This is a genomic window from Curtobacterium sp. MCBA15_007 (genome assembly GCF_001864905.1).
Lineage (GTDB): Bacteria > Actinomycetota > Actinomycetes > Actinomycetales > Microbacteriaceae > Curtobacterium > Curtobacterium poinsettiae.
This window is the reverse complement of sequence record NZ_MJGM01000005.1, coordinates 1-49,989: the sequence shown is the minus strand read 5'-3', so window position 1 is coordinate 49,989 and position 49,989 is coordinate 1. Positions and strand designations below refer to the sequence as shown.

Genomic DNA, 49,989 nt, shown 5'->3' with positions numbered 1-49,989 from the left:
CCACGGGCCTCCCGTCCGGTCCGTGGGCGCGTCCGGAGCCGCGCTCGCCGTGTCGGAGCGGGCGTCCCTGGCGCTTCCGGGCGTCCCTGGTCGGAAGTTCGTGGCAGGGATGCCCGTTTGCGGCAGGTACTCCGCCGCCGCCGGCCCCGAGCACGTCAGCGCGTGCGGGGTGCGCTCGTCGAAGCGCGCACGACCAGCTGCGGGACGATGTCGATCGGGCGGAGGAGCTCGCCCTCACTCGGCAGCAGCAGGTCCACGCAGCGACGCCCGAGCTCGGCGAAGTCGACCTGCACCGTGGTGAGCGGCGGCCAGAAGTGCTTCGCCTCGGGGATGTCGTCGTAGCCGACCACGGACAGGTCCCCCGGGACGTCGAGCCCGTACGAGCGCGCCGCGTGCATGACGCCGAGCGCCATCTGGTCGTTCGAGCAGAAGATCGCGGTGCAGTCCCGCCACCGCAGCAGCTCGCGGCCGGCGTGGTAGCCGAAGTCGGCGGTCCAGTCGCCCAGAATCGGCGGGGCGACGGCCATGTCGCGGTCGGACATCTCGCGCAGGAACCCCTGCATGCGGGCGTCGGCCTCGATCCAGTCCTGTGGGCCGGCGATGTGCCGGACGTACTCGTGTCCCAGGTCGAGCAGGTGCGCGGTCGCGAGTCGTGCGCCCTCCATCTGGTCCACCCACAGGGCCGTGGGGTCCTCGCCGACGCTGGCACGCATGGTGACGTAGGGGGTGCGGATTCCGAGCTCGGCGATCAGGTCGAAGACCCGCTGCTGGGGCGCGATGACGACGATGCCCTCGACGTCCAGGTCGAGCAGGTGTCCGAGCCCTTCACGCACGGCGGCGTCGGTCGCCTCGGCGATGTTCGCCGTCGTGACGGAGTAGCCGCGCAGCATCGCGGCGTCCTCGATCGCCTGCAGTGCGACCGCGGGACCGTAGTGGGCGCGACGGGCCGTCAGGACGCCGATCGTGTGCGTCCGGCTCGTCACCAGGGCGCGCGCGGCCCGGTTCGGCCGGTACTGCAGCTGCTCCATGGCCGCCAGGACCTTGTCGCGCGTCTCGGCCCGGATCGCGTCCGAGTTGTTCAGCACCCGCGAGACGGTCTGGTGCGAGACGCCCGCGATCCGTGCGACGTCACGGATGCTGGGCGAACGCGGTTGCTGTGTCCGCGATGACGCCATTGCTGCTCGTTTCCGCCCGGGTGTCGTGGCACATCGATGTGCACGTTCACATCCGGGCCAGATCATTATGCACGTCCAGCGGATCGGCGCCACCTGTGCGCCGATCCGCCGTCGGCTCAGAGCCAGTTGCGCTTGCGGAAGATCGCCCAGAGCACGCCCATCAGCAGGAGCATGCCGAGGATCGCGACCGGGTAGCCGTAGTGCCAGTGCAGCTCGGGCATGTGGTCGAAGTTCATCCCGTAGACACCGGCGATCAGGCCGGGCGCGAACAGGATCGCCGCCCACGACGAGATCTTCTTGACCTCCTCGCCCTGGCGGTGTGCTGCCCGGGCGAGTTGCCGGCTCTCCTCGCCCTGCGCCAGGCTCGCGCTGGTCATCCGCCGCATCGCCTCGTTCTGCTCCTGCGACACCAGGGTGGCGTGCAGGGTCAGGGCGTTCTCGAGCAGGGCGCGGAACGAGTCGACCCGCTCGGTGACGCGGAGCGCGTGGTCGTGCACGTTGCGGAGCCGGTGCTGTACGTCGTCGTCCACGCCGTACTTGTCGGCACCGCGGAGCAGCCCGGTCACCATCGCGGGCACCGGGGTGGTCGCGCGCTGGAACGCCAGGACCTCGCTGAGCAGCTGGTAGATGCGCTTCGAGACCCCGGGGTCGACCTGCCCGGCGAACAGCTGGTCCTCGATGGCGTCGATCTGCTCCTGCAGCACCTGGACGACGGGCCCGTACCCGTCGACGACCTCGTCGAGCACGGCCGCGGTGACCGCCTCGGACCCCTTCGCCAGGAACTCCGGGTCCGCCTCGACCTGTGCCCGCAGTGCCGCCAGGTCGGGGCGCGCGGCGTGCCGGACGCTGACGACGAAGTGGTCGCCGACGAACAGGTGGACCTCGCCGAACTCCACGGTGCCCTCGGACGGGTCGAACCAGGCCGGCCGGAGCACCATGAACAGGGTGTCGCCGTACCGCTCGAGCTTGGCGCGCTGGTGCCCCTTGCGGGCGTCCTCGACGGCGTTCTCGTGCAGGTCGAACTCGGTGGCGACGGCCTCGAGCTCGTGCGGGTCGGGCCGGAGCAGCCCGATCCAGGTCAGGTCGCCACGAGCCGGGCGCGACAGGGTCGACGGAGACTCCACGCGGCGTCCCCGGACGTAGATCGCGTTGTCGATCAGTGCCATGTGCGTGCTCCTTCGGTGGGGAGCAGGCGGGCGCGATGGCACCCCGGAGGCGATCCGGGGCGGGGCAGGGTCAGCGAACGGGCGCGACGACCGACACGGGCGGCCGGCCCGATCGAGGATGGTCACCCGACATCGCGCCTCACCTGCCCTTCTCGTCTCGTCGTGGCGGCGCCCAGAGCGCTGCCGAGCGTCGAGCGTACGCCTGCGGCGCAGGTCGGACAACTTCGATCTCGGCTTTCCACATCGGTCATGAGAACCCTTGCTGCACCCCGAACCGGACGCTAGTGTCCTGATATCCAGAACACTGGATGCCAACACGAAGGAGTGTCATGGTCAAGAAGCAGTCGCCCACCATCGGGATCATCCTGGCGTCGATCGGGTGCGTCGCCTTGTCGTTCGCCCCGGGGTTCCGCGATGTCGCCGTCGTGTGGTGGCTCCTGGGCGCCGCCGGCATCGGCACAGCGTCGATCCGTGAGATGCGACCGAGGCGCCCCCGTCAGAAGCGCACGCTGGCACTCTCGGGGGTGGCGTTCGTCGCCGCGGCCGCCGCAGCGATCGCGCTCGTCGGCGTCGTGGCGCCGGCACGAGCCGAGGCGTCGAGCGCGGTGACGGTCACGGACCCCTCCGGCACAGGACGGCTCGTCCAGCTCGCTTCGCAGCTCCGAGTCGAAGGGCGCAACCGGAGTTCGAACGCGGTCTCGGCGGCTCGGGAAGCGGGGTACTCCGCACGCTCAGGGCTGCGACCTGACTGGGCTGGTGCCACTGCTTACACCTACGAGGGCGCCGACGTCGTCTCGGTCCCGCTCCTCGGGACCGACGTCCCGGAGATGACGAAGCTCTCGTTCGTGACCGTGGACGGTGAGACGACCATCACCGAGATGGCCTCCGCGATGACGTCCGTGACCGTGGTGCACTTCGCGATGTGGCAGGACGGTCAGCTGACCAAGAACGTGGACCTCACACAGGGAACCGAAGCGGAGCAGGCATCGTCCGTCGGGACGTACGGCCTCGACTGGAAGCGACTGAACAACTGCCTCAACCGCATCGGGATCAGCTGGGCGGTGATCGCAGTCCTCGGCGTCGCGTGCGGCGCAGCCTGCGCGACCATGGTGCTCTGCGCTCCGTGTCTCGCCGCGGCGGCTGGCTTCACGACGGGCACGATCGCGAAGTGCGTGTCGAACGCCTGGTCCTGAGCGGCCCGGTAGGGGCCTGGCAGGCGTCGCTGTCCACCCTGCCAGGCCGCAACGGCCGACTCCGCGCAGCGCCGGCGCGCATTCGCTCAGGCGCAGGTGCACACGCAGACGCAGACGCAGCAGCGTCAGCGCGTGACGTGCAACCCAGCGGTCTCGAGCTCGGCCAGCTGCCACCCGAGCCACGGGCTCCAGGCGAACGGCGCACCGGCGACGGCCTGCCTGAGAGAATCCTCGGACACCCAGGCCCACTCGGCGACCTCGTCGTCCGCGGGCGCCGGTGTGTCGTCGGTCACGGCACGGAAGACGGGGCAGACCTCGTTCTCGACGATGCCCGACGCGTCGACCGCGCGGTACCGGAACTCCGGCAGCACGACCTCGACGTCACGGATGGTGATGCCGAGTTCGCGAGCGGCGCGACGGGCGATCGCGTCCTCGAAGGACTCGTCCGGACCGGGGTGACCGCAGAAGGTGTTCGTCCACACCCCCGGCCAGGTCTTCTTCGACAGCGCTCGTCGGGTCACCAGGACGTCGCCGTCGGTGTTCCGGACGTGGCACGAGAAGGCCAGGTGCAGGGGCGTGTGGGCAGTGTGGACCGTGAACTTGTCCGCCGTGCCGATCGGGGTACGGTCGTCGGACAGGAGCACCACGGATTCAGGGAAAGCGTTCATCTGAGTCGATAGGTTAGGCCAATGAGCGAGGAAGCGACCACCGTGCCGCACATCGACCTCGCGCTCGTCGACGACTGCCTCGAGCGCTTCTTCGCCGTGTCGTCGGCGCGCGCCGAGCGCTACGGCCGACCGTCGGAAGAGCTGTGGCGCGTGCTCCGCAAGGCGAGCATGGGCGGCAAGCGCTTCCGGCCCCGCATGGTCATGACCGCGTACGCCGGCATGGGCGGCACCGACGCGCACGCCGCCGCCAACGTCGCGGCGGCCTACGAACTCCTGCACACCGCGCTGGTGGTGCACGACGACGTCATCGACCGTGACTGGTCGCGCCGCGGGCAGCCGAACGTCGCCGGGTCGTTCCGTGACAACGGGACGACGGGTGGACTGCCGTTGCCGACCGCCGAGCACCGGGGGATGAGTGCCGCTGTGATCGCCGGTGACCTGGCGCTCGCCGGGGCACCTCGGTTCATCGAGGCCGCGGGCGTCGACGGCACCCGGCGTGAGCGGTTGCTCGAGCTGTTCGACGAGGCCGTGTTCGCCAGCGCCGCCGGCGAGATGACCGACGTCGACCTGGCACTCGGGGTGATGCCGACGGTGGACGAGGTCCTGGCGATGGAGCGGGCGAAGACGAGCGTGTACTCGTTCGAGGCGCCGCTGCAGTCCGGTGCGGTACTGGCCGGCGCCGACGAGGAGATCGTCACCGCCCTCGGTGCCTTCGGCCGCGAGATCGGCATCGCCTACCAGATCGTCGACGACCTGCTCGGGGTGTTCGGCGACGAGACCATGACCGGCAAGACCGTGCTCGGCGACCTGCGCGAGGGCAAGCGCACCATGCTCATCGCGTACGCGGCGACCACCGACTGCTGGCCCGACCTCGAGCCGTACCTGGGTGACCCGGACCTGACCGAGGCCCGCGCGGACGAGGTCCGTGCGACCCTGGTGTCCTGCGGTGCGCGCGGCGCCGCGGAAGCACGTGTCGCTGACCACACCGCACTCGCCCGGGCCGAACTCGCCCGGCTGCCGTACGAACTCGCCGACCGCCTGGAGGCCCTCGTGACCGAACTCGTGGAGCGCGCCCGGTGACCCACAGCACCACCACGGCGACCGGATCCCGTCCGGCTCGCCTCCAGCTCTACGACGCGACGGCCGAGGCCGCGTCGGGTGTCGTCATCGACCGGTACTCCACGTCCTTCGGCCTGGCGAGCCGCATGCTCGCCCGCGACACGCGCGAGCACATCCGCAACGTCTACGCGCTGGTCCGCGTCGCGGACGAGGTCGTCGACGGCCCCGCGACCGAGGCCGGGCTCGACCGCGAGCTCGCCCGGACCGTGCTCGACGAGCTCGAGGCCGACACCGAACGGGCCATCGCGCTCGGCTTCTCGGTGAACCCGGTGGTCCACGCCTTCGCCCGCACCGCCCGCACCACCGGCTTCGGCGCCGAGCTCACCGCCCCGTTCTTCGCCTCGATGCGCATGGACCTCGAGCGCACCGAGCACGACGACGCCTCGTTCGACGCGTACGTGTACGGCTCGGCCGAGGTCGTGGGCCTGATGTGCCTGCGTGCGTTCGTGTACCGCGCGGGCAAGCCGACGTTCGACCAGGCCGAGCTCGTCGCCGGGGCGCGTGCGCTCGGTGCGGCGTTCCAGAAGGTGAACTTCCTGCGTGACCTGCACGCCGACTTCGAGGTGCTCGGTCGCTCGTACTTCCCGGGCGTCGACATCCGTTCCTTCGACGAGGCCACGAAGCACCGCCTGGTCGCCGACGTGCAGGCCGACCTCGACCACGCCGCGCGGACGATCCGCCTGCTGCCGGCCGATGCCCGCAACGCCGTCGGGCTCGCACACGCGCTCTTCCAGGAACTCAACGACCGACTCGCGCGCACCCCGGCGAGCCGTCTCGTCACGACGCGCGTGCGCGTCCCCAACCCGGTGAAGGTCCGCCTCGCGGCACAGGTCCTCGCCGGACGCGGACCGCTCCGGTCGCGCGCAACCACCCACCGGCCGGGAGGCTCGTCATGACCCCGCCCCGCGCCTCCCGACCGAAGACGGTCGCCCCCACCACCCGGCGCAAGGTGCCGGCACGTCGTGCCGTCGTCATCGGCGGCGGCATCAGCGGCCTGGCGGCCGCTGCGCTGCTCGCCCGCGACGGCTTCTCGGTGACGGTGCTCGAGCAGCGCACGCAGCTCGGCGGCCGTGCCGGTTCGTGGGAGCAGGACGGGTTCCGGTTCGACACCGGGCCGTCGTGGTACCTCATGCCCGAGGTGTTCGACCACTTCTTCCAGCTGCTCGGCACGTCAGCCGAGGCCGAGCTCGACCTGGTGAAGCTCGACCCCGGCTACCGCGTCTACAGCGAGGGCCACGACGAGCCGATCGACCTGCGCGCCGACGCCGAGGCCAACATCGAGCTGTTCGAGTCCATCGAGCCCGGTGCCGGCGAGCGGATGCGGAAGTACCTGGCGTCGGCCGAGGACACCTACCGGATGGCCGTCCGCCGGTTCCTGTACACGACGTTCCAGGACCTCACGAAGCTCGCGGCACCCGACGTGCTCCGGCGCCTGCCGAAGCTCGCGCGCCTGCTGCTCGAGCCGCTCTCGACCTTCGCCGAGACCGCCGTGCGCGATCGCCGCCTGTGGCAGATCCTCGGCTACCCGGCGGTGTTCCTCGGCACGAGCCCGTACGCGGCGCCGAGCATGTACCACCTGATGAGCCACCTGGACCTGTCCGACGGCGTGCTCTACCCGAAGGGCGGCATCACCGAGGTGATCTCCGCCGTCGAGCGGGTCGCCCGTGCCGAGGGCGCGAAGATCATCGCCGGTGCGAAGGTCGAACGGATCGTCGTCGAGGACGGCGTCGCCACCGGTGTCGTCCACCGCGACCGCGACGGCGTGCAGCACACGGCCCCCGCGGACCTCGTGGTCAGCGCGGCCGACCTGCAGCACACCGAGATGCAGCTGCTCGAGCGGGAGCACCGCACCCACGGTGCCGACCACTGGAAGAAGCGCGACCCGGGGCCGAGCGCGGTGCTCGTGTACCTGGGCATCGACGGTCCGACGCCGGGGCTGCTGCACCACACCCTGATGTTCACCGCGGACTGGAAGGCCAACTTCGGCGCGATCTTCGGGGACGACCGGCACGTGCCGGACCCCGCGTCGATCTACGTCTGCGCCCCGTCCGAGACCGACCCGAGCGTCTCCCCGCCCGGCACCAGCAACCTGTTCATCCTGGTGCCCCTGCCCGCCGACCTGTCGATCGGCAAGGGCGGCATCGACGGCGCCGGTGACTACCAGGTCGAGCAGATCGCCGACCGTGCGATCGACGTGCTGGCCGAGCGTGCCGGGGTGCCGGACCTGCGCGACCGCATCCGGGTCCGTCGCACCATCGGGCCCCGCGACTTCGCCGACGACCTGAACGCCTGGAGCGGCTCGATGCTCGGTCCGGCGCACACGCTGAAGCAGAGCGCGTTCTTCCGCGAGAAGAACGCGTCGAAGAAGGTCGAGGGGCTGTACTACGTCGGCGCCTCGACGATCCCGGGCATCGGTCTGCCGATGTGCCTGATCAGCGCCGAGGTCCTGCTCAAGCGCATCCACGGCGACCGGAGCACTGAGCCGCTGCCGACACCCCTCGGGGCCCCGAGGGACCGGACCGAGACCGCCTGATGCCCGGGCTGTACCTCGCCGGCCTGGTGGTGTCCCTGGTCGGCATGACCGTGCTGGACGCCCGCTTCCGGTTGTTCTTCTGGCGGGCGCCGTGGCGGGCGGCGGCCGTGACGGTCGTCGGGGTCGCGTTCTTCATGGTGTGGGACATCGCCGGTGTCGCGACCGGCATCTTCTTCATCGGGCCGCAGAACCTGCTCACCGGGGTGCTCCTGGCGCCCGAGGTCCCGCTCGAGGAGCTCTTCTTCCTGCTGCTGCTCTGCTACTCGACGATGGACCTGGTCGGGTTCGTCCGGCCGCTCGTCCAGCGGGCGACCGACCGGCGGCAGGCGTGAACGGCGCCGGGGCGTACGCGCTCCTGGCCCTGCCGTTCTTCGGCGTCACGGCCGTCGTCGGCATCATCGCCGGGGTCGTCGCCGCGCGCCGTGCACGCGCCGCGGGTCGGCTGCCCGCGGTGGGTCGCCGGGTCGCGGTGCTCACGTCCGTGATCGCGGGCATCGCGCTGCTGGTGATGACGTTGGTGTTCGACAACGTCATCGTCACGCTGCGCATCGTCGCCTACGACCCCTCGCTCATCAGCGGTGCGAAGATCGGTGCGATCCCGGTCGAAGACCTCGCCTACGCGATGTCCGCCATCGTGCTGCTGCCCAGCCTGTGGGTCCTGTTCGACCGGACCGGCGCGCGCCCCGCGCCCCACCCGACCCCAGCACCAGCACCAGCGGAGCCAGCACCAGCAGAGGACACGAAGTGAACGCCAGCACCGCCTCCAGGCCGTCGACCCTGCGCGCCCTGTTCGTGTCGTCGCGGCCGATCAGCTGGGTGAACACCGCGTACCCGTTCGGCGCGGCGTACCTGCTCGGCAGCGGGGTCGGCGTCGAGGGCGGCGGCGGGTTCTCGCTGATCGCGTTCCTGGTCGGTGTCGTGTACTTCCTGGTGCCCTACAACCTGGCGATGTACGGCATCAACGACGTCTTCGACTACGAGTCCGACCTGCGCAACCCGCGCAAGGGCGGCGTCGAGGGCGCCCTGCTCGACAGGAGCGTGCACCGTGCCACGTTGTGGGCCGTCGTCGTCACGAACGTCCCCTTCCTCGTCGCGCTCGTGGTGCTCGGCGCGGTCAGCGGCAACGGTCCGTGGTCGTGGCTCGTCCTGGCGATCAGCGTCTTCGCGGTCATCGCGTACTCGGCGCCGGGGCTGCGGTTCAAGGAGAAGCCGTTCCTCGACTCGCTCACGTCGAGCACCCACTTCGTCTCGCCGGCGATCTTCGGTCTCGCCCTCGCGGGGCCGCACTGGACCGGCGAGCTCGTCGCCGTGTGCATCGCGTTCTTCCTGTGGGGCGTGGCCTCGCACGCGTTCGGTGCCGTGCAGGACGTCCTGGCCGACCGGGCCGGCGGCATCGGCTCCGTCGCCACCGTCATCGGCGCGCGGGCGACCGTGCGGCTGGCGTTCGTCGCGTACCTGGTCGCCGGTGTCGCCCTGCTGTTCTCGGCGTTCCCCGGGCCGATCGCCGCGATCGTGGTCGTCCCGTACGCGCTCAACGTGCTGCCGTGGTGGAACATCACCGACCAGGGCGCCGAGGCCGCGAACGCCGGCTGGAAGCGGTTCCTCTGGATCAACTACCTGGCGGGCTTCATCGTCACGATGGCACTCATCGCGTACGCCTACACGCACTGACAGACTGGACGCACGCACCGCGGCGACCGTGGTGCGACACCAGCCACGACGGCAGCCACGAAGGAGTGCACGCATGAGCGTCCGGATCATCCACGTCGGTCTCGGAGGGTGGGGCGGCAACTGGGCCCGCACCGCCATCCCAGAGGTGTCGGAAGTGCAGGTGGTCGGGATCGTCGACCCGTCGGCGCCGACGCTCGAGGCCGTGCGGACCGACCTCGGGCTCCCGGCCTCCGCCGCGTTCGCGTCCCTGACCGAGGCGCTCGCCACGGTCGAGGCCGATGCCGTCGTCATCACCGCCCCGGCCGTGACGCACGTGCCGCTCGCGCTCGAGGCGCTCGAGGCCGGCAAGCACGTCCTGGTCGAGAAGCCGTTCGCGAACACCACCGACGAGGCCGTCACCGCGGTCCGCCGCGCCGAGGAGCTCGGCCTGGTGCTGCAGGTCAGCCAGAACTACCGCTGGTACCCGGCACCGCGGGTCGTGCAGGAGATGCTCGAGGCCGACGTCGTCGGTGAGGTCTCCGCGATCAACGTCGACTTCCGGCAGTGGGACAACGACCAGCCCGCCGAGACGTACCCGCACTACCGGTTCCCGCACGCGATGATCAACGACATGGCGATCCACCACTTCGACCTGCTCCGGATGATCACCGGGCAAGAGGCCGTCCGCGTCTTCGCCAAGGCCAGCTACCCCGCCTACAGCAAGTACCAGGACGAAGCGGTCGCCTCGATGATCATCGAGCTCGACGGCGGCACGGTCGTCAACTACCGCGGCAGCTGGCTGAGCCGCGGCCCACGCACCGCGTGGGCCGGCGAGTGGAGCATCGAGGGTGAGGACGGCGAAGTCTGGTTCACGAGCCGCGACGGCGAGCCGAACGCCGTTGCCGGCGACCGGGTGACCGTCCGCCGCACCCAGGACGACGAGGCCGAAGTGGTCGAGCTCCCCGTGCTCGCACACACCGACCGCCAGGGCGGCCTGCAGGCGTTCGCCCGCTCGGTGCAGGGCGGTCCCGCCCCGGAGACGAGTGGGCGCGACAACCTGCGGAGCCTCGCGCTGATGGAGGCCGCCGGCCGCTCCGCGGCGTCCGGCCTGCCCGAGGACGTCGTCGTCCCGTCCTGACCGCACCCACCGACGGCCTGGAGGCACGGGGCGGGCCCGCACCGCGCCTCCAGGCCGTCGTCGGTCGCTCCACCGCGTCGGGGACCTTTCGCGCTCACCGACAGTCCACGCGTCGGAGCGCCCGTGACGTGTCGCTGCGCGCGTGGACTCGCGAGCCGGTTTCGCGTCAGGCGGCGCCGGCCGCCCGCCGCGCCTGCGCGACGGCCCGCCGCACGCCGAGCGACCAGGCTGGCCCGTGGCCCGGCAGCACGTGCTTCGCCTCGGTGTCCGCCAGCAGCTCGAGCGACGCGACCGCCGTGTCGACGTCCGACGTCGCCGCAGGTGCGACGATCCGCGGTCCGATCCCGCCGGTGTACGGGTCGAAGGTGACGAGCGCGTCCCCGGCGATCACGGCGTCGCGGTCGGCGAAGTGCAGGGCCACGTGCCCGTCGGTGTGCCCGGGTGTCTCGATGATCCACGGGGTGCCCGGCACGTCGGCGCGGTTCTCCAGCGGCTCGGTGTCGGCGATGCCGTCGACCGTGGCCGCACCGGCGAGCAGCATCCGACCCAGGGGACGCAGGCCGCCCGGGTGCAGCGCCACGAACCCGAAGCGGTTCGCCTGGGGCCGGTACGAGTACGGGTGCGCGGCGAGGTGCCGGTCGCCCGGGTGCACGAAGACGGGCGTGCCCCAGTCGCGGTGCATCCGTGCAGCGGTTCCGACGTGGTCGAAGTGCCCGTGCGTGAGCAGCAGGCCCTCCACCCGATCGGGCGTGTAGCCCAGGTCGTGCACGGCGAGCTGCAGGTGCGGCCACGCGGCGGGCAACCCCGCGTCGATGACGAGCAACCGGTCGCCGGTCTCGACGAGGTACGTGTTGGTGTGTGCGATCTCGAGGCGGTGGATCCCCTCGGCGGTGTCCCGGAAGAGCATGTGCGGCACGGTAGGCGCGGGCTGCTGGGCAGCATCCCGGGTGGGACGTGTACGAAATGGGGAATGGCCAAGGACAGTCTGCCCGAGCTCGAACTCGCCAACGTGCGCACGCGCGAGCGCATCACGGACACCGTGACGGAGCTGAAGCGGCGCGCGGACCTGCCCGCCCGCACCCGTCTGGCGGTCGCCAAGACGAAGCAGCGGTGGCACCGCGACCCCACGCCCCTGGTGGCGATGGGGCTGACCGGCCTGACCGGTGTCGCGGCGATCGTCCTCGGCATCGCGCTGCGGAACAAGCCCGCCGGGCACCTGGCGCAGCCACCGGCGAGCTCGGCTTTCACCGCGCTGCTGCCGTTCGGCGCTCGGGGCGACGCCCCGTCGGCACAGGAGCGGGCGCAGGGCGGTCGGAAGGATCGCAAGGCACGGGCGAAGGCCGCCGAGGAAGCCCTCGAGCGTGACCCGGCGCACCGGGGCCGCGTGAAGCAGCAGGTCGGCATCGCAGCGGTGCAGCGACGCGCGAACAAGAACCGCAAGCAGGCGGTCAAGCGGTCGAAGGCGGCCGTGAAGGCGAGAGGCTAGTCCCATGGCGCACGAAGAGCAGAAGCCGGACCCGGACGACTCCCGGAAGCCCGACAACCCCACCGACCTGAAGAAGCCGACGCTCGTCTACACGCTGAAGAAGACGCTGCGCGAGTTCACGAGCGACCAGTGCACCGACCTGGCCGCGAGCCTGACGTACTACTCGGTGCTCGCGCTGTTCCCCGGGCTGCTGGCGGTCGTGTCGATCCTGGGCCTGGTGTCGGACCCGGCGAAGACCATCGACACCCTGCTCCAGGTCATCCGCAACATCGGCGGCGGTGACGTCGCGAACCTGCTCAAGGACCCGGTGAACGGCCTCGTCCGCTCGCCCGCCGCCCCCGTGACCTTCATCGTCGGTCTGCTCGGTGCGCTCTGGTCGGCCTCCGGCTACGTCGGCGCCTTCGGCCGCTCGATGAACCGGATCTACAACGTCCGCGAGGGCCGGCCGATCTGGAAGCTCCGCCCGACCATGCTCGGCGTCACGGTGACCACCGTCGTCCTGCTCGTGGTCGGCCTGCTCGTGCTGGTGAGCGGGCCGCTCGCCCGGAGCTTCGGCGACGTCATCGGCCTGGGCGACGTCGCCGCGACCGTGCTGCTGATCGTGCAGTGGCCGATCCTGCTCGTCATCGCGATCATCGTCGTCGCGGTGCTCTACTACTGGTCGCCGAACGTCAAGCAGCCGAAGTTCCGCTGGGTCAGCGGCGGGTCGATCCTGGCGATCCTCATCTGGGTCATCGCGAGCGTCGGCTTCGGGTTCTACGTCGGGAACTTCTCGAACTACAACGCCACGTACGGCTCCCTGGGTGGGGTCATCGTGTTCCTGCTGTGGATCTGGATCACGAACAACGCCCTGCTCTTCGGTGCCGAGTTCGACGCCGAGATCGAGCGGGGCCGCGAGCTGCAGGCCGGCATCCGTGCCGAGGAGGACATCCAGCTCCCCGAGCGCGACACCCGCCAGATCGAGAAGCAGGACGAGCAGCGCGCGCAGGACGTGCTCGAGGGCATCCGCATCCGCCAGGGCGTCGACAACGACTGAGGGTCGCGCGTCCGACCGGCGCTGACGGGCGCTCTCCGGTTCGGGACGCTACGGTGCGAGCGTGCCGTCCTTCCTCGAGGGGCTCCCGTTCCGGTGGCTCGTCCTCGCGCTCTTCGCGATCGTGTTCTGCCGTGCGCAGGCCACGTACTGGGTCGCGCGGCTCGCGGTGACGGGTGCGTCCCGCTCGCGGTGGGGCGGGTGGCTGCGGTCGCCGGCGGTCCGTCGTGGTTCGGCGCTGCTCGACCGCTGGGGCCTGCCCGTCGTCACGGTGAGCTTCGTGGTGGTCGGCCTGCAGACGGTGATGAACGCCGCAGCAGGGCTGGCACGGGTCGCCTGGTGGCGGTACACGATCGCGATGGTCCCTGGCTGCGTCGCGTGGGCCTTCCTGTACGCGACCGTCGGGCTCGCCGTGTTCTGGGCGGTCGTCGCGGCGCTCGCCGGCTCGCCGTGGGGCATCGTGGCGCTCGCTGGTCTCGTGGTCGTCGCCGGCGTCGCACTGACGGTCCTGCGTCGTCGCCGTGACCGCACAGGAGGCCCGGCCCGGCTTCCGTAGGCTGGCCTCCGTGACGACAGACCAGCTCCAGAACCGTCCGGTCGCCCTGGTGACCGGAGCCACCCGCGGCATCGGCCGCGCGATCGCCGCCGACCTCGGCCGCACCCACCACGTGCTCGTGGGTGGCCGATCCGCCGACGCCGTGGACGCCCTCGTGCAGGAACTGCCGAGCGCGGCGCCGTTCGTCGGTGACCTGGGCGCGGGCGAGGTCCCGGCGCTGCCGGCGCGGCTCGACGTGCTCGTGCACTCCGCCGGTGTCGAGCAGGGCACCACCGTCGCCGACACCCCGCGCGCGGTGTGGGAGCAGGTCTTCGCGACGAACGTGTTCGCGGTCGCCGAGCTCACCCGGCTGGCGCTGCCGGCACTGCGGGCGGCCCGGGGCATCGTCGTGCCGATCAACAGCGGCTCCGGGTTCCACTCGGGCCCCGGCGGTGGCGTGTACGCGGCGTCGAAGTTCGCGCTGCGGGCCTTCGCCGACGCCCTGCGCGAAGAGGAGCGGGCGAACGGCCTGCGGGTGTCGAGCGTCCACCCGGGCCGGACCGACTCGGACATGCAGCGGCAGCTCGTGGCGAAGCTCGGGGAGTCCTACGACACCGACTACTACCTGGCGCCCGAGGACGTGGCCGCCGCGGTCCGCACCGTCGTCGACCTGCCCGAGCGCGGCACCGTCGAGTCGCTCGCGATCCGACCGACCCGACGGCGCTGACGGCGACGGCGACGGCGCCGACGACCGGCTACCGCAGCTCGATCCGTTCGTCGAGCTCAAGCCGTTCGAGGAACGTCTCGTCGTGGCTCACCACGACGAGTGCTCCCCGGTAGGCCCGCAGCGCGTCCACGAGCTGGTCGACACTCGTCAGGTCGAGGTCGTTCGTGGGCTCGTCGAGCACGAGCAGCTGCGGTGGCGGGTCGGCGAGCACCAGGGCAGCCAGCGCAACCCGGAACCGTTCCCCGCCGGACAGGTCCCCGGCCGGACGGTCGACGGTGTCGCCGCGCACCAGGAACTTCGCCAGCCGGTTCCGGACCTCGGCGACGGGCACGTGCGGGGCGTCCCGGCGCACGTTGTCGAGCACCGTGGCGGTGTCGTCCAGGCTGTCCTTCCGCTGCGGCAGGTACGCGATCCGGTCGACGTGGGCGACGGCCGTGGTCGCGGGCAGCGGGTGCTCCCGGGCCGCGGGGTCGCCGACGAGATGCTCGAGCAGCGTGGACTTGCCGACGCCGTTGTCCCCGGTGACGGCGATCCGTTCCGGCCCCTGCACGATGACGTCCCGTCCGCGGACGGTCACGGTGGCGATCCGACGCGATGCCGGCACGTCCGGGTCGGGCAGGGTGACGTGGATCGACTCGTCGTCGCGCAGACGGAGTTCGGCCTCACGCTTGGACGCAAGTGCGGCAGCTTCGTCGTCCGCGTACCCGACGCGCAGACGACCGGCGGTCTCCTGCGCCTTCTTCCGCTGCTCGTTCGCCAGGATCTTCGGCATCGAGCGGCCCGCCTTCTCGCCCGCCTTGGCACGACGGGCGATCTTCGTCTCCGCCTCGATGCGCTGCCGCTTCTCGGTACGGTGCCGCTGCTCGGCGACCCGGACCTCGCGCTCGACGGCCGCCTGCTGCACGGCGAGGTGCTCCTCGAACGCGCTGAAGGTCCCGCCGAACACGGTCATCGACCCGGCGCGGAGCTCCACGGTCTCGTCGACGTGTTCCAGGAGTTCCCGGTCGTGGCTGACGAGCACGAGCGTTCCGCGCCAGTCGTCGACCAGGTCGAGGAGCAGCCCGCGGGCCCGACGGTCCAGGTTGTTCGTGGGCTCGTCCAGGAACACGATCGGTCGCGCGCGCAACCGCACCCCGGCGACGGCGACGAGCACGGACTGCCCGCCGGACAGCGTCGACACCGGCCGGTCGAGGTCGGTGCCGTCGAGCCCGACCCGGTCGAGCACCGCGGCGGCCCGTTCCTCCAGGTCCCAGTCGTCGCCGACTGCCTCGAGTTGTGCGGCGGTGGCGTCGCCGGCCAGGACGGCCCGGAGCGCGGTGAGTGTGGGCCGGATGCCGAGCAGGTCGGCGACGGTGTCGTCCGCGCTGGCGTGGGCCCACGCCGCCGGTTCCTGATCGACGCGCCAGCGGCGATCAGGCCGTGCCGGTGGGGAGAGTCGTTGCGGCAGGTGGTCGACGGGACCCGACGTCGCGATGCTGCCCGACGTGGGGTGGAGCCGGCCGGTCGCGAGCCGGACCAGCGTGGACTTGCCGGCCCCGTTCCTCCCGACCAGGCCGGTCCGGCCACGTCCGAAGGCGGCGGTGAGGTGGTCGAGCGCGACGGTGCCGTCGGGCCAGGCGAAGGTGACGTCGTGCAGGACGACGGACGGACTGGTGGGCATGGAGGTGTCTCCCGGTGTCGATGCTGGGCGCACGACACCGAGGCCACCGCGGTGCGGTGGAGCGCCCGACGGGGCGCGCGATCACGGTGTCAGCGCGTGGGCTGAGCGGTACCGGTGATCGACAGCAATCCGTCTGCTTCCGTCGGGGGACCCCCGTGTCCGCCATCCGTTCCGCCGGTCGGTCTCCCGCCCCGGCGGCCCCGCGATGACGACGAGGTGACCTCCACGGTAATCCCGTGACACGGGCGCCCGCAAGGGATGACAGGCTGGGGGCATGCCGGAGAACCTGTTGCCGACCCCGTCGTCGAACCCCGAGACCCTGCTGCCCGCTGAGCCGGAGGTGACCGCCGCGATCGAGGCGGACGCCCCCGTCGCCAGCGTGGTCGTGTCCCACCCGTCGTCGAGCCTGGCGTGGGCGCTGCTCGCCGACGAGGCGTGGGCGCGCGGCGCGACCCTGGAGTCCTACGCGTACGCCCGTGTCGGGTACCACCGTGGGCTCGATGCCCTGCGCAAGGCCGGCTGGCGCGGTGTCGGCCCGGTGCCGTGGTCGCACGGCCCCAACCGTGGCGTGCTGCGGGCGTTGTTCGCCCTGCGCCGTGCGGCCGAGGCGATCGAGGAGCCCGGCGAGGCTGAGCGCCTGACCGACTTCCTGAACGCGAGCGACCCCGAGGCCCTGCGCGCCCTGTCCGCCGGCGCGTAGGGCCCACACGCAAAACACCGGTGTTCACACTGCACGCCGCGGGATGCGGGTGTGCAACGTGCGAACACCGGTGTTTTGCGAGAGCCGACCCCGCCTAGCCCAGCAGCACGCTCCAACTGAACGCCTGCGGCCAGAGCTGGTGCTCCGGCAGCACGTCGAGTCCGCACGCCCGGCTGCCGAGCCCGTGCTGCGCGGCGTCGAGGTACAGGTACAGGTGGTCCGACGTCGGCAGCTCGTACGGGTGCTCGGCGCGGTCGATCTGCTGCGCGGTCCACGGCGACAGGGTGAACCCCGCACGGTGCGACCCCGCCGTCGTCACGGTGAACGGCCCGACGGACAACGAACGCAGGCCAGGCCGGTGCCCGGTCTCCTGCGGCCGCGAGTACTCCACCCCGAGCGAGCGCACCGGCGCGGTGAACCGGCCGACACGGGCAGCGTGCGAGGAATCGGCGTACGACTCGAGCGGTCCGGTCCCGAACCAGGTTGCGTCCCCGTCCGCCAGCGATGCCGGCAGGTCGAATCGCACCCCGATCCGCGGCCACGTGACGTCCCACGCGCCGAACGGCACGGCGTCGGTCTGCAGCACGAGCCCGTCGGACGTCAGGGTCCAGCGGTGCGTGACCTCGAGGCCCCACCCGCTGTTCGCCGCCGCGACGCGCACGCGTTGTTCCAGGCCGGAGTCGGTGCGCGACACCGACACCAGCCGGTGCGTCAGCCGGTCCAGCCCGCGATCGCGCCAGCGCGTTGCCGACGGGGGAGCCGTCGGGTCGCCGACACCGTGCGTGAGCACCGGGTCCGCGGTCTCGTAGCCGCCCTGTGACGCCAGGCTGTCGTTGTCGGTCGGTGCGCGCCAGAGTTCCAGGCGGGGCCCGGCCACCTCGTGGCCCTTCCAGGACACCAGGTCACCGCGCGCGTTGAACGTGCCGTCGCCCAGGTGGTCGCCGTCCCACCCCTGCCTGGAGGCCCGTGGTGCGTCCGCCGCGCGCGCCGCGACGAGCCGCTGGGTGCGTGCGACGACGTGGCCGGTGTCCGCCCACGCGGTCGGCCCCGCCAGTTCCACGGTCAGGTCGAACCAGAGCTCGTCGCCGGGTGCGAGTTCGGACGTGGCCGCGTCGAGCACCTCCGCGGGCACCGGGACCGTCGCCGACTCACGTGCGGCGACGATGCCCGTGGACAGGCGCCCCGAGGCCTCGACGACGCCGTTCCGCGACAGGGTCCAGCAGAGCCGGAGCCCGGCGGTCGAGGCCGAGTGGTACCGGTTCTCGACCAGCACCGTGGTGTCCGAGACCGCCAGGCGGATCGGGGCCACGACGGCCGCGAACTCGGCGAGCCCCGGGGTCGGGGTGTCGTCGGGCAGCACCAGGCCGTCCATCACGAAGTTGCCGTCGTGCACGACCTCGCCGAAGTCGCCGCCGTACGCGTAGTAGTCCTCGCCGGTGGGTGTCTTCGCGAGCAGGCCGTGGTCCCGCCACTCCCACACGAACCCGCCGTGCAGCCGCGGGTACCGGTCGACCAGGGCTTCGTACTCGGCGATCTGCCCGGGGCCGTTGCCCATGGCGTGCACGTACTCGCAGTGGATGAAGGGCTTCGACTTCTGGCGCGCCGCCTCGGCCGGGCCGCAGCCGAGCAGGGGCGTCGGGGTGCCGCCGCCGATGGACTCGGTCTCCTGCAGCGTCGGGTACATCCGCGAGTAGACGTCGGTGTACTCGCCCGTGTAGTCGCCCTCGTAGTGCACGGGGCGCTCGGCGTCGCGGTCGTGCACCCACTGCGACATCGCCGCGAGGTTCCGGCCGGTGCCGGACTCGTTGCCGAGCGACCACATCACGATCGACGCGTGGTTCTTGTCGCGCTCGACGGTGCGGGCGATGCGGTCGAGGTAGGCCTCGGCCCACGCCGGGTCGTCGGAGGGGTTGCCGACCCAGTCGGTGAACAGGAACCCGTGGGTCTCCAGGTCGCACTCCAGGACCACCCAGAACCCGAGCTCGTCGGCCAGGTCGAGCACGCGGGGGTGCGGCGGGTAGTGCGAGGTGCGGATGGCGTTGACGTTGTGCCGCTTCATCAGCGCCATGTCGGCGCGGGCGTGCTCCTCGTCGAACACCCGGCCGCGCACGGGGTGGGTCTCGTGCCGGTTCACGCCGTGGAACACCACGCGCTCACCGTTCACCAGGAACCGGTCGCCGACGATCGACACGGTGCGGAACCCGAGCCGGAGCGAGACGGTCTCGCCACCGGCGGCCCCGCCGGCGTCGGTGCCCGTGGACAGCGTCGCGTCGTACAGCTTCGGCAGCTCAGCGCTCCACGGCTCGACGCCCTCGACCTCGATCGGCGCGACGTCGTCGGCCGTGGCCCAGGTCACGTCGAGGCCCAGGTCGGGCACCGCGAACCGCACCGGGAACACCGCGTCGAGCGTCGGGAACGTGATCGTGCCGGTCCCCGTCTCCGGGCGCCCCGACGCCGCGGTGCCCGCCGATGCAGCCGTGCCGAGCGTCGCCTGCCAGCCGGCGCGGACGAACACGTCGTCGATCGCCGCCGTGGGGCGGGCGAGCAGCGTGACGTCGCGGAAGATGCCGGGTAGCCACCACTGGTCCTGGTCCTCCAGGTAGGACGCCGCCGACCACTGGTGCACCCGGACCGCGAGCTCGTTCGCTCCCGGCCGCACCAGGTCGGTGACGTCGAACTCGGTCGCCAGGCGCGAGCCCGTCGACCAGCCCACGAGCGTCCCGTTCAGCCACACCCGGAAGTGCGACTCGACCCCGTCGAACCGCAGCAGCACCCGGCCGGCGGCGTCGAACGACGACGGCAGCTCGAACGTGCGGCGGTGGTCCCCGGTCGGGTTCTCCTCCGGCGGGTGCGGCGGGTCGATCGGGAACGGGTACTGCAGGTTCGTGTAGCTCGGCGCACCGTGGCCGTGCAGTACCCAGTGCGACGGCACCGGGAGCTCGCCCCAGGCCGGGTCGTCGTCCTCCCCACCCTCGGTCGCGAAGTCCTCGGAGACCGAGGCGACGGGCGACCACCGGAACCGCCAGTCCCCGTTCAGCGACAGGGACGGGGCGTCGGTGTGCAGCCAGGCACGGGGTGCCAGCCGCGAGTCGGAGCCGGGTGCGGTGGACGAGAGTGCGGAGTGGGTCAACCCTTGACCGATCCTTCCGTGAGGCCTCCACGCCAGAAGCGCTGGAGGACGATGATGGCGATGACGAGCGGGATGACCGAGACGAGCACCCCGCCGGTGGTGAGCTGGTAGAACTCCGGCAGGCGGTCGACCTGCGAGCGCCAGTTGTTCAGACCCAGTGTTATCGGGTACAGCTTCTGGTCTGCCAGCATGATGAGCGGCAGGAAGAAGTTGTTCCAGATCCCGACCACCTGGAACAGGAACACGGTGACGAGCGCGGGGGTCATCTGCCGGAGCACCACGGTGTGGAAGATCCGCAGTTCACCGGCGCCGTCGATGCGTGCCTGTTCGAGCAGGGTCGTGTCCACCGACGCCGCGGCGTACACCCGGCACAGGAACAGGCCGAACGGCGACACCAGGCTCGGGATGAGCACGCTCCAGTACGTGTCGGTCAACCCCATGGTCGAGAACAGCAGGAACAGCGGCAGCGCCGTCGCGGTCCCCGGCACGAGCACGCCGCCGAGGATCGTGCCGAACACGAACTGGCGCCCCCGGAAGTCGTACTTCGCCAGCGCGTACCCGCCGGCCGCGGCGAAGTAGGTCGCCAGGACCGCACCGACGCCGGAGTACAGGATGCTGTTCGCGATCCACCGGACGAAGATGCCGCCGTCGTAGGTGAACACCTGCTGCAGGTTGCTCCAGAGCGCGAACTCGCCGCCGAACCAGAACCCGTTCGTCGAGAACAGCGCGCCCGTGGTCTTCGTCGCCGCGATGACGACCCAGTACAGCGGGACGATGAAGTACAGCGCGACGACGACGAGGATCCCCGTGACGACGATCTGCGAGCGTGGGGACCGGTCGAGCTTGCGGCGCGCGCTGGAGCTCTGGGAGACGCGCCAGCGGCTCCGCGACGCCAGCGCCGAAGGAGCCTGCGACTGAGGGACATCCGGTAGGGACACCTTCGAGGTCGATTCCGTGGATGTCATCGGTCAGTCCCTTCGGTGGTCGCGACGCGACCGGCCTGGAGGCCCGGGTCGGCTTGGGTGGTGACCGTGCTGCCCGCCGCAGCGCGCGTCTGGAGCGCGGTGCGGGCCTCCCGGCCGTCGCGCCGTGCGCGCTTGCGTCGGTCGCGTTCGTCCTTGGGTGGACGGTTCGTCAGCGCGAGGAACGTGAACGACAGGATGAACGCGGCCAGGGCGATGATGACCGCCTGCGCACTCGCGACGCCGTACTCGTTGAACGCGAACGCGTTCGTGTACGCGGCGTAGTTCGGCGTGTACTCGGTGTCGATCGCCGGGGCGACCGTCGACAGGATCTGCGGCTCCGCGAAGAGCTGCAGCGTGCCGATGATCGAGAACACCGTCGTGAGCACCAGGGCCGGGGCGATGAGCGGGATCTGGATCCGCCACGCGACCTGGAACGCGTTGGCGCCGTCCACCTTCGCGGCTTCGTAGACCTCGCCGGGGATGGACTTCAGCTGCGCCACGATGATGAGCATGTTGTAGCCGGTGTACGTCCACGTGACGATGTTCGCGATCGACCACAGCACGCTGTTGGCGCCGAGGAAGTCCGGCTGCAGCCCCATCGACTGCAGCAGCGACACGATCGGCGACAGACCGGGCACGTACAGGAACGACCACAGGATCGTGGCGATGACCCCGGGGACGCCGTAGGGCATGAAGTAGATCGCCCGGAAGAAGCCCGGCCAGCGGGCGCTCGCCGACTCGAGCAGCAACGCGAGGATCGTGCAGGCGATGATCATCACCGGGACCTGGACGATGCCGAAGAGCAGCATGCGCCCGATCGATGCGACGAACCCGCTGTCCTGCAGGGCGATCACGTAGTTGTCGAACCCCGCGAACCGGCCGACCACACCGTCCTCGCCGAACAGGCCCTCGCGGTCGACGGTGGTGAACGACTGGAACAGGGCACTGATGATCGGGATGACGAACGTCAGCAGGAACAGGGCCAGGAACGGGGCGAGCAGGATCCACGGGGCACGCTTCTGCGCGCTCGTGGCCTTCGTGCTCGTGCGGAACGCGGGGGTACTGCCGGCCGGTCGACCGGTGGTCCGTGGGGTGGTGGTCTGCTGGGTCATCGTGCCGTCCTGACGCTGAGGCCCTTGTCCTTGAAGGACTGGACGATCTCCCGCTGGGCGAGCTCCACGGCGTCACTGAGCTTCAGGCCCGAGGTGATCTTGCGGCGGAACTGGTTCTGCAGGCTGGTGAAGGCCGACTGAGTCACCGGGGACCAGGACCAGTCGATGTTCTGCTCCTTCGAGGCCGGCACGAAGACGTCCTCGTTGTAGTTCTGGCCGGAGAACCACTTCGACGGCTTCTCGCGCTGCGCCCCGATGTAGTCGACCGCGGGCGACCAACCGATGCCGCAGTACTTGATCATCGCGTCGATGCCCTCCTTCGAGGTGGTCATCCACGTGATGAACTCGAGCGCTTCCCGCGGGTGCTTCGCGTTCGCCAGCACCGCGGCCGTCGAACCGCCGATGGCGCTCGAGCCGAAGCCGTCGGCGCCCCACTTCTGCATCGGGGCGACCTTCCACTTGCCCTCGCCGCCCTGCACCGACTCGATGAGCGCGTCACCCCAGCTCGCACTGGTGACCGCGGCGATCTTGCCGCTCGCGGCGGCCGCGTACCACCCGGGGGAGTACGCGCCGGCGCTCGTGTCGACGAGCTTGTCGTCGATCACGCCGTCGAAGAAGTCGGCGACCATCAGGGTCTTGTCGTCGGTCATGTCGACGACCCACTCGTCGCCGTCGACCTTGAACCAGCGCGCACCGGCCTGCTGTGCGTACGCGGCGAAGGGTGAGGCGTCGGCGACCGGGAACACCTCGAGGTAGTTCTGCTTGCCGGTGCTCCGGACCTTGTCGGCCAGGTCACGCCACTCGTCCCACGTCGTCGGGGGTTCGCCGCCGGCCTGCTCGAGCAGCGCGGTCTGGTAGTAGAAGCCCATCGGGCCGGTGTCCTGGGGGATGCCGTAGATGCCGTCGACGAACGACACCTGCGCCCACGCGGCCTCGTCGTACTTCGACTGGAAGTCCTTCGCGCCGTACCGGGCCAGGTCGACCAGGCCGTTGGCGAGCATGAACTCGGGGATCTGCCGCAGCTCGACCTGCCCGATGTCCGGGCCACCGCCGGCCGCGAGCGCGGAGTACATCTTCTGGTACCCGCCGCTGTTGCCGCCGGGGATCCAGTTCGCCGACACCTGGATCTTCGGATGTGTCTTGTTCCAGACGTCGCAGACCTTCTGCAGGTCCTTGAGCCAGGCCCAGTAGGTGAGCTGGACGGTCTCACCCGAGGCCGCGGCGGGCACGAGGGCCGCCTTGTTGACGTTGGTCGAGCCCGGGACCGCACAGCCGGCGAGGAGCCCCGCCGCCGCCGTACCGAGGCCGAAGCCCAACAGGTGTCGTCTCGTGATCGGTCGTTGTGGTGGCGCCATTGCCGCACTCCGTTCGTCGTTGATCGGGGTTGCCCACACCCAACCACAGAACCGAATGCCGTTGTGGTTTCGTGACCGTACCGACACTGCGCGTTCCCGGCGCACCTTGGAACGGCCCCAGGCCCGGGCGCGGACCGTGGGGTCACAGAGCAGACACCGACGCCCCGGACGGCGAAGGCCGCCGGCGGCACGACCGGGAGGAGAAGCGATGACCGAACGCGGGAACACCACCCATCGCCCCGAACTCGACGAGCAGCTCGCGCACGAGGCGCAGAGCATCGTCCAGGGGCACGGCAGCAACGCCCACGTCGAGGAGTTCCGGCAGTCCGAGCCGGTCCCCGACGACACCGACGGCCCGGAGACCGTCGCCGCGTCGGGCTACGACGGCGAGCTCGAGGGCGAGCTGCAGGACGACACCACCGACGTGCTCCCCGAGGACGACGCCGACCGGGCCGACCCGCTGCCCACCGGCGAGGGCGACGGAGCCGACGCGACCGTGTACCGCACCGAGACCAGGGAGGGCAGCACCGATGGCTCTGACGCAGAATGACGCGCCGCACCTGCAGTCCGGGATCGCCGAACGCCTGAAGCGCGGGGGCACCTGGACGTGGGCCTACGTCGACGCGTCCGGTGACCGTGAGGACCCGCAGCACCTCGCAGCCCTGCAGCGCCGGAAGGCCGAGGACGTCCTGCGGTCGGCCGGGGCGGACGCCGAGGTCATCGACACGGTGATGGCCGAACTCGAGGAGACGCCCGGGGTGCCCGCGCCGGTCAGCCGGTACGTGCTCGTGCACGACGGTGAACTCGTGCTCAGCGAGGTCCTGCCCGGGGCGATGCACGCCCCGACGTCGATCGGCCACGACCCCGTGCCCGACCTGCTGCCGCTCCTGGCGCACCGGCCGCTCGACCTGCCGTTCCTGATCGTCGAGGTCGGTCGCGAGGGCGGTGGCCACCGCGCCTACCGTCTCGGCCACGCCGACGTGCCGGACCGGCGCGACGAGCAGCGCGTGCAGGGCCGCACCGACACGCTCCACAAGTTCCAGGGCGGCGGCTGGTCGCACCTGCGGTGGCAGCACCACACCGAGGAGATCTGGCGCGACAACCAGAACGAGGTCGCCACGTCCGTCGACGAGGCCTTCCGGCGGCTGCAGCCGAAGCTCATCGTCGTGGCGGGGGACATCCGCGCACGGGGGCTCCTGCTCGACCAGTTGTCCACCGAGGCTCGAGCCGTCGTGTCCGAGGTCCCGGTCGACCCCCGGGCGTCGGACGCGGCGGAGACCGCGCTCGTCGAGCACGTCGACATCGCGCTCGCCCGGGTCATCGCGACCCGCCGGCACGACTTCGAGGACCTGCTCCGCACCCACGTCGGCCGCGGGGACAACCAGACGGTCACCGGCCTCGGATCTGTCGTCGAGGCGCTGCAGCAGGCGCAGGCCTCGGTCGTCGCGATCGACGCCGCCGCGATCGGCGACCGCACCCTGCTCGCGCTGGGATCGGCGCCGTGGATCGCCACGGCACCCGAGCAGGCGGCGGGTGCGCCGGCCATCGGTCCGGTGCCGGCCGTGTGCGCGATCGTCCGGGCGGTCGCCCTCACCGACGCGGAGCTGCTGCTCGTGAACGCCGCGTCGCTGCCGAACGGTGCGCCAGCCGCGGCGTTGCTGCGGTGGCCGGTGGGACCGGCGGTGCCGGCCGCCTGAGCGGTGACCGGACGACGGACGGGAGGCCCGGTGCCAGCTGGTACCGGGCCTCCCGTCCGTCTCGGCGCGATCCTGCGGGCCGCCACGACGGCCGCGTATAGCGTCCCCGCCATGACCGACGACCGCCGACGTGAGCTCGGCACCAGCGACGCACCCGTGGAGGACGAACTCGCGGAGTCCTTCGACGCGACCATCGAGGAGGGCGCGGAGCGGCTGCAACGGACGGCCCGGGCCGTCCTCGTCACGGGGTTCTTCGGTGGCCTCGAGGTCGGTCTCGGGGTGATGGCGTACCTCGCCGTGCTCACCGAGACCGACAGCCACCTGCTCGCCGGGCTGGCCTTCGGCATCGGCTTCATCGCGCTGCACCTGGCGCACAGCGAGCTCTTCACCGAGAACTTCCTGATGCCGGTCGCGGCCGTGGTCGCCCGCGAGGGGACCGTGCTGCAGCTCGTGCGACTGTGGGGCGGCACCCTCGTGGCGAACCTCGCCGGTGGATGGGTGTTCATGTGGCTCGTCGTCCAGGCGTTCCCGCAGTGGCACGCCACGCTGTCGGAGTCGGCGCACCACTACGTCGACGCGCCGTTCGGGCTGCAGAGCATCGTGCTGGCGGTCCTGGGCGGCAGCACCATCACCCTGATGACGCGGATGCAGCAGGGCACCGACTCGGACCCCGCGAAGCTCGTCGCCGCCGTGGCCGGAGGCTTCCTGCTCGCCGGGCTGCAGCTCTTCCACTCGATCCTCGACTCGCTGCTCGTCTTCGGTGCGATCCAGTCGGGCGCGGACATCACCTACGGGCAGTGGCTCGGCTGGTTCGGGTACACGCTGCTGTTCAACGTCCTCGGTGGGCTGGTGCTCGTGACGGCGCTGCGTCTGCTCCGGACGAAGGAGCTCATGCAGGACCGCCGCCGGGAATCCCCGGACGACCCCGAGCGTGCGGACCACGAACAGGGCTGACGAGCGCGAGGGGCGGAGCGGACGGAGGGGGTCGATCGCGTTGCGTCGCGCGGACGGTCAGTCGTGGGAGCGGTCTCGGCGGGGCACCAGCGGGACGGCCAGCAGCGGGAGCACCGCCACGATGCCGAACGACGCCGCGAAGCCGAGCGCGCCGACCAGGGCGCCGATGCCCGGACCGACGGCGCTCGCCGCGATGAACTGCCCGGTGTTCTGCGCCCCGAGCGCCCGCCCCGACCAGAACGGCCCCGCCGCCTCGGCGACGGACGTGTACGCCAGCCCGTTGTCGGCGACCGTCACGCTCGTCGCGAGCACCAGGAACACCGCCGCCCCGGCCAGGTGCGTGGCGTCGACGACCGCGAGCACCGCCATCACCACCGCCGCGCTCACCGCGACGATCCGCAGGGGGCCGACGCGCGACCCGGCCCGGTCGCTCCAGCCACCGACCAGGATCCGGCCGATCGCCCCGACGAACTGCGCGGCACCGACCAGCAGGCCGGCCGCCGGTGTCGACCACCCGAGGCCCACGAGCCAGACGAGCCCGTACGTCGACAGGGTGAACTGCGGCACCACGAGCAGGACCGACACCGCGTGCACCCGCCACAGGAACCCGCTCGAGCGGTAGGGGTTGGCGGTCGCCGTGGCCACCGCGGCACGGGTCGGACGGGGCGGGTCCGAGATCCCGATCGCGCAGCACACCGCGAGCACGGCGCACAGCACGATCGGCAGGACCAGGGCCGCACGGATCCCCGAGCCCTCGGCCAGCTGCGGCACCGTCACCGCGGCGAGCGTCACCCCGAGCGGCTGCGACATCTGCCGGATGCCCATCGCGAGCCCGCGGCGCTCCTTCGGGAACCACCCCACCACGACCCGGCCGCTCGCGGCGTTCGTCGAGGCACTCGTCATGCCGCCGGCCAGGAACGCCAGCCCGAGCAGCACCGGGTCGCCCGCGGCCAGCCAGGCGCCGACGACGGTCAGTGTGGTGAGCACGAGCCCACCGGCGATGACGATGCGCTCGCCGAACCGGTCGGTGATCGCACCCCACGCGATGAGTGTGAGGACCATGCCGAACGTCGGAGCGGCGGCGAGCAGCCCGGCGGCCGGCAGGGACGTCCCGCGGCTGAGCAGGTGCGGGATGAGGAGCGCCGGCGCGGACACCACGAGCGTCCCCGCCGCCTGGGCCGCGACCCCGAGGGCGAGCATCGTCCAGGCGCGGGCGGAGACCGGTGGCGTCGTGGTGCATCGCTGCGGGGCGTCGGTCGTGGGCATGCGTCTCGGCCGTTCGTCGTCGTTCCAGCACGGAACGAATTGGTATACCACAACGGTATACCATTCCGGCCGCTCCGCCGCTAGGCTTGTCCGCCGTGACCGACCCGACCGACGACGCACCCGTGTCGCAGACGGCCCAGCTCTACGACAACCTGCGCGCAGCCATCCTGACCCTCGACATCGCACCGGGGGAGCGCATCTCGGAGCGTGGGCTCGAAGCACGGTTCCACGCCTCGCGCACGCCCGTCCGCGCCGCACTGTCGCGGCTCGAGCGTGAGGGGCTCATCCTGCACGAGGGCCGTTCGTGGACGGTCACCCCGATCGACCTCGACGAGATCGCCTCGCTCGCCGAACTCCGCGGCATCCTCGAACCCGCCGCCGCACGGCTCGCCGTCGAGCGCGCCACCGCCGAGCAGCTCGCCGAGGTCCGCGGGCACCTCGACGCCCTCCGTCCCACCCCCGACCAGCAGGCCGGCATCCGGATGGGGTCGACGTTCCACCTGGACCTCGCCGCGCTCGGCGGCAACCGGTTCGTCACCGATGCGATCGCCGATGCCCTGACCCGACTCGAGCGCACGCGCTGGATCGAGGTCCGCACGCCCGAGGCGCGCGACGCCGCATGGGACGAGCACAGCGCCATCATCGACGCCGTGCGCGACGGCGACGCCGACCGTGCAGCGGAGCTCGTGGCCGCCCACGTCGCCGGCACCAACGACCGACTGCTGAGCTGGATCGCGCAGGAGCGCCGACGCCTGCGCGGGGCGGGCATGACGATCGTGGGCGCGACCGAGCGCTGACGCGAGCGGCGCGTGGGCGGTGCGCCGGGCCTCCTGGCCGTGGCGGGGGAGACCCGGCGTGCGCCGCTAGGGGCGGTCCGCCGACTCCGGCGACGCGTCGGCGTCGTCGAACGTGCGGATCGAATCCGTGCGTTCGAGCAGCGCGTCGCGCACCTCGGCCTCGTCGTGGCTCGCGCGGAGTGCGAGCTTGCTCCCGGAACGTGTCGACTGTGACATGTCGTGTCCTTCCCCTGCGTGTGGGCAACCTGGTCGGTGCGGGCCCGCGGCCCGCCGGTGCGCTTCCTCACGGGACGTACTGAGGTCGCAACAGTGTCGCGCGACACCCGCTGTCCCGCAAGCGTTTCCGGCGCCGTGTGGAGAACTCCCGGTACGGGGCATGCCTAGGATGGTCCGGCCGCATGGTCGAGGCGCGGCACCAGCGGACGTCGGACGGGAGGCACGGGTTGGCCGACCAGCGCACCGCACCTCCCACGGTCTACGACGTCGCCTCTGCAGCCGGCGTCTCCATCGCCACCGTCTCGCGCGTGCTCCGCACGCCCGACGCCGTCCGCGAGGGCACCCGGGACCGCGTGCAGGCAGCGATCCGGAGCCTCGGGTACGTCCCGTCCGGCAACGCCCGGGCCCTCGCCGGCAAACGCACCGGCGTCGTCGGACTGCTGCTGCCCGGCTTCGACGTGGTGCCCGACGAGCGGCCGGACCTGGTCACCGACGGTGGCGTCCGCGTGGTCGACGACCGACGCCACGTGACCCAGCCGTTCTCGTCCAACCTGTACTTCGACGAGGTCCTGCGCGGCGCCGAGACCGAGGCCTGGCAGCGTGGTCTCGCGCTCATGGTCGCCGCCGGCCGGGGGTCGTCGCGCGACGTCATCGTGAACGACGTCGCCGGCCGGGTCGACGGGCTCGCCGTGCTGGCGCAGACGGTGCCCGACGACCTGCTCGAGCACGTCGCCCGACGCATCCCGGTGGTGGTGCTCGCCGACGACCGGCGCTCGCACGGGTTCGACTCGGTGAGCGTGGACAACGCCGCGGGCATGCGGACCCTGGCGTCGCACGTGATCGGGCGTCTGGGGATCCGGTCCCTCGCGTACGTCGCGGGCCCGATCGACTCGCCCGACGACATGGAGCGCTCGGCGGGGTTCCGGGCAGCGCTGGCCGACCACGGGGTGCCGGCCTCGGCGGTGCGCACCGTGCACGGTGACTTCGGCAGGGCCCGGGCGCGGGAGCTCGCGGTGTCGCTGCTGGCCGACGACGTCCCGCGCGCCGTCGTCTGCTCGAACGACCAGTCCGCGCTCGGGGTGCTCGACGCCGCCGCTGCCCGCGGGCTCCGCGTGCCGGAGGACCTCGTCGTGACGGGGTTCGACGGCATCGACGCCGGTCGGTTCTCGTCGCCGCGCCTGACCACGGTGCACCAGCCGATGGGGGCGCTCGGTCGTGCTGCGGTCCTGGCGATCGTCGACCGGCTGGAGCGCCGCGAGGGGCCGCCGCGCGCCGTGCGCCTGCCCGTCGAGGTGCTGCTGCGCGAGAGCTGCCCGCCCGCGCTGTAGCGTGCGTGCCGTCGCGAGGTCGCAAGGTCGCAAGGTCGCGAGGTCGCACCGTGCGGCGTTGCGCATCCCGTGCGACCTTCGGCGCCCCGTGCGAGCCCGGAGCAGTGCACGGAGCGGGCAACCTCGCACCAGTCGGCGCACCTCGCACCGTGCGCCGCCCCGCGAAACAACACCTGCGGTTGCACGCCGCGATGTAAGCGCATACATTGAGCACGTACCGAATCGACATGGAGGTCGACCGAGCAATGACGCTTCCCCCACAGCGCACGCGCGGCACGCGTGACCCAGGCCCACGCCGCCGAGGCCGCCTCGTCGCGGCCATCGCCGGCCTCGGCGCAGTGGCCCTCGTGGCCACCGGCTGCAGCATCCAGGTCCGATCCGAACCCGATCCCACCATCGGCAAGGACACGATGCTCATCAACGCGGACCGCGGCAACCCGCTGTTCGACCGCAACTTCAACCCGTACATCGCGAACGCCCGCACGGCCTCCAAGTGGATGTACGAGCCCCTCATCGAGGTGAACCCCCTCGACGGCAAGCGCAACCCGTGGCTCGCCAGCGCGTGGAGCCAGCCCGACGCGAAGACCATCGACATGACGATCCGCTCGGGTGTCGAGTGGTCCGACGGTTCGCCCTTCAGCGCGAAGGACGTCGTCTTCACCTTCGACCTGCTCAAGAAGTTCCCCGCCATGGACGTGAAGGGCGCCTGGCAGCACATCAAGAGCATCGAGCAGGACGGTGACCACGTCGTCTTCCACCTCAAGAGCGAGGACGTCCCGAGCCTGACGATCATCGGCCAGACGTACATCCTGGGCGAGGACCACTGGGGCGGCGTGAAGGACCCGACGACCTGGCGTGACCCGAACCCGGTCGGCACCGGTCCGTTCGTCCTCGGCAACTACACCGACCAGCAGTACTCGATGAACAAGAACCCGAAGTACTGGCAGGCCGACAAGATCGCCATCAAGCACCTCATCCTGCCGGCGACGAACACCCAGCTCGACACCGTCACCCGCGGCTACGACTGGGCGTACTCGTTCATCTCCGACGTCAAGGGCACCTGGGGTGCCGCGTCGAAGACGAACGAGTGGTGGTTCCCGGCCGGCGGTGTGATCGGCCTCATCCCGAACCTCACGAAGGCGCCGTACAGCGACGTCAACGTCCGCCGGGGCATCTCGCTCGCGCTGGACCGTGACGCCATCGCCGAGACCGCGTCCGAGGGCAACCTGTCGGCGGCGGGCCAGACCGGCCTGATCCTGCCGAACCAGGAGCGCTACCTCAACCCGGACATCCCCGACAAGGGCATGATCACCCAGGACACGAAGGCGGCGCTCGCGAGCTTCGAGAAGTCCGGCTACTCGGTGCAGGGCGGCAAGGTCGTCAAGGACGGCAAGCAGCTCGCGATCACGATCATGACCGCGAACGGCTACTCCGACTGGCTCCGCGCCGCGCAGGAGGTCCGCCGCGAACTCACCGCCATCGGCATCAAGGTGACGATCCAGGCGCCGCAGCCCGCCGGCTACCAGCAGAACATCAACAACGGCGAGTTCGACATGGCGATGGGCGGCATGGGCAACGGTGACGTCTACCAGGCGTTCAACTCCCTGCTCAGCACCGAGTTCTACCAGCCGGTCGGCAAGTCGACCGTCAACAACTACGAGCGCTACAAGAACGCCGACACCCAGAAGCTCCTCGACGAGTACAAGGCGACGACGGACACCGCGAAGCAGCAGGAGATCCTCGACCAGCTGCAGCAGACCGTGTACGACGAGCTCCCCGTCATCGGCATGTACTACGGCGGGCTCTGGGGCCTGTTCAACACCGGCAAGTTCGTCGGCTGGCCGAGTGCGAAGGACCCCTACATGGCACCGCAGAACTACGACTCGGCACCGCTGCTCATCTTCACGAAGCTCCGGCTGCGCGACAGCGCCGCCGGCAAGCAGATCCTGCAGGAGCAGAAGGCGCAGGAGGACCAGAAGTGAAGTACATCCTCCAGAAACTCGTCCTCTTCGTCCTGACCCTCTGGGCCGCGGTGACGCTGAACTTCGTGCTCCCGCGCCTGATGCCCGGCAGCCCGGCCGACGCCGCACTCGCGAAGCTCAGCCAGAACGGTCCGGTCACCGACGCCACCAAGAAGGCCATCGAGGCCCAGCTCGGGGTACCGACCGGCAACCTGTGGGACCAGTACGTCAGCTACCTGCACCAGGTCATCACCCTCGACTTCGGGACGAGCTACACCTTCTACCCGCAGCCCGTCGGCGACCTCGTGTCGAAGGCCCTGCCGTACACGCTGATCCTCGTCGGGGTCGTCACGATCCTGGCGTTCGTCCTCGGCACCCTGATCGGTGTCGCGGCAGCGTGGAAGCGCGGTACCTGGCTCGACTCGCTCCCGACCCTGTCCGGCAGCTTCATGTCGACGTTCCCGTACTTCTGGACCGCCCTGCTGCTGCTGTTCTTCCTCGGCTACGTGCTGCACTGGTTCCCGACCACGGGTGCCTACTCGGCCACGACGACGCCCGGCCTGAACGGTGCCTTCTTCGGCGACGCCCTGCAGCACGCGGTGCTGCCGGCGGTCACGATCCTGGTGACGAGCCTCGGCGGCTGGATCATCGGCATGCGCAACGCGATGATCAACACCCTCGGTGACGACTACGTGACCTTCGCCGAGGCCAACGGCCTGCGCGGGCGCACCGTCGCCATCCGCTACGCGGCCCGCAACGCGATCCTGCCGAACCTGACCGGCTTCGGTCTGGCGCTCGGTGGCGTGGTCGGCGGTTCCGTCCTGGTCGAGCAGGTCTTCGGCTACCCGGGCATCGGCTACCTGCTGTTCAACGCCGTGATCGGGCAGGACTACCCGCTCATGCAGGCCCTCTTCCTGATGATCACCGTGTCGGTGCTCATCGCCAACTTCATCGTGGACGTCATGTACGGCGTTCTGGACCCGAGGACGCGTCGATGACCAACGCAACCGTGTCGGTGCGCACACAAGAGAACGCACCCAACGAAGAACAGCAGGCGCCGAGCAAGCTCCGCGCCGCCGCCCGCCAGTTCGGCGTCGTCTGGTCGAACAAGAAGGCCCGGATCGGCATCATCATCCTCGGCGTCTTCGTGTTCGTGGCGGTCTTCGCCCCGCTCCTGGCCCCGTACGGCGCCAGCCAGAACGGCTTCGCCCGGTCCGCCGACGCGACGCCCGACCACTGGATGGGCACCACCGCCGCCGGCGAGGACGTCCTGTCCCAGATCATCTACGGCGCTCGCATCTCGGTCATGGTCGGCGCGGTCGCGGGCATCCTGTCCACGCTCGTCGCCGTCGCGATCGGCCTCAGCTGGGGCTACGTCCGAGGCTGGGTCGCCGAGGTCATCGGGTTCATCGTGAACCTGTTCCTCGTCATCCCGGGGCTGCCCCTGATGATCGTCATCGCCGCCTACCTGCAGAACGGCGGCATCGCGGTGATCATCGCGGTCATCGTCGTGACCGGTTGGGCGTGGGGCGCTCGCGTGCTCCGCTCGCAGACGCAGTCGCTGCGCGGCCGGGACTTCGTCACCGCCGCCCAGTTCTCCGGTGAGGGCGCGACCCGCATCGTGTTCCGCGAGATCCTGCCGAACATGACGAGCCTCATCGTCGGCAGCTTCTTCGGGGCCGCCACCAGCGCCATCCTCGCCGAGGCGGGCCTCGAGTTCCTCGGACTCGGCGACTCGTCGATCGTCAGCTGGGGCACGATCCTGTACTGGGCGCAGAACTCGAACGCGCTCCTCACCGGGCAGTGGATCCTGCTCTTCGCGCCGGGTCTCTGCATCGCGCTGCTCGCGATGAGCCTCACCCTGATCAACTTCGGCGTCGACGCCGTGTCCAACCCGCGGCTGCGCGACGGCGCACGGCCCCGTAAGGAGAAGCGCGCATGAGCGGCTTGCCAGAAACGCACCCGGCAGACGGCCTGGAGGCGCCCACCGGCGCCGCCACGGGCCTCCGGTCCGACGCCCGTCACGACCAGGGCGACGCCTCCGTCCTGCTCGACGTCCGCGACCTGTCGGTCGTCTACGAATCGGCCGGCCAGACGGCCGTCCAAGCCGTCGACCACGTGTCGTTCCAGCTGAAGAAGGGCGAGTTCGTCGGCCTGGTCGGCGAGTCCGGTTCCGGCAAGTCGACGCTCGGCTACGCGCTGACCCGGCTGCAGAAGCCACCGGCGCGCACGAACGGCGGCGGCATCGTCTTCGCGGGCAAGGACATCCGCGACCTCGACGACGAAGCCCTGCGCCAGCAGCGGCAGGGCGGCTTCGCGATGGTGCTGCAGTCCGGCATGAACGCGCTCAACCCGGTGCGCACCATCCGGAACCACTTCATCGACGTCTTCAAGGCGCACGGCCACGTGTCGCGCGACCGCTGGGACGCCCGGATGAAGGAGCTCATCGAGAAGGTGAAGCTGCCGACGTCGATGCTCGCCCGGTTCCCCGGGGAGCTCTCCGGCGGCATGCGGCAGCGCGTCTCCATCGCCCTGGCGCTCTCGCTCGAACCGCAGCTCATGGTGTTCGACGAGCCGACGACGGCGCTCGACGTGCTCGTGCAGCACGCCGTGATGGACACGATCATCGAGCTGCAGCGCACCGAGGGCTTCACGGCGATCCTGATCAGCCACGACCTCGGCATCGTCCTCGAGGCCACCGAGCGCGTCCTCGTCATGCACGAGGGCCGCATCGTCGAGGACGGCGGCTCCCGCGAGATCCTCCGTGACCCGCAGGACGAGTACACGCAGATGCTGCTGTCGCACTACGCCGACCCCCGCGCCGAGGTGGTGTCGCTGCCGGGCTTCCCGGACCGCTCGCTCCGTGCCGAGGCCGGCGAGAAGCGGCAGGAGACGACCTCGTCGTTCAGCACCGTCGGGTCCCGCGAGCGCAGCGCCGCCCGCAACCCGATCGTCGTCGACCACATCGTGAAGACCTACCCGGCGCCCCGCCGCGGTGAGCAGCCGGTGCAGGCCGTGCGCGACGTGTCGTTCACCCTCGAACCCGGGCAGTCGCTCGCCCTGGTCGGCCAGTCCGGTTCGGGCAAGTCGACCATCGCGAAGCTGCTCACCGGGGTCGAGAAGCCGACCACCGGCACGGTCCGGTTCGGTGACCTCGACGTCGCCCGCCTCGGCAAGCGCGGCCTGCGGGACCTGCGTTCCGAGGTGCAGATGGTGTTCCAGGACCCGTACTCGGCGCTCAACCCGCTGCACACGGTGGAGTACACGCTGTCCCGGCCGATCGCGAACTACACCGGGCTGACCGGCCGCGATGCCCGGCGCCGGGTGCTCGAGCTGCTCGAGACGGTGGGGCTCACCCCGGTCGAGCAGTTCGCCCAGAAGCTCCCGCACCAGCTCTCCGGCGGGCAGCGGCAGCGCGTGGTGATCGCCCGGGCACTCGCGAGCGACCCGCAGGTGATCATCGCCGACGAGCCGGTGTCGATGCTCGACGTGACGCTGCGTGCCGGGGTGCTCGCACTGCTCGAGGACCTCCGCGAGCAGTGGGGCGTCTCGCTCCTCTACATCACGCACGACCTGCTGAGCGCGCGGCTCATCACGGACGACATCATGGTGCTCCACGAGGGCGCCGTGGTCGAGCGGGGTCACACGGCCCAGGTGCTGCAGGACCCGCAGGACCCGTACACGATCGCCCTCCTCGACGCCGTGCCGAACCCGCGCCGCACGCTCTCGGAAGGACGACCATGACCACCCTGCACGACTTCCCGACGGTCCCGCCGTTCGGGCACCTGCCCACCCCGGACGGCGTCGACGTCGTCGGGATCGACGTCCCGGTCGGGCGGCTCACGGCCTACCGGATCGTGCCCGAGGGGGTGTCGAAGGGCACCGTGCTCATCGTCCCCGGGTACACCGGCTCGAAGGAGGACTGGCGCACGTTCCTGCCCGTCCTCCGCGACGCCGGGTGGACCGCCGTCGCGATCAGCCGGCGTGGGCAGGCCGACTCGGCCGCGCCGACCGAGCCGCGGGACTACTCCCTCGACGAAGAAGCGGCCGACGTCGTCCGGGTCGCGCGCCTGCTCGACGACGGCGCCCCCGTGCACCTGGTCGGGCACTCGCTCGGTGGTGTGATCGTCCGGGCGGCCGCGCTGCAGGACCCGACGGCGTTCCGCGACGTCGTGCAGTTCTGCTCCGGCCCGCACGGGTGGCCGTACCGCAAGGTCGCCGAGCTGACGATCCTGCACGACACCGGGGGGAACCTCCGGCAGCTGTTCGACTCGACGAACCCGCTCTGGGCGTACCGGCCCGACGAGGAGCTGCCCGACGACGTCCGGATGGTGCGCGACCGCTTCGACGCGACGAGCCCGCTCAGCGTCGTCGCCGGTGGCCACATCCTCGAGGACCACACCGACGCCTCCGACGCCCTGCGCGCCACGGGCCTGCCGGTCCTCGTCGCCCACGGCGAGTGGGACAACGCCTGGCCGATCCCGTGGCAGCGGGCGATGGCCGAGCAGACCGGCGCCGAGTACGTCGTCATCCCCGCGAGCTACCACGGCCCCCAGGTCGAGAATCCGCTCGGGACGGTCGCCGTCTTCGACGCCTTCCTGAGCCAGCACTGACTCGAACACGCACTGAAAGGCACCATCATCTCCACGCTGCAGTTCCCCGACGGCTTCCTCTGGGGCGCCGCCACCGCCGCCCACCAGATCGAGGGCAACAACGTCAACAGCAACTGGTGGGTGCACGAGCACGAGCCGGACACCACCATCGTCGAGCCCTCGGGTGACGCGGCGGACAGCTACCACCGGTACCGCGAGGACATCCGCATGGCCGCCGAGCTCGGGTTGAACTCGTACCGGTTCAGCATCGAGTGGGCCCGCATCGAGCCCGAGCGCGGGTTCGTCAGCCGCGCCGAGGTCGACCACTACCGCCGCATGGTCGACGCCTGCCACGAGTTCGGCATCGAGCCGATCGTCACCCTCATGCACTTCACCGTGCCGCGCTGGTTCGAACGCGACGGCTTCTGGCGCGCCCCCGATGCCGCCGACCTGTTCGCCCGCTACACCGAGGCCGCGCTCCCCGTGGTGCAGGACGGCGTCCGCTACGTCTGCACGATCAACGAGCCGAACATCGCGGCCATGCTCGCCGGCGGCGAGGACGCGGCCAACCTGGTGGCCTTCGGCCTGCCGAACCCGGACCTGGGCGTCGCCGACGCCCTGCTGGCCAGCCACAAGCGGTCGCGCGAGGTCCTGTCACAGGTGTCGGGCCTCCGGTCGGGGTGGACCATCGCGACGCAGGCGTTCAAGTCCAACGGTGAGCCGGGCGCGGACACGATGCTCCGCGAGTACGGGTACCCGCGCGACGACTGGTACCTCGAGAACGCCGCCGGCGACGACTTCCTGGGCGTGCAGGCCTACACGCGCACGTTCATCGGTCCGGACGGGCCCCTGCCCGTGTCCGACGACGTCGAGACGACCCTCACCGGCTGGGAGTTCTACCCCGAAGCCTCGGCCGACGGGCTCCGCAGCGCGTGGGAGCTCTCCGGCGGCGTCCCGCTGATGATCACCGAGAACGGCATCGCCACCGCCGACGACAGCCGTCGGCAGGCGTACACGCAGGGCGCCCTCGAGGGCATCCACCGCTGCATCGAGGACGGCATCGAGGTCCTCGGCTACCAGCACTGGTCGCTCCTCGACAACTACGAGTGGGCGTCGGGCTTCCGGCCGACGTTCGGGCTGGTCGCGTGGGACCGTGAGACCTTCGAGCGCACGCCGAAGGACTCCGCCCGCTGGTACGGGCGCGTCGCGCAGGCGAACGCCGTCGAGCAGGTCACCGTCTAGGACGGTCGACCCGCGAGCGCGCGGCGGACGGGAGGCCCTGCTCCCGTCCGCCGCGCTTCGTCACGTCCGGCGCGGGTCGGCCCACGGGCCGTGGTGCGGACGGCGCTCAGGCAGCGGCGAGCAGGTCGGCCACCGCCGTCGCGCGGAGCAACTCCGCGCGGTCGGCAGCGGTCGAGCCCTCGTCGTCCACGGCATCGCGGTCGACGCCCTGCGCCAGCACCGCACGGACGGTCTCGACGTCGCCGGAGTCGACGGCCGCGATCAGCAGCGTCGCGCCCCGTGAGCCGCGCGCCGCGGTGTCCGCACCCGCGGCGGCGAGGGCACGCACGATCGCGGCGTGCCCGCCCCACGCGGCGCGGATGATCGGGGTGTTGCCGTCGCCGTCACGGGCCTCCAGGTCGGCACCCGCTGCCACCAGCACGTCGACCGCCCGTCGCGCGTCGCGGTCGATCGCCAGCGTCAGCGGTGTGCGCCCCTCGGTGTCCTCGAGCTGCAGGGTCGCACCGCGGCGCAGGAGCTCCTCGAGCATCTCGGGGTGGTCGAACCACGCGGCGGCGTGCAGCGGGGCGAAGCCCCATCGGGGGTCGACGTCGTCGACGTCGCTCGCGTCGTCGGCCAGGTGCAGCCCGCCGAGGTCGCCGTAGGCCGCGGCCCGGACCACCTCGGTCGTCCACTCCACCCAGCCGTCCGGCACCGGGCCGTGCCAGCCGCGTGCCGGGCGCGACTCCAGGCCGGAGTACACGGACTCGGCGACGCTCCGGATCGCCACGCGGACACCACGGAACCGGATCGCGACCTCGCCGACGGGGGAGATCAGCAGCCGGAGTTCCCAGGCGTCGTGCTCGTTCAGGTACTCGAGCTCGCCCCGGGCGACGTGCGCGTCACCGGCGAGCAGCGCTGCGGGATCGACCCCGGGCGGGTCGATGACGGCATCCCGGAGCCGGAGCGACACCCTGGCGTGGTTCCAGCGGCGCCACAGGCCGCTCGGGGTGTCGAGGACCTCGTCGTTGCGGACCACGATGTCCGCGTGCACGACGACCGGGTCGGGCACACCGTGGCCCGGCAGGTCGACGGGGGTCGTCACGTCGTCCTCGTCGGCGTCCGGATCGACGACGGCGTCGGCGGACTCCACGATCCAGCGTTCGATCCGCGAGTCGGTCCACTTGACCGTCAGGAGCGCGGCGACCGTGGGAGGGGCGTCCTCGAGCAACCGGGTCACGTGTTCGCGCTGGCCGTCGAAGTCCTCGAGGGAGACGTAGCCAACGGAGGGCCAGTTCACTCGACTCCATCGCACGGGACGACACTACCCGGCGGGTAGCCGGTGCCTCGCGGCGCGTGGGGTCCGTGGTGGTGCGGTCCGACGACGCTGGAGCCGCCGGATCACCGGACGGTCGACCGCGAACCACACCACGACCGAGGCGGCCACGGCGGCGACCGGTGCGGCGATGCCCGCGACGATCGGCGCTGCGGGGGCGGAGACGACCGCGGCGACCACGGCCACCGTCGCCGGTGCGAGGATCGGGTGCGTCAGGTACAGCGCGTACGAGGCATCGCCCAGCGTCCGCCCGACGGTGCCGGTGCACCGACGCAGGAGCGGCTCACCCACCACCGTCGTCGCCAGCGCCGCGGCCGCGAGCGGCAACAGCAGCAGGCTCGGCACGGACGCGCCCGCGACGGTGCCCACCACGAGCCAGATCGCGGTGATCGCCGCGGTCCGGAGCAGTGCCAGCCGGGTGCGGCGGTCGAGCGCCCACCGGCCGATCACCATGCCGACCAGGAAGCACAACACGATGCGGTTCGCGTGGAACTGCCAGGTCGGCCACCCGTCCGGCCCGCGGAACGCCGAGGCGACCGCGAGCCCGACGAAGACGACGGACGCCAGCCGCAGGGGGTCAGAGCGGGTGGCGAGCGCGATCGTGACGACCACGTAGAACAGCAGCTCGAACGACAGCGTCCAGGTGACCGTGAAGAACGGCTCGACCACGCCGTTCGGGCCGCGGCCGGGCAGGAACAGGTACGACGACACGATGTACGTCGGTGACGTGGCCGCGCGTTCCAGGGCCTGCGGGGCCACCAGCAGCGTGACGAGCTTGATCGTCATCACCGCCCACGCGAGCGGCAGGATGCGGACCAGCCGACGGCGGAGGAACCCGCGCCAGGTCGGCCTCGGGGTCCGCTGTGTCACGAGCACCGCGACGAACCCGCTGATCGCGAAGAACACCGTCACCCCGACCTGGCCGACGGGGATGTCGACCAGGGGTGTGCCGAGACGGGCGTGCAGGTACGTCGGCAGGTGCGAGAACACGACGAGGAGCGCGGCGACGAACCGCAGCACCTGGACGCCGGTGAAGGTCGGTCGTTCGGCTGGCATCGAGCAACTGTGGGCGGGCGGGTTCGCCGATCGCCAGCAGTTCGCACTCCGAGTTCCGTGTTTCGCAGCGTGGTCGAGCCGATCGCATCGCATCGCAGGTGCCGTGCATTCCGATTGCTCGCCAGCACCCGTCCGTGCTGTCGATGATGGCCCGATGGAACACGTCGGGCCCTCCGTTGGCCGCCCCGCCCCCCGTCCCCCCTCCACCCGCCGCCGTGGCCTCACCGCAGCTGCCGTCACGGGCGTCGTCCTCGCGGCGATCCTGTCCGAGCACGCCCAGCCCTCGTCCGCACGGGGCACCACGTCGACGGCCTCGACGACGCCGACGATCCGACCGGTCGGCGGGAGCGGTCTGTTCGGACCCGACGATCGCCCCCGGTTCACGGTCGACGGCGTGGAGCGTGCGGCGGACGTCACCTGGCGGGTCAACGACACCACGGGGACGATCGTCGACTCGGGGACCGGTCGGGCGGGGACCCGATCGGTCGAGGTGCACCCCACGAGCGCCCTGCCGTCCGGCACCTACCGGCTGACCGTGCAGACGCCGGGCGCGACCTCCGCGTCGACCCGGTTCGTGCGGACCATCGCCGGTCCGGTCGGCTCGGACCCGTACTTCGGTCTCGGCGTCAACCCCGTGGCGAGCGCGCTGCCCTCACTCGCCGCACTCGGTGCCGGCAGCTACCGACAGGACCTGCAGTGGAGCGCGGTCGAGAAGGTCGCCGGACGGTTCGACTTCGCGGCGACGGACGCCCGCATCGACCCGGTCGTGCGCGACATGGGGGTCAGTCCGCTCTTCGTCCTCGACTACGGCAACGTCGCGTACACCAACGACCCGATGGCACCACCGGACGTCTCGAAACCCGCCCAGGCCGCCGCGTGGAAGCGGTACGTCAAGGAGACCGTGTCCCACATGCGGGACCGGCACCCGGACACCGATCTGTCCTACGAGGTCTGGAACGAGTGGACCAACAACCACGGTGTGCTGCCCGCGACGCCCGCCGCATACATCGAGCTCGCACGGGTCACAGCACAGGTCATCCGTGCCACCGACCCGGCGGCGACGATCGTCGGGCCGACCCAGAACGCGGTGTCCGACGACGAGCGCGCCTGGATCGGCGAGTGGTTCCACCTCGGTGGTGCCGACCACGTCGACGCGGTCAGCATCCACCCCTACAACAACCCGTGGGGGCCCGAACTCTGCGTCCCGACCAACCCGTGCATCGAGGATGCGCTCGCGTGGCTCCGGACGACGGCCGACCGGTACCCGCGCCCCGACGGCAGCGCCTTGCCGATCTGGATCACCGAGGTCGGGTGGCCGACCCAGTTCGCCGGTCCGGGGTGGGTTCGACCGGAGGACCAGACCGCATACGTCCTGCGCACCTACGCCATCGCCGCGCAGTACGGCGTCGAGCGGCTCTTCCTGTTCGAGATGGCCGAGCCCACCACGGCGAACGGCACCGCACGGACGTTCGGGCTGGTCGGCAACGCCGACGCCGGCTACGAGCCGAAGCCCTCCGCCGCGGCCTGGGCGACCATGCAGCGGGTCCTCGCCGGCAAGCGGTACGTGGCGGAGCACCGGATCGGTCCGGTCCGCCACATGCGGTTCACCTCGCCGGACGGCAAGCACCACGCCCGTGTCGTCTGGCAGTCGGAGGCGCAGCACCTGTCGACGCCCGTGCGCGTCTCACTCCGCGGAACCGGGCGGATCGTCGAACCCGCCGGGTCCGAGAAGACCGTGCGGGGCACCGCCGGGAAGCTCGACATGTCCGCGAAGTGGATTCCCCGATTCGTCGTCTGGGACGAGTGACTCCGAGTGACTCCGAGTGGCCCCGCGGTGCACCTGGTGCGCCGCGGGGCGACTCGCGTCACCCGTGCTGCGGCGTCGTGCCCCGGTCGAACGCGTGGTGCACGCGGTGGTCGTCCGTGCCGTGCCACCCCTGCCACCGGCCACGGAGCTGTGCCTGCTGGAACCGGGTCGCATCGTGGTCCCGCTTCACCCGGGCCACGAGGACGGCCACCATCGAGCGAGTGACCCAGTAGGCCGCCTGGCCGCGGAGCCGGTGCTTCCGGAGCACCCGGCCGAACCCCCGGTTGTACCGCAGCACCTTGGCCAGGGTCTCGTCCGTCATGCCGTCGTGCCGGAAGTCGCCGTGCCGCACGGTCACCTCCGGCATGTAGGCGATGCGGGCGCCGCGACGGAGTGCACGGATGACGAGGTCGTTCTCCTCGCCCGAACCGAACGGCGTCGCCGAACCGGTACCGAGCGCGACGTCGAAGAGCCCGTGCGTCTCGAGCAGTTCTCGCCGCAGGAAGATGCCTGCGGCGACGATCGTCCGGGGAACCCGCCAGCTCGTGACCCGGCATGCTCGTCGACGCCAGCGGAGCATCGTGCCGCTGTCGTCACTCGCACGGCAGGGGATCGCTGCTCCGTCGAGGTCCCGACCGTCCATCCGCTCGGACAGGAGTTCGAGGACGCCGTCGTCGAACCAGCAGTCGTCGTCGGGGAACGCCACGATGTCCCCGCGGATCGTGGCGAGCCCGCGGTTCCGGCCACGGCTGACACCACGGACGACGGGCTCGTGCACGTGTTCGGCGTGACCGGCCTCGATCAGGTCCCGCAGGAGCGGCAGCGCGTCCGGCTTCGGGCGCTGCTCGACCACGGTCACGAAGACCGGCACACGTGCTCGGCGGATCGAGTCGAGGCAGCGTTCGATGTGTTCGGGCGAGCGGATCGTCGAGATGACCAGGTGGAAGCGGTGGTCGGGCCCGGTGACGGCGTTCACATCGACACCGTGCTCGTCGTCAGCAGGTCCGACGTCGAGCGCGTCCCCGACTTCCAGGCGAGCAGCTCGCCCCGGATCCGTTGCAAGCGGTCCTGCAGTTCGCGGACCCGTTCGGCGATGCCCGCACGCTCCTGTTTGGCCGCGCGCATCGCGTCGACCAGGTCGTGCGCCGAGTGGCCCACCGTGACGGGGGCGGCACGGCCGGTGACGCTCGACCAGAAGTCGTCGCACTTCGAGGCGTAGGACAGCGGGACCGTCGCGATGCCGAGCGACACCGCGGCGACGGCTCCGTGCAGCCGTTCCGACACCACGAGGTCGCAGCCGCCGATCGCGGCCATCGTCGCAGCGACGTCCGTGGAGGCGTGGACGACCGACGCCGTCGTCAGACGGCCTGCGAGCTGGCGTGCGGCGTCCTGGTCGGCTGCCGACAGGGCGAACGCGACCACCTCGGTCGCACCGATGTCACGTGCGTGTTCGTCGACGGCCGCGGCGACGGTGGCGACGTCGAAGCGGGAGTGTGGATCGGACCCGAGGCTCACGCCGATGCGCGGAGCAGCCCGGGTGGGCCTGGGCACGTGCCGGACGAGGGGGTAGAGCAGCGCCGGGTCACCGCTGATGTCGACGGGCATCAGGTGCGCGGAGACCTCGTCCTGGGTGAGGGGACCGCGAACGCCGGCGATGTGCAGCCGCTCGAGCGTGCGCCAGGCTTCCCAGCGTTGCCGCTGCTGCGCCAGCGAGTACGTGTCCGATGCTGACGCCGCTCCGAGACCCACTCCGATCAGCCCGTCCGCTCCGAAGTTGCGGATCGCCAGCCGTGCGTGCTCGGCCCACGCCGCGAACCCGACGGACGTCCCGCCGCCGAGCAGGACGACCCGTTCCGTGCCGAGCGTGCGGAGCCGGTCGACCCCGAACCGTGGCGCCGTCCGGAGGTAGTCGCGTGCGTTGAGCGGTGCCTGGACCGTGAGGGGGTCGTCGAGCGCAGCGCGCCAGGTCTCGTACAGCAGGTCGTCGCCGAAGTTGGCGTTCCCCTGCCACCCGAGGTAGACGAGGGAACGGCGTGTGGGCGGCTTCATCAGTGGTCCTCCGCGGTGCGACGAGCTCGCGACGATCGACGAGGGCTCTCGCTGACCGGTGCCGACGGCTCGTAGTTGTAGTAGGTCTTCGCGCGACGCTGCACCGGTAGACGGTTCACGACGAGGCCGAGCAGGCGGGCGCCGACCTGGGTCACGGTGCGCTCTGCCGCCGTGAAGTCCGCGCGTCTGGTCCGCCCGTCCACGCTCACCACGAGCAGGACACCGCTGCAGATCGCGCCCAGCACAGCGGGGTCGGTCACCGGGAGCATCGGAGGTGCGTCGACGATGACGTACTCGTATCGGGACTCGAGCTCGCGGACCAGCTCGACCATGCGGCTCGAGCTCAGGAGTTCGCTCGGGTTCGGCGGAACGCGCCCCGCGGCGAGGACGTGGAGGGGGGTGTCCGCGCCGACTTCTTGGACGGCGTCGTCGAGGGCGACCTGCCGGGTCAGGACCGTGGAGAGTCCGACGCGGCTCTCGATGCCCAGGTAGGTGCCGGTGGTCGGTCGTCGGAGATCGGCGTCGACGAGGACGACGCGCGAGCCGTTCTGGGCGAGCATGAGCGCGAGGTTCACGGCGGTCGAGGACTTCCCCTCGCCCGGCGTCGCGCTGGTCACGACGATGCTCTGCGCGTCCCCGTCGAGGTTCGTGTAGGTCAGGTGGGTCCGGAGCTGGCGGAACGCCTCGGCTCGCGTGCTGTAGCGGTTGCCGAATGACACGAGCGGTTCGTTCGCGATGGTCTCGTCCAGGGGGAACTCGCCCAGCACGCTCGCGTGGGTGAGCCGGCGCAGTGCCTCGAACGAGCGGAGGCGGGTGTCGAGGACCTCGCGGAGCACGGCTTGGGCGATGCCGAGCGCGAGTCCGGCGAGCACACCGATGGCGGTGTTGACGGCCAGTCGGGGTGAGAACGGCGTGCTCGGAGCGGTTGCGGGCTGGAAGACGCTGAGGTGCACGAGGCCATCGGTGGCGGCCGCTTCGTTCTCGACCTGTTCGACCACCTTCACCAGCTGTTCCGTGACGGCGTTCGCGATGGCGGCGGCTTGCGACGGGGACTCGTCGGTGGCGCTGATCGCGATGAGCACGGTGTCGCGTTTCGACTCCGCCGTGACCACCCGCCCGAGGCCGCCGCCAGGCAGCCCGAGCTGCTTCGCGGCCTGTCCGAGCACCTGGGGCGTGACCGCCAGCGCCTCGTACGACTTGACCCGGGCGGCCGAGAAGGTGTTGCCCTGGCTGAGGTCGGTGACCGAGGCCCCGCCTGCCACGGACACGAACACCTCGCTCGTCGCCCGGTACTGCGGTGCCTGGACCGCGGAGAAGGCCGCCGCGAGTCCGGTCGCGAGCAGCAGCACCGCGGCGATGGAGATCCAGCGGTGCCGGAGCACGTCGATGAACTGCGCGAGTGTCATCCGAGCCTTTCCTTCGGGTTTCGATGTGTGATACTCATAGTAGTTGATATGAAATATTACGCAACCAAGTGGAGGAAGCGCGGATGACCGTCCTCGGAACCCTGCTCCTCGTCGCGCTCGGCGTCGGACTGACGGTGCGTCGCGAGTGGTTGCCGGTGATCATCGGGGTGGCCGCCGGGTTGCCGTACTCCGCGGGCGTCGTCCTCGGGGGGAACGGCGTGCCGCTGTTCACCGTCGCGGCAGCAGCCAGCGCCTGCGCACTGCTCGGGACGCGTCGACTGGGGACGTCGCACTGGACTGCGAACGCCTTCGCCGTCTTCCTCGCGTGGACGACGGTGATCACCGCGCTGGCTCCGTGGATGTTCGGCGGCATCCGGGTCCTCGTCTCGCGCGGGGGAGTCGATCACCAGGTGGCCGACCCCGGTGTGCTCGCCTACACGGTGAGCAACGGGGCACAGCTCGCCTACCTGCTCCTCGCCGCCTGCTGCGCGCTCTACCTGGTGCGCGTCCGGGGTGCCGTCCTCGCGGTCGGTGTCGCGCTGGTCGTGGGGACGGTGACGACGAGCATCCGGGGCTTCCTCCTGCTGTTCCGAGCGGACGTGACGGCTCCCCTCTTCGACACCCTGCCGAACGTGGCGTACGCCTGGACCACGACGGAGGACCGGTTGCGCGGGGTCTTCAGCGAACCGAGCGAGCTCGCCGCGTTCTCCCTGCCCGCGGTCGCGTTCTTCGTCGTTGCGGCGCTGCGCTCCACCGGGCGGACCCGGTTCCTCTGGTCCGCGGCGGCAGCCCTCGCGTGCTCCAACCTGCTGCAGGCGTCCTCGGGCACGGCCGTCGTCGCATCCGCCGTCGTGATCGGGTTGGGCATCGTCGTCCTGGCCGTCCGGTACGTCGTCCGCGGTGGCGTCGGCACCCCGTGGCTCGTCATCGGCGTGCTCACTGCGGCCGTGGTCGCCCTGGTCGCCGGTGACCACCTGCTCGCGCCGGTCCGGGAACTCGTCGTCGACAAGGTGGACAGCAAGTCGTACGACTCGCGGACGGGCGCGGACACGTTCAGCTGGGGCGTCCTCGCGGACACGCTCGGGATGGGCGCCGGCATCGGCAGCAACCGACCGTCGTCGTTCGGCATGTCCCTGTTGTCCACCGTCGGCATCCCGGGCACCGCGGCGTTCGCGGCACTCGTCACGGGCATCGTCGCGACCGCGATCCGGCGTCCGGGCACGGTCGCGGCGGCCACGGCACTCGTCGCGCTGGTCGTCGCCAAGGTCGTCGGGACGCCCGACTTCTCGACCCCGGTCCTCTGGGTCCTCATCGCGGCCTGCGCGACCCCGACGTGGGTCCCGACCGCCGTCCCCACCCTCCGGCCCACGATTCCCACCCGCCGGCCCACCGTCCCCGCACTGACAGGAACTCGATCGTGATCGCCATCCTCATCGTCTGCGAAGGGAACGTCTGTCGTTCCCCCTACGTCGAACGCGTGCTCCGCGCCCGCCTGGACGCCGTCGCCCCGGGAGCGTTCCGGGTGTCCAGCGCAGGGACCGCCGCCGAGCACGGTGCGGCGATGTTCCCGCGCTCGTCCGACGCCGTCCTGCGCCACGGTGCCGATCCCTCCGGCTTCGCAGGGACGCCCCTGACGGCACGCGTGCTCGACGGCCCCGCGCTCGTGCTCACCCTGGAACGCCAGCACCGTGCCGCGGTGCTCGACATCGCTCCCGCGCTGTTGCGGCGGACGTTCACGCTGCGCGAGTTCGAACGGCTCGTCCGTCCGCTCCTCGAACAGGACGCTGTCGGCGCGGGGTTCTGGGACGACTTCCCCAGGTTGGTCGCACGTTCCCGACTCGGCACCGCCCCCACCGAGCCGGAGGCGGACGACATCGCCGACCCGGTCCGTGGGGACGACGCCGACCACGCCCGGATGTGCGCGCTGGCCGACGAGGCGATCGACGCCGTCGTCGCCTGTGCCGCACGAGCGACGGAAGGAGCTCGCGATGCGCGGACTGCTCGTGCATGAGTGGATCGAAGCGGTCGGCGGCGCCGAACGTGTCCTCGACGCCATGGCGGACGAGTACCCGGACGCCGATCTCTTCGGCCTCTGGAACGACGCCCCTGGCCGGTACCCCGGCCGGCGTGTGATCGAGAGCGCCCTCGCGCCGACGCCGCTGCGGGGTCGCAAGGCCCTGGCCGTCCCCTTCCTCCCCGCGCTGTGGTCGCACGGGCTGCGCGACCTCGGACCGTACGACTGGGCGCTCGTCAGTTCGCACCTGTTCGCGCACCAGGCCCGTGTGCCCGGTGTCGATCCCGAGCGCCAGTTCACCTACGTGCACACACCGGCGCGGTACCTCTGGAACCCGGAGCTCGATGCCCGCGGCTCGTCCGTCGCCGCACGGGTCGCGGGTCCCGCGCTCCGTGCAGTGGACCGCCGTCGGGGTGGGGCGCTCCGGCACGTCGCGGCCAACAGTCGTTTCGTGCAGCAGCGCATCCGAGCGAGCTGGGACGTCGATGCGGTCGTGATCCACCCGCCCGTCGGGGTCGAACGACTCACCGCTGTCGACGACTGGGCGCAGGTGCTCGACGACCGTGAGCGTGCGCTGCTCGAGTCGCTGCCCGCGGGCTTCCTGCTGGGTGCGTCCCGGTTCGTGCCGTACAAGCGACTCGACGTGGTGATCGAGGCCGGCCGGGCATCTGCGCGGCCGGTGGTGCTCGCCGGTGACGGACCCGACCTCGAACGGCTCCGGGCGCTCGCCGCTGACTCGGACGTCGACGTCCGCATCGTCGTCCGGCCGTCCGACGCGCTCCTGGCGGCACTGCTGCAGCGTGCAGCCGTCTACGTGTTCCCACCGGTGGAGGACTTCGGCATCATGCCGGTCGAGGCCATGGCGCTCGGCACGCCGGTCGTCGTGAACGCCGTCGGCGGCGCGTGCGACTCGGTGGAGCCCGGTCGGAGCGGTGTCGTCCTGCACGACTTCGCCCCGTCGACGATCCGGTCGGCCGTCGAGGCGGCTGCGGGACTCGACGGTGCGGACTGCCGAGCGCGGGCCGACACGTTCTCCACCACACGCTTCCGGCGCGAGATCGGCGCGTGGACCGGTATCCCGAGCGCGGTCCGTTCCTGACGCGCCCGGCCAGGAGGCCCGCCAGTCGTCGCCGGGTCGGCCCGCGGCAGGCGCCGCGCACGTGCAGTGCCGCCGTCCCGCGTCAGCGGGCGGCCGCCACCAGGATCGCTTCGAGCTGCGCGACGACGCGCGGGAGGTCGAACCGCCTGGCGGTCCGACGGCCGTTGTCGGCGAGCCGATCCCGGGCCTCCTGGCCGTCTGCCAGTCGCACCATGGCGGACGCGAGCGCTGCGACGTCGCCGGGTGGGACGAGGAGGCCGTCCTGATCGTGGGTGATGATCTCGGCGGGGCCACCCGCATCGCTGGCGATCACGGCCCGGCCCAGCGCCATGGCCTCGATGACGACCTGTCCGAACGGCTCCGCGCGTGTGCTGGCGTGGACGACGAAGTCACACGCGGCCATCTCGGCGGCGACGTCGTGCTGGTGCCCACGGAAGTCCACGGAGTCGCGGACGCCGAGGTCGGACGCGAGCGTGTGGAGCGACCGGGCGAACGCGTCGTCGGCGCCGAACAGCGGTGCGCCCACGAGACGGAGCCGTGCGTCGGGGTCGAGACCGGACGCGCGGGCGGCCGCGAAGGCGCGGAGGGCGACGTCCTGACCCTTCCACGGCGTGAGGCGTCCGACCATGCCGATCGTGCACACCGGAGCGGTGTGCGGCGTTGGTTCCGCCGGGACGGACACGGGGCAGGCGACGACGGTGACGGGCCGGGGCAGGCGACCGAGCGTCCGGGCCGTGGTCCGGGAGTTCGCGACCACCGTCCGGGGGAGGACCGCGAACGCGAGCCGGAGCAGCGCTGCGTTGACTCGCGACGACCCATCGGCACCGACGAGGTCGTGTGCGTGGGCGACCACGGGGATCCCGGCCCGCCGCCCGGCGAGTCCACCCCAGATGTGTGCCTTCGCCGAGTGGGTCGTCAGCACGTCGACACCGAGCGCGCGCAGGACGCGGGTGAGTTCGTGGGTGGCGCGGAGTGTGCTGACCGTCTTCGCGAGGAGCCCAGCTCCCGTGGTGGCGGTGTGGTGCCGGACGGTCGCATCGAGGGGAACGACCTGGCAGCGCACCCCGGAGTCGGCGAGGAGTTCCTCGAGCGGGCCGTGTTCGCCGAGGACCACGATCGGTTCGATCCTCGTGCACGAGGCGGTCACCCGGGCGACGAGCAGTTCTGCCCCGGAGAGGGCTGCGGAGTGGCTGAGGAAGGCCACCAGAGGCAACCGATCAGTTGTCATGCATTCAGCATATCAAGTATTGTATAGAACGTGACATACTTATGTCCGCGGGTCCGATGACGCGCCCGACACCTCCCGCTCCAGATCGGAACACACCATGGCCCTGAGCTCCCATCCTCCCGTCCGCCGCTTGCTCGTCACCGGACTGACCGCCGTCGGCATCCTCGCTGCAGTGACCGCGTGCTCCGGCACCGGCGACGACAAGCCGACCCCGAAGCCGAGTGCGAGCGCGACGGCCAAGGCGGACGAGCAGGTCTTCTCGAACCCGCCTGCCGACATCGAGAAGGTCCGGGCCGGGTGCAAGGACGGCAAGGCCGTCGTCGACCAGGCCAACAAGGACATCACCGTCGGGGACTGCGCGTCGGTGGAGATCACCGCGGGCAACGCGGTCGTGCACCTCGGGAACGTCGAGGAACTCGTCGTCTCCGGTTCCATCAACGACATCGCCGCGAAGCAGGTCGGCTCGGTGCGGGTGACCACCGACGGCAACCGCCTGACCAGTGACAACGAGCCGGAGGTCAGCGACGACGGCGAGGACAACGTGTTCCGCACGCGCTGATCGACACACACGCAGAACGACGAATGCCGCCGGCCCCAGGCCGGCGGCATTCGTCGTT

General features: G+C 71.2%; 46 protein-coding genes. 29 read left to right on the top strand and 17 right to left on the bottom strand.

Translation table 11 applies throughout. The features are described from left to right. Positions 1–155 precede the first annotated feature (155 nt). Positions 156–1,175: a LacI family DNA-binding transcriptional regulator gene (locus tag BIU95_RS04535; RefSeq protein ID WP_017886425.1), complete on the bottom strand. Its 1,020-nt coding sequence runs from the start codon at positions 1,173–1,175 to the stop codon at positions 156–158. 116 nt (positions 1,176–1,291) lie between these two features. Next, on the bottom strand, positions 1,292–2,341 hold the full coding sequence (locus BIU95_RS04530) for a magnesium and cobalt transport protein CorA (RefSeq protein WP_017886424.1): 1,050 nt from the start codon (positions 2,339–2,341) through the stop codon (positions 1,292–1,294). A gap of 329 nt (positions 2,342–2,670) precedes the next feature. On the opposite strand from BIU95_RS04530, the gene BIU95_RS04525 reads away from it, so the two are divergent. After that, positions 2,671–3,534 (top strand): hypothetical protein, encoded by an 864-nt coding sequence (locus BIU95_RS04525; protein WP_017886423.1) that lies wholly within the window; start codon positions 2,671–2,673, stop codon positions 3,532–3,534. Between the two features lie 125 nt (positions 3,535–3,659). Here BIU95_RS04525 and idi read toward each other — a convergent pair whose 3' ends face one another. After that, a complete protein-coding gene (gene idi, locus BIU95_RS04520) occupies positions 3,660–4,202 on the bottom strand; it encodes an isopentenyl-diphosphate Delta-isomerase (protein ID WP_031259371.1) in 543 nt (180 codons plus the stop codon). 21 nt (positions 4,203–4,223) lie between these two features. On the opposite strand from idi, the gene BIU95_RS04515 reads away from it, so the two are divergent. The 7 genes from BIU95_RS04515 to BIU95_RS04485 all read left to right on the top strand — a co-directional run bounded on the left by BIU95_RS04515 (position 4,224) and on the right by BIU95_RS04485 (position 10,642). Then, positions 4,224–5,282: a polyprenyl synthetase family protein gene (locus tag BIU95_RS04515; RefSeq protein WP_017886421.1), complete on the top strand. Its 1,059-nt coding sequence runs from the start codon at positions 4,224–4,226 to the stop codon at positions 5,280–5,282. Then, complete coding sequence (locus BIU95_RS04510) at positions 5,279–6,217, top strand: phytoene/squalene synthase family protein (protein ID WP_017886420.1); 939 nt, start codon at positions 5,279–5,281, stop codon at positions 6,215–6,217. The genes BIU95_RS04515 and BIU95_RS04510 overlap by 4 nt, the downstream gene beginning before the upstream one ends. After that, positions 6,214–7,854 carry a phytoene desaturase family protein gene (gene crtI, locus BIU95_RS04505; protein ID WP_082509494.1) on the top strand — a complete coding sequence of 547 codons (1,641 nt, stop codon included), beginning with the start codon at positions 6,214–6,216 and terminating at the stop codon, positions 7,852–7,854. Before BIU95_RS04510 ends, crtI begins: the two co-directional genes overlap by 4 nt. Continuing rightward, positions 7,854–8,186, top strand: a complete 333-nt coding sequence (locus BIU95_RS04500) for a lycopene cyclase domain-containing protein (RefSeq protein ID WP_071250626.1) — start codon at positions 7,854–7,856, stop codon at positions 8,184–8,186. Before crtI ends, BIU95_RS04500 begins: the two co-directional genes overlap by 1 nt. Further along, on the top strand, positions 8,183–8,602 hold the full coding sequence (locus tag BIU95_RS04495) for a lycopene cyclase domain-containing protein (protein ID WP_071250624.1): 420 nt from the start codon (positions 8,183–8,185) through the stop codon (positions 8,600–8,602). The genes BIU95_RS04500 and BIU95_RS04495 overlap by 4 nt, the downstream gene beginning before the upstream one ends. Continuing rightward, on the top strand, positions 8,599–9,525 hold the full coding sequence (locus BIU95_RS04490) for a prenyltransferase (protein WP_071250622.1): 927 nt from the start codon (positions 8,599–8,601) through the stop codon (positions 9,523–9,525). The genes BIU95_RS04495 and BIU95_RS04490 overlap by 4 nt, the downstream gene beginning before the upstream one ends. A 73-nt stretch (positions 9,526–9,598) precedes the next feature. Beyond that, positions 9,599–10,642 carry a Gfo/Idh/MocA family protein gene (locus BIU95_RS04485; RefSeq protein WP_017886415.1) on the top strand — a complete coding sequence of 348 codons (1,044 nt, stop codon included), beginning with the start codon at positions 9,599–9,601 and terminating at the stop codon, positions 10,640–10,642. Between the two features lie 166 nt (positions 10,643–10,808). Here BIU95_RS04485 and BIU95_RS04480 read toward each other — a convergent pair whose 3' ends face one another. Next, positions 10,809–11,549, bottom strand: coding sequence for an MBL fold metallo-hydrolase (locus BIU95_RS04480; RefSeq protein ID WP_042538661.1), 741 nt, complete (start codon positions 11,547–11,549; stop codon positions 10,809–10,811). A gap of 63 nt (positions 11,550–11,612) precedes the next feature. Here BIU95_RS04480 and BIU95_RS04475 point away from each other — a divergent pair, with 63 nt between their 5' ends. The 4 genes from BIU95_RS04475 to BIU95_RS04460 all read left to right on the top strand — a co-directional run bounded on the left by BIU95_RS04475 (position 11,613) and on the right by BIU95_RS04460 (position 14,423). Continuing rightward, the gene (locus BIU95_RS04475; protein WP_071250620.1) at positions 11,613–12,128 is read left to right on the top strand and encodes a hypothetical protein; all 516 of its coding nucleotides are present in this window, start codon (positions 11,613–11,615) and stop codon (positions 12,126–12,128) included. A 4-nt stretch (positions 12,129–12,132) separates the two neighbouring features. Beyond that, complete coding sequence (locus BIU95_RS04470; RefSeq protein ID WP_071250618.1) at positions 12,133–13,164, top strand: YihY/virulence factor BrkB family protein; 1,032 nt, start codon at positions 12,133–12,135, stop codon at positions 13,162–13,164. Between the two features lie 61 nt (positions 13,165–13,225). After that, the gene (locus BIU95_RS04465) at positions 13,226–13,717 is read left to right on the top strand and encodes a DedA family protein (protein WP_017886411.1); all 492 of its coding nucleotides are present in this window, start codon (positions 13,226–13,228) and stop codon (positions 13,715–13,717) included. A gap of 10 nt (positions 13,718–13,727) precedes the next feature. Beyond that, on the top strand, positions 13,728–14,423 hold the full coding sequence (locus BIU95_RS04460) for an SDR family oxidoreductase (protein WP_071250616.1): 696 nt from the start codon (positions 13,728–13,730) through the stop codon (positions 14,421–14,423). Between the two features lie 28 nt (positions 14,424–14,451). On the opposite strand, the gene BIU95_RS04455 is transcribed toward BIU95_RS04460, so the two are convergent. Continuing rightward, positions 14,452–16,083 carry an ABC-F family ATP-binding cassette domain-containing protein gene (locus tag BIU95_RS04455; RefSeq protein ID WP_071250614.1) on the bottom strand — a complete coding sequence of 544 codons (1,632 nt, stop codon included), beginning with the start codon at positions 16,081–16,083 and terminating at the stop codon, positions 14,452–14,454. Positions 16,084–16,357: 274 nt separating this feature from the next. Between BIU95_RS04455 and BIU95_RS04450 the strand changes: the two genes are divergently transcribed. After that, the gene (locus BIU95_RS04450; protein ID WP_071250612.1) at positions 16,358–16,783 is read left to right on the top strand and encodes a DUF3151 domain-containing protein; all 426 of its coding nucleotides are present in this window, start codon (positions 16,358–16,360) and stop codon (positions 16,781–16,783) included. A 94-nt stretch (positions 16,784–16,877) separates the two neighbouring features. Here the strand turns inward: BIU95_RS04450 and BIU95_RS04445 are convergent, their stop codons facing one another. From BIU95_RS04445 to BIU95_RS04430, 4 genes are read right to left on the bottom strand one after another with little or no spacing between them, the layout of a single operon-like run. Beyond that, positions 16,878–19,913: a glycoside hydrolase family 2 TIM barrel-domain containing protein gene (locus BIU95_RS04445; protein WP_071250610.1), complete on the bottom strand. Its 3,036-nt coding sequence runs from the start codon at positions 19,911–19,913 to the stop codon at positions 16,878–16,880. After that, complete coding sequence (locus BIU95_RS04440; RefSeq protein WP_042538649.1) at positions 19,910–20,878, bottom strand: carbohydrate ABC transporter permease; 969 nt, start codon at positions 20,876–20,878, stop codon at positions 19,910–19,912. The genes BIU95_RS04445 and BIU95_RS04440 overlap by 4 nt, the downstream gene beginning before the upstream one ends. Further along, the gene (locus BIU95_RS04435; RefSeq protein WP_071250608.1) at positions 20,875–21,990 is read right to left on the bottom strand and encodes a carbohydrate ABC transporter permease; all 1,116 of its coding nucleotides are present in this window, start codon (positions 21,988–21,990) and stop codon (positions 20,875–20,877) included. The genes BIU95_RS04440 and BIU95_RS04435 overlap by 4 nt, the downstream gene beginning before the upstream one ends. Beyond that, a complete protein-coding gene (locus tag BIU95_RS04430; protein ID WP_031259368.1) occupies positions 21,987–23,345 on the bottom strand; it encodes an extracellular solute-binding protein in 1,359 nt (452 codons plus the stop codon). The genes BIU95_RS04435 and BIU95_RS04430 overlap by 4 nt, the downstream gene beginning before the upstream one ends. A gap of 208 nt (positions 23,346–23,553) precedes the next feature. Between BIU95_RS04430 and BIU95_RS04425 the strand changes: the two genes are divergently transcribed. The 3 genes from BIU95_RS04425 to BIU95_RS04415 all read left to right on the top strand — a co-directional run bounded on the left by BIU95_RS04425 (position 23,554) and on the right by BIU95_RS04415 (position 25,996). After that, on the top strand, positions 23,554–23,895 hold the full coding sequence (locus BIU95_RS04425; protein WP_017886403.1) for a hypothetical protein: 342 nt from the start codon (positions 23,554–23,556) through the stop codon (positions 23,893–23,895). Further along, a complete protein-coding gene (locus tag BIU95_RS04420) occupies positions 23,876–25,042 on the top strand; it encodes a Vms1/Ankzf1 family peptidyl-tRNA hydrolase (RefSeq protein WP_017886402.1) in 1,167 nt (388 codons plus the stop codon). Before BIU95_RS04425 ends, BIU95_RS04420 begins: the two co-directional genes overlap by 20 nt. A 111-nt stretch (positions 25,043–25,153) precedes the next feature. After that, positions 25,154–25,996 carry a formate/nitrite transporter family protein gene (locus BIU95_RS04415; protein WP_071250602.1) on the top strand — a complete coding sequence of 281 codons (843 nt, stop codon included), beginning with the start codon at positions 25,154–25,156 and terminating at the stop codon, positions 25,994–25,996. 57 nt (positions 25,997–26,053) lie between these two features. On the opposite strand, the gene BIU95_RS04410 is transcribed toward BIU95_RS04415, so the two are convergent. Continuing rightward, positions 26,054–27,262 (bottom strand): MFS transporter, encoded by a 1,209-nt coding sequence (locus BIU95_RS04410; protein ID WP_071250600.1) that lies wholly within the window; start codon positions 27,260–27,262, stop codon positions 26,054–26,056. Positions 27,263–27,357: 95 nt separating this feature from the next. Between BIU95_RS04410 and BIU95_RS04405 the strand changes: the two genes are divergently transcribed. After that, positions 27,358–28,059, top strand: a complete 702-nt coding sequence (locus tag BIU95_RS04405; protein ID WP_254783262.1) for a GntR family transcriptional regulator — start codon at positions 27,358–27,360, stop codon at positions 28,057–28,059. 66 nt (positions 28,060–28,125) lie between these two features. Here BIU95_RS04405 and BIU95_RS18550 read toward each other — a convergent pair whose 3' ends face one another. Then, complete coding sequence (locus BIU95_RS18550; RefSeq protein WP_017886398.1) at positions 28,126–28,275, bottom strand: hypothetical protein; 150 nt, start codon at positions 28,273–28,275, stop codon at positions 28,126–28,128. A 182-nt stretch (positions 28,276–28,457) separates the two neighbouring features. On the opposite strand from BIU95_RS18550, the gene BIU95_RS04400 reads away from it, so the two are divergent. From BIU95_RS04400 to BIU95_RS04370, 7 genes are all read left to right on the top strand, one after another. Further along, positions 28,458–29,603 (top strand): LacI family DNA-binding transcriptional regulator, encoded by a 1,146-nt coding sequence (locus tag BIU95_RS04400; protein WP_083389241.1) that lies wholly within the window; start codon positions 28,458–28,460, stop codon positions 29,601–29,603. A 245-nt stretch (positions 29,604–29,848) separates the two neighbouring features. Next, positions 29,849–31,585 carry an ABC transporter substrate-binding protein gene (locus tag BIU95_RS04395; RefSeq protein ID WP_139179650.1) on the top strand — a complete coding sequence of 579 codons (1,737 nt, stop codon included), beginning with the start codon at positions 29,849–29,851 and terminating at the stop codon, positions 31,583–31,585. Then, entirely contained in the window at positions 31,582–32,562 is a 981-nt protein-coding gene (locus tag BIU95_RS04390; protein ID WP_017886395.1) for an ABC transporter permease, read from the top strand. Before BIU95_RS04395 ends, BIU95_RS04390 begins: the two co-directional genes overlap by 4 nt. Beyond that, complete coding sequence (locus BIU95_RS04385) at positions 32,559–33,506, top strand: ABC transporter permease (RefSeq protein WP_071250598.1); 948 nt, start codon at positions 32,559–32,561, stop codon at positions 33,504–33,506. Before BIU95_RS04390 ends, BIU95_RS04385 begins: the two co-directional genes overlap by 4 nt. Beyond that, a complete protein-coding gene (locus tag BIU95_RS04380; protein WP_083389239.1) occupies positions 33,503–35,308 on the top strand; it encodes an ABC transporter ATP-binding protein in 1,806 nt (601 codons plus the stop codon). The genes BIU95_RS04385 and BIU95_RS04380 overlap by 4 nt, the downstream gene beginning before the upstream one ends. Beyond that, positions 35,305–36,177 (top strand): alpha/beta fold hydrolase, encoded by an 873-nt coding sequence (locus tag BIU95_RS04375; RefSeq protein WP_071250596.1) that lies wholly within the window; start codon positions 35,305–35,307, stop codon positions 36,175–36,177. Before BIU95_RS04380 ends, BIU95_RS04375 begins: the two co-directional genes overlap by 4 nt. Positions 36,178–36,213: 36 nt before the next feature. Then, positions 36,214–37,398, top strand: a complete 1,185-nt coding sequence (locus BIU95_RS04370; RefSeq protein ID WP_201300469.1) for a glycoside hydrolase family 1 protein — start codon at positions 36,214–36,216, stop codon at positions 37,396–37,398. Between the two features lie 106 nt (positions 37,399–37,504). Here BIU95_RS04370 and BIU95_RS04365 read toward each other — a convergent pair whose 3' ends face one another. Together BIU95_RS04365 and BIU95_RS04360 are read right to left on the bottom strand one after the other, a co-directional pair. Then, positions 37,505–38,692 (bottom strand): ankyrin repeat domain-containing protein, encoded by a 1,188-nt coding sequence (locus BIU95_RS04365; protein WP_139179648.1) that lies wholly within the window; start codon positions 38,690–38,692, stop codon positions 37,505–37,507. Positions 38,693–38,701: 9 nt separating this feature from the next. Continuing rightward, positions 38,702–39,769, bottom strand: a complete 1,068-nt coding sequence (locus BIU95_RS04360; protein WP_071250591.1) for an acyltransferase — start codon at positions 39,767–39,769, stop codon at positions 38,702–38,704. 154 nt (positions 39,770–39,923) lie between these two features. Here BIU95_RS04360 and BIU95_RS04355 point away from each other — a divergent pair, with 154 nt between their 5' ends. Continuing rightward, on the top strand, positions 39,924–41,576 hold the full coding sequence (locus BIU95_RS04355; protein ID WP_071250590.1) for a glycosyl hydrolase: 1,653 nt from the start codon (positions 39,924–39,926) through the stop codon (positions 41,574–41,576). A 58-nt stretch (positions 41,577–41,634) separates the two neighbouring features. Here the strand turns inward: BIU95_RS04355 and BIU95_RS04350 are convergent, their stop codons facing one another. From BIU95_RS04350 to BIU95_RS04340, 3 genes are read right to left on the bottom strand one after another with little or no spacing between them, the layout of a single operon-like run. Further along, complete coding sequence (locus BIU95_RS04350; RefSeq protein ID WP_071250589.1) at positions 41,635–42,552, bottom strand: glycosyltransferase family 2 protein; 918 nt, start codon at positions 42,550–42,552, stop codon at positions 41,635–41,637. Beyond that, a complete protein-coding gene (locus BIU95_RS04345) occupies positions 42,549–43,625 on the bottom strand; it encodes a polysaccharide pyruvyl transferase family protein (protein ID WP_071250588.1) in 1,077 nt (358 codons plus the stop codon). Before BIU95_RS04345 ends, BIU95_RS04350 begins: the two co-directional genes overlap by 4 nt. Continuing rightward, positions 43,625–45,031, bottom strand: a complete 1,407-nt coding sequence (locus BIU95_RS04340) for a polysaccharide biosynthesis tyrosine autokinase (RefSeq protein WP_071250587.1) — start codon at positions 45,029–45,031, stop codon at positions 43,625–43,627. Before BIU95_RS04340 ends, BIU95_RS04345 begins: the two co-directional genes overlap by 1 nt. An 83-nt stretch (positions 45,032–45,114) precedes the next feature. Between BIU95_RS04340 and BIU95_RS18545 the strand changes: the two genes are divergently transcribed. From BIU95_RS18545 to BIU95_RS04325, 3 genes are read left to right on the top strand one after another with little or no spacing between them, the layout of a single operon-like run. Continuing rightward, positions 45,115–46,452, top strand: coding sequence for a hypothetical protein (locus BIU95_RS18545; protein WP_071250585.1), 1,338 nt, complete (start codon positions 45,115–45,117; stop codon positions 46,450–46,452). Continuing rightward, complete coding sequence (locus BIU95_RS18540; RefSeq protein ID WP_071250583.1) at positions 46,449–47,042, top strand: hypothetical protein; 594 nt, start codon at positions 46,449–46,451, stop codon at positions 47,040–47,042. The genes BIU95_RS18545 and BIU95_RS18540 overlap by 4 nt, the downstream gene beginning before the upstream one ends. Beyond that, on the top strand, positions 47,020–48,144 hold the full coding sequence (locus BIU95_RS04325) for a glycosyltransferase (protein WP_071250628.1): 1,125 nt from the start codon (positions 47,020–47,022) through the stop codon (positions 48,142–48,144). The genes BIU95_RS18540 and BIU95_RS04325 overlap by 23 nt, the downstream gene beginning before the upstream one ends. Before the next feature lie 82 nt (positions 48,145–48,226). On the opposite strand, the gene BIU95_RS04320 is transcribed toward BIU95_RS04325, so the two are convergent. Further along, positions 48,227–49,372: a glycosyltransferase gene (locus BIU95_RS04320; RefSeq protein ID WP_083389231.1), complete on the bottom strand. Its 1,146-nt coding sequence runs from the start codon at positions 49,370–49,372 to the stop codon at positions 48,227–48,229. A gap of 97 nt (positions 49,373–49,469) precedes the next feature. On the opposite strand from BIU95_RS04320, the gene BIU95_RS04315 reads away from it, so the two are divergent. Beyond that, on the top strand, positions 49,470–49,931 hold the full coding sequence (locus BIU95_RS04315) for a DUF3060 domain-containing protein (RefSeq protein ID WP_139179645.1): 462 nt from the start codon (positions 49,470–49,472) through the stop codon (positions 49,929–49,931). Positions 49,932–49,989 lie beyond the last annotated feature (58 nt).

Excerpts from the sequence above, each read along its gene's own strand:
- BIU95_RS04535 (WP_017886425.1), bottom strand. The coding sequence starts at position 1,175 with ATGGCGTCATCGCGGACACAGCAACCGCGTTCGCCCAGCATCCGTGAC.
- BIU95_RS04530 (WP_017886424.1), bottom strand. The coding sequence starts at position 2,341 with ATGGCACTGATCGACAACGCGATCTACGTCCGGGGACGCCGCGTGGAG.
- BIU95_RS04525 (WP_017886423.1), top strand. The coding sequence starts at position 2,671 with ATGGTCAAGAAGCAGTCGCCCACCATCGGGATCATCCTGGCGTCGATC.
- idi (WP_031259371.1), bottom strand. The coding sequence starts at position 4,202 with ATGAACGCTTTCCCTGAATCCGTGGTGCTCCTGTCCGACGACCGTACC.
- BIU95_RS04515 (WP_017886421.1), top strand. The coding sequence starts at position 4,224 with ATGAGCGAGGAAGCGACCACCGTGCCGCACATCGACCTCGCGCTCGTC.
- crtI (WP_082509494.1), top strand. The coding sequence starts at position 6,214 with ATGACCCCGCCCCGCGCCTCCCGACCGAAGACGGTCGCCCCCACCACC.
- BIU95_RS04500 (WP_071250626.1), top strand. The coding sequence starts at position 7,854 with ATGCCCGGGCTGTACCTCGCCGGCCTGGTGGTGTCCCTGGTCGGCATG.
- BIU95_RS04485 (WP_017886415.1), top strand. The coding sequence starts at position 9,599 with ATGAGCGTCCGGATCATCCACGTCGGTCTCGGAGGGTGGGGCGGCAAC.
- BIU95_RS04480 (WP_042538661.1), bottom strand. The coding sequence starts at position 11,549 with ATGCTCTTCCGGGACACCGCCGAGGGGATCCACCGCCTCGAGATCGCA.
- BIU95_RS04475 (WP_071250620.1), top strand. The coding sequence starts at position 11,613 with ATGGCCAAGGACAGTCTGCCCGAGCTCGAACTCGCCAACGTGCGCACG.
- BIU95_RS04470 (WP_071250618.1), top strand. The coding sequence starts at position 12,133 with ATGGCGCACGAAGAGCAGAAGCCGGACCCGGACGACTCCCGGAAGCCC.
- BIU95_RS04455 (WP_071250614.1), bottom strand. The coding sequence starts at position 16,083 with ATGCCCACCAGTCCGTCCGTCGTCCTGCACGACGTCACCTTCGCCTGG.
- BIU95_RS04450 (WP_071250612.1), top strand. The coding sequence starts at position 16,358 with ATGCCGGAGAACCTGTTGCCGACCCCGTCGTCGAACCCCGAGACCCTG.
- BIU95_RS04440 (WP_042538649.1), bottom strand. The coding sequence starts at position 20,878 with ATGACATCCACGGAATCGACCTCGAAGGTGTCCCTACCGGATGTCCCT.
- BIU95_RS04435 (WP_071250608.1), bottom strand. The coding sequence starts at position 21,990 with ATGACCCAGCAGACCACCACCCCACGGACCACCGGTCGACCGGCCGGC.
- BIU95_RS04430 (WP_031259368.1), bottom strand. The coding sequence starts at position 23,345 with ATGGCGCCACCACAACGACCGATCACGAGACGACACCTGTTGGGCTTC.
- BIU95_RS04425 (WP_017886403.1), top strand. The coding sequence starts at position 23,554 with ATGACCGAACGCGGGAACACCACCCATCGCCCCGAACTCGACGAGCAG.
- BIU95_RS04420 (WP_017886402.1), top strand. The coding sequence starts at position 23,876 with ATGGCTCTGACGCAGAATGACGCGCCGCACCTGCAGTCCGGGATCGCC.
- BIU95_RS04415 (WP_071250602.1), top strand. The coding sequence starts at position 25,154 with ATGACCGACGACCGCCGACGTGAGCTCGGCACCAGCGACGCACCCGTG.
- BIU95_RS04410 (WP_071250600.1), bottom strand. The coding sequence starts at position 27,262 with ATGCCCACGACCGACGCCCCGCAGCGATGCACCACGACGCCACCGGTC.
- BIU95_RS18550 (WP_017886398.1), bottom strand. The coding sequence starts at position 28,275 with ATGTCACAGTCGACACGTTCCGGGAGCAAGCTCGCACTCCGCGCGAGC.
- BIU95_RS04400 (WP_083389241.1), top strand. The coding sequence starts at position 28,458 with ATGGTCGAGGCGCGGCACCAGCGGACGTCGGACGGGAGGCACGGGTTG.
- BIU95_RS04395 (WP_139179650.1), top strand. The coding sequence starts at position 29,849 with ATGACGCTTCCCCCACAGCGCACGCGCGGCACGCGTGACCCAGGCCCA.
- BIU95_RS04385 (WP_071250598.1), top strand. The coding sequence starts at position 32,559 with ATGACCAACGCAACCGTGTCGGTGCGCACACAAGAGAACGCACCCAAC.
- BIU95_RS04380 (WP_083389239.1), top strand. The coding sequence starts at position 33,503 with ATGAGCGGCTTGCCAGAAACGCACCCGGCAGACGGCCTGGAGGCGCCC.
- BIU95_RS04375 (WP_071250596.1), top strand. The coding sequence starts at position 35,305 with ATGACCACCCTGCACGACTTCCCGACGGTCCCGCCGTTCGGGCACCTG.
- BIU95_RS04360 (WP_071250591.1), bottom strand. The coding sequence starts at position 39,769 with ATGCCAGCCGAACGACCGACCTTCACCGGCGTCCAGGTGCTGCGGTTC.
- BIU95_RS04355 (WP_071250590.1), top strand. The coding sequence starts at position 39,924 with ATGGAACACGTCGGGCCCTCCGTTGGCCGCCCCGCCCCCCGTCCCCCC.
- BIU95_RS04345 (WP_071250588.1), bottom strand. The coding sequence starts at position 43,625 with ATGAAGCCGCCCACACGCCGTTCCCTCGTCTACCTCGGGTGGCAGGGG.
- BIU95_RS04340 (WP_071250587.1), bottom strand. The coding sequence starts at position 45,031 with ATGACACTCGCGCAGTTCATCGACGTGCTCCGGCACCGCTGGATCTCC.
- BIU95_RS18545 (WP_071250585.1), top strand. The coding sequence starts at position 45,115 with ATGACCGTCCTCGGAACCCTGCTCCTCGTCGCGCTCGGCGTCGGACTG.
- BIU95_RS04325 (WP_071250628.1), top strand. The coding sequence starts at position 47,020 with ATGCGCGGACTGCTCGTGCATGAGTGGATCGAAGCGGTCGGCGGCGCC.
- BIU95_RS04320 (WP_083389231.1), bottom strand. The coding sequence starts at position 49,372 with ATGACAACTGATCGGTTGCCTCTGGTGGCCTTCCTCAGCCACTCCGCA.
- BIU95_RS04315 (WP_139179645.1), top strand. The coding sequence starts at position 49,470 with ATGGCCCTGAGCTCCCATCCTCCCGTCCGCCGCTTGCTCGTCACCGGA.